Origin of the sequence: Amycolatopsis suaedae, assembly GCF_004214935.1 — a bacterium.
Taxonomy (GTDB): domain Bacteria; phylum Actinomycetota; class Actinomycetes; order Mycobacteriales; family Pseudonocardiaceae; genus Amycolatopsis; species Amycolatopsis suaedae.
Map to the genome: position 1 here is coordinate 168,959 of NZ_SFCC01000011.1, position 55,421 is coordinate 224,379.

General features: G+C 70.3%; 57 protein-coding genes and 1 riboswitch (2 of these 58 running past the window's edge). Of the genes, 35 read left to right on the plus strand and 22 right to left on the minus strand.

What is annotated here, in order from left to right; translation table 11 throughout:
• Positions 1–1,075, minus strand: the 5' portion of a protein-coding gene (locus tag EWH70_RS22470; protein ID WP_130477455.1) for an MFS transporter. Its footprint begins 470 nt before the window's first position; 1,075 of the gene's 1,545 nt are visible here — the first part of the coding sequence; its start codon is at positions 1,073–1,075; its stop codon lies off the left edge, out of view.
• Between the two features lie 178 nt (positions 1,076–1,253).
• On the opposite strand from EWH70_RS22470, the gene EWH70_RS22475 reads away from it, so the two are divergent.
• The 5 genes from EWH70_RS22475 (at position 1,254) to EWH70_RS22495 (ending at position 5,713) form a co-directional block, all read left to right on the plus strand.
• Positions 1,254–2,078, plus strand: coding sequence for a TetR/AcrR family transcriptional regulator (locus EWH70_RS22475; RefSeq protein ID WP_130477456.1), 825 nt, complete (start codon positions 1,254–1,256; stop codon positions 2,076–2,078).
• 87 nt (positions 2,079–2,165) lie between these two features.
• Positions 2,166–3,053: an SIS domain-containing protein gene (locus EWH70_RS22480; protein WP_130477457.1), complete on the plus strand. Its 888-nt coding sequence runs from the start codon at positions 2,166–2,168 to the stop codon at positions 3,051–3,053.
• A 22-nt stretch (positions 3,054–3,075) separates the two neighbouring features.
• The gene (locus EWH70_RS22485; RefSeq protein ID WP_130477458.1) at positions 3,076–3,975 is read left to right on the plus strand and encodes an ROK family protein; all 900 of its coding nucleotides are present in this window, start codon (positions 3,076–3,078) and stop codon (positions 3,973–3,975) included.
• Positions 3,972–4,892 carry a 1-phosphofructokinase family hexose kinase gene (locus EWH70_RS22490; protein WP_130477459.1) on the plus strand — a complete coding sequence of 307 codons (921 nt, stop codon included), beginning with the start codon at positions 3,972–3,974 and terminating at the stop codon, positions 4,890–4,892. Before EWH70_RS22485 ends, EWH70_RS22490 begins: the two co-directional genes overlap by 4 nt.
• Positions 4,892–5,713 (plus strand): class II fructose-bisphosphate aldolase, encoded by an 822-nt coding sequence (locus EWH70_RS22495; RefSeq protein WP_130477460.1) that lies wholly within the window; start codon positions 4,892–4,894, stop codon positions 5,711–5,713. The genes EWH70_RS22490 and EWH70_RS22495 overlap by 1 nt, the downstream gene beginning before the upstream one ends.
• On the opposite strand, the gene EWH70_RS22500 is transcribed toward EWH70_RS22495, so the two are convergent.
• Complete coding sequence (locus tag EWH70_RS22500; protein WP_130477461.1) at positions 5,703–6,488, minus strand: DeoR/GlpR family DNA-binding transcription regulator; 786 nt, start codon at positions 6,486–6,488, stop codon at positions 5,703–5,705. The two genes, EWH70_RS22495 and EWH70_RS22500, sit on opposite strands and share 11 nt — an antisense overlap.
• A gap of 174 nt (positions 6,489–6,662) precedes the next feature.
• Between EWH70_RS22500 and EWH70_RS22505 the strand changes: the two genes are divergently transcribed.
• The 6 genes from EWH70_RS22505 to EWH70_RS22530 are packed head-to-tail and all read left to right on the plus strand — an operon-like array spanning position 6,663 to position 14,098.
• On the plus strand, positions 6,663–8,051 hold the full coding sequence (locus EWH70_RS22505) for an ABC transporter substrate-binding protein (protein ID WP_130477462.1): 1,389 nt from the start codon (positions 6,663–6,665) through the stop codon (positions 8,049–8,051).
• Entirely contained in the window at positions 8,051–8,956 is a 906-nt protein-coding gene (locus EWH70_RS22510; RefSeq protein WP_130477463.1) for a carbohydrate ABC transporter permease, read from the plus strand. Before EWH70_RS22505 ends, EWH70_RS22510 begins: the two co-directional genes overlap by 1 nt.
• Positions 8,957–8,965: 9 nt before the next feature.
• Positions 8,966–9,844 carry a carbohydrate ABC transporter permease gene (locus EWH70_RS22515; protein WP_130477464.1) on the plus strand — a complete coding sequence of 293 codons (879 nt, stop codon included), beginning with the start codon at positions 8,966–8,968 and terminating at the stop codon, positions 9,842–9,844.
• 10 nt (positions 9,845–9,854) lie between these two features.
• On the plus strand, positions 9,855–10,856 hold the full coding sequence (locus EWH70_RS22520; RefSeq protein WP_130477465.1) for an ABC transporter ATP-binding protein: 1,002 nt from the start codon (positions 9,855–9,857) through the stop codon (positions 10,854–10,856).
• The gene (locus EWH70_RS22525; protein WP_130477466.1) at positions 10,853–12,709 is read left to right on the plus strand and encodes a DUF5107 domain-containing protein; all 1,857 of its coding nucleotides are present in this window, start codon (positions 10,853–10,855) and stop codon (positions 12,707–12,709) included. The genes EWH70_RS22520 and EWH70_RS22525 overlap by 4 nt, the downstream gene beginning before the upstream one ends.
• 18 nt (positions 12,710–12,727) lie before the next feature.
• Positions 12,728–14,098 carry a Gfo/Idh/MocA family protein gene (locus EWH70_RS22530; protein WP_130477467.1) on the plus strand — a complete coding sequence of 457 codons (1,371 nt, stop codon included), beginning with the start codon at positions 12,728–12,730 and terminating at the stop codon, positions 14,096–14,098.
• Between the two features lie 9 nt (positions 14,099–14,107).
• Here EWH70_RS22530 and ilvD read toward each other — a convergent pair whose 3' ends face one another.
• Positions 14,108–15,781, minus strand: coding sequence for a dihydroxy-acid dehydratase (ilvD, locus tag EWH70_RS22535; RefSeq protein ID WP_130477468.1), 1,674 nt, complete (start codon positions 15,779–15,781; stop codon positions 14,108–14,110).
• Positions 15,782–15,858: 77 nt separating this feature from the next.
• Here ilvD and EWH70_RS22540 point away from each other — a divergent pair, with 77 nt between their 5' ends.
• The 4 genes from EWH70_RS22540 to EWH70_RS22555 are packed head-to-tail and all read left to right on the plus strand — an operon-like array spanning position 15,859 to position 18,900.
• Positions 15,859–16,185 (plus strand): ArsR/SmtB family transcription factor, encoded by a 327-nt coding sequence (locus tag EWH70_RS22540; RefSeq protein ID WP_130477469.1) that lies wholly within the window; start codon positions 15,859–15,861, stop codon positions 16,183–16,185.
• The gene (locus EWH70_RS22545) at positions 16,178–17,092 is read left to right on the plus strand and encodes an SRPBCC family protein (protein WP_130477470.1); all 915 of its coding nucleotides are present in this window, start codon (positions 16,178–16,180) and stop codon (positions 17,090–17,092) included. Before EWH70_RS22540 ends, EWH70_RS22545 begins: the two co-directional genes overlap by 8 nt.
• Before the next feature lie 9 nt (positions 17,093–17,101).
• Positions 17,102–18,067, plus strand: a complete 966-nt coding sequence (locus EWH70_RS22550; RefSeq protein ID WP_130477471.1) for an ATP-binding cassette domain-containing protein — start codon at positions 17,102–17,104, stop codon at positions 18,065–18,067.
• Positions 18,064–18,900, plus strand: a complete 837-nt coding sequence (locus tag EWH70_RS22555) for an ABC transporter permease (protein ID WP_130477472.1) — start codon at positions 18,064–18,066, stop codon at positions 18,898–18,900. Before EWH70_RS22550 ends, EWH70_RS22555 begins: the two co-directional genes overlap by 4 nt.
• Before the next feature lie 6 nt (positions 18,901–18,906).
• Here EWH70_RS22555 and EWH70_RS22560 read toward each other — a convergent pair whose 3' ends face one another.
• On the minus strand, positions 18,907–20,241 hold the full coding sequence (locus EWH70_RS22560) for a CoA transferase (protein WP_205669210.1): 1,335 nt from the start codon (positions 20,239–20,241) through the stop codon (positions 18,907–18,909).
• 89 nt (positions 20,242–20,330) lie between these two features.
• On the opposite strand from EWH70_RS22560, the gene EWH70_RS22565 reads away from it, so the two are divergent.
• Positions 20,331–20,762, plus strand: coding sequence for a hypothetical protein (locus EWH70_RS22565; RefSeq protein ID WP_205669211.1), 432 nt, complete (start codon positions 20,331–20,333; stop codon positions 20,760–20,762).
• Here EWH70_RS22565 and EWH70_RS22570 read toward each other — a convergent pair.
• A complete protein-coding gene (locus tag EWH70_RS22570) occupies positions 20,704–21,174 on the minus strand; it encodes a MarR family winged helix-turn-helix transcriptional regulator (protein WP_130477609.1) in 471 nt (156 codons plus the stop codon). The genes EWH70_RS22565 and EWH70_RS22570 overlap by 59 nt on opposite strands.
• 124 nt (positions 21,175–21,298) lie before the next feature.
• On the opposite strand from EWH70_RS22570, the gene EWH70_RS22575 reads away from it, so the two are divergent.
• The 10 genes from EWH70_RS22575 (at position 21,299) to EWH70_RS22620 (ending at position 32,706) form a co-directional block, all read left to right on the plus strand.
• A complete protein-coding gene (locus EWH70_RS22575) occupies positions 21,299–22,261 on the plus strand; it encodes a ring-cleaving dioxygenase (RefSeq protein ID WP_130477473.1) in 963 nt (320 codons plus the stop codon).
• Complete coding sequence (locus tag EWH70_RS22580) at positions 22,258–22,875, plus strand: alpha/beta hydrolase (RefSeq protein WP_130477474.1); 618 nt, start codon at positions 22,258–22,260, stop codon at positions 22,873–22,875. Before EWH70_RS22575 ends, EWH70_RS22580 begins: the two co-directional genes overlap by 4 nt.
• Before the next feature lie 232 nt (positions 22,876–23,107).
• Positions 23,108–23,830: an Abi-alpha family protein gene (locus EWH70_RS22585; RefSeq protein ID WP_130477611.1), complete on the plus strand. Its 723-nt coding sequence runs from the start codon at positions 23,108–23,110 to the stop codon at positions 23,828–23,830.
• 127 nt (positions 23,831–23,957) lie between these two features.
• Positions 23,958–25,193, plus strand: coding sequence for a DUF445 domain-containing protein (locus tag EWH70_RS22590; protein ID WP_130477475.1), 1,236 nt, complete (start codon positions 23,958–23,960; stop codon positions 25,191–25,193).
• A 133-nt stretch (positions 25,194–25,326) separates the two neighbouring features.
• The gene (locus tag EWH70_RS22595; RefSeq protein ID WP_420809085.1) at positions 25,327–25,767 is read left to right on the plus strand and encodes a DinB family protein; all 441 of its coding nucleotides are present in this window, start codon (positions 25,327–25,329) and stop codon (positions 25,765–25,767) included.
• A 547-nt stretch (positions 25,768–26,314) separates the two neighbouring features.
• Positions 26,315–26,815: a diaminobutyrate acetyltransferase gene (gene ectA / locus EWH70_RS22600; protein WP_130477476.1), complete on the plus strand. Its 501-nt coding sequence runs from the start codon at positions 26,315–26,317 to the stop codon at positions 26,813–26,815.
• Positions 26,816–26,875: 60 nt separating this feature from the next.
• Positions 26,876–28,129 carry a diaminobutyrate--2-oxoglutarate transaminase gene (gene ectB, locus EWH70_RS22605; RefSeq protein ID WP_130477477.1) on the plus strand — a complete coding sequence of 418 codons (1,254 nt, stop codon included), beginning with the start codon at positions 26,876–26,878 and terminating at the stop codon, positions 28,127–28,129.
• A gap of 33 nt (positions 28,130–28,162) precedes the next feature.
• Complete coding sequence (locus tag EWH70_RS22610; RefSeq protein WP_130477478.1) at positions 28,163–28,573, plus strand: ectoine synthase; 411 nt, start codon at positions 28,163–28,165, stop codon at positions 28,571–28,573.
• 59 nt (positions 28,574–28,632) lie between these two features.
• Positions 28,633–29,535 carry an ectoine hydroxylase gene (gene thpD / locus EWH70_RS22615; protein ID WP_130477479.1) on the plus strand — a complete coding sequence of 301 codons (903 nt, stop codon included), beginning with the start codon at positions 28,633–28,635 and terminating at the stop codon, positions 29,533–29,535.
• A 333-nt stretch (positions 29,536–29,868) separates the two neighbouring features.
• Positions 29,869–32,706, plus strand: coding sequence for an AfsR/SARP family transcriptional regulator (locus tag EWH70_RS22620; protein WP_240687147.1), 2,838 nt, complete (start codon positions 29,869–29,871; stop codon positions 32,704–32,706).
• Between the two features lie 227 nt (positions 32,707–32,933).
• Here EWH70_RS22620 and EWH70_RS22625 read toward each other — a convergent pair whose 3' ends face one another.
• From EWH70_RS22625 to EWH70_RS22665, 9 genes are read right to left on the minus strand one after another with little or no spacing between them, the layout of a single operon-like run.
• Positions 32,934–33,818, minus strand: a complete 885-nt coding sequence (locus tag EWH70_RS22625; protein WP_130477480.1) for a hypothetical protein — start codon at positions 33,816–33,818, stop codon at positions 32,934–32,936.
• On the minus strand, positions 33,815–34,321 hold the full coding sequence (locus EWH70_RS22630; protein WP_130477481.1) for a DUF6932 family protein: 507 nt from the start codon (positions 34,319–34,321) through the stop codon (positions 33,815–33,817). The genes EWH70_RS22625 and EWH70_RS22630 overlap by 4 nt, the downstream gene beginning before the upstream one ends.
• A 9-nt stretch (positions 34,322–34,330) precedes the next feature.
• The gene (locus EWH70_RS22635; protein ID WP_130477482.1) at positions 34,331–34,825 is read right to left on the minus strand and encodes a hypothetical protein; all 495 of its coding nucleotides are present in this window, start codon (positions 34,823–34,825) and stop codon (positions 34,331–34,333) included.
• A 20-nt stretch (positions 34,826–34,845) separates the two neighbouring features.
• A complete protein-coding gene (locus EWH70_RS22640) occupies positions 34,846–35,523 on the minus strand; it encodes an OmpA family protein (RefSeq protein WP_130477483.1) in 678 nt (225 codons plus the stop codon).
• 27 nt (positions 35,524–35,550) lie between these two features.
• The gene (locus EWH70_RS22645; RefSeq protein ID WP_130477484.1) at positions 35,551–36,273 is read right to left on the minus strand and encodes an ESX secretion-associated protein EspG; all 723 of its coding nucleotides are present in this window, start codon (positions 36,271–36,273) and stop codon (positions 35,551–35,553) included.
• A complete protein-coding gene (locus EWH70_RS22650) occupies positions 36,270–37,598 on the minus strand; it encodes a hypothetical protein (RefSeq protein ID WP_130477485.1) in 1,329 nt (442 codons plus the stop codon). The genes EWH70_RS22645 and EWH70_RS22650 overlap by 4 nt, the downstream gene beginning before the upstream one ends.
• Positions 37,598–38,233, minus strand: coding sequence for a DUF3558 domain-containing protein (locus EWH70_RS22655; protein ID WP_130477486.1), 636 nt, complete (start codon positions 38,231–38,233; stop codon positions 37,598–37,600). Before EWH70_RS22655 ends, EWH70_RS22650 begins: the two co-directional genes overlap by 1 nt.
• Positions 38,230–38,685 carry a hypothetical protein gene (locus EWH70_RS22660; RefSeq protein WP_130477487.1) on the minus strand — a complete coding sequence of 152 codons (456 nt, stop codon included), beginning with the start codon at positions 38,683–38,685 and terminating at the stop codon, positions 38,230–38,232. Before EWH70_RS22660 ends, EWH70_RS22655 begins: the two co-directional genes overlap by 4 nt.
• 56 nt (positions 38,686–38,741) lie before the next feature.
• Complete coding sequence (locus EWH70_RS22665) at positions 38,742–39,527, minus strand: SGNH/GDSL hydrolase family protein (protein ID WP_130477488.1); 786 nt, start codon at positions 39,525–39,527, stop codon at positions 38,742–38,744.
• Between the two features lie 253 nt (positions 39,528–39,780).
• Here EWH70_RS22665 and EWH70_RS22670 point away from each other — a divergent pair, with 253 nt between their 5' ends.
• A complete protein-coding gene (locus EWH70_RS22670) occupies positions 39,781–40,422 on the plus strand; it encodes a DUF3159 domain-containing protein (RefSeq protein WP_130477489.1) in 642 nt (213 codons plus the stop codon).
• A gap of 45 nt (positions 40,423–40,467) precedes the next feature.
• On the opposite strand, the gene EWH70_RS22675 is transcribed toward EWH70_RS22670, so the two are convergent.
• Positions 40,468–41,469 carry an N-acetylglucosamine kinase gene (locus EWH70_RS22675; RefSeq protein ID WP_130477490.1) on the minus strand — a complete coding sequence of 334 codons (1,002 nt, stop codon included), beginning with the start codon at positions 41,467–41,469 and terminating at the stop codon, positions 40,468–40,470.
• Between the two features lie 48 nt (positions 41,470–41,517).
• Positions 41,518–42,567 (minus strand): SIS domain-containing protein, encoded by a 1,050-nt coding sequence (locus tag EWH70_RS22680; protein WP_165436366.1) that lies wholly within the window; start codon positions 42,565–42,567, stop codon positions 41,518–41,520.
• Positions 42,568–42,686: 119 nt separating this feature from the next.
• Between EWH70_RS22680 and EWH70_RS22685 the strand changes: the two genes are divergently transcribed.
• Together EWH70_RS22685 and EWH70_RS22690 are read left to right on the plus strand one after the other, a co-directional pair.
• Positions 42,687–43,445, plus strand: a complete 759-nt coding sequence (locus tag EWH70_RS22685; protein WP_130477492.1) for a GntR family transcriptional regulator — start codon at positions 42,687–42,689, stop codon at positions 43,443–43,445.
• Positions 43,442–44,944 (plus strand): MFS transporter, encoded by a 1,503-nt coding sequence (locus tag EWH70_RS22690; protein WP_276320574.1) that lies wholly within the window; start codon positions 43,442–43,444, stop codon positions 44,942–44,944. The genes EWH70_RS22685 and EWH70_RS22690 overlap by 4 nt, the downstream gene beginning before the upstream one ends.
• On the opposite strand, the gene EWH70_RS22695 is transcribed toward EWH70_RS22690, so the two are convergent.
• Positions 44,921–45,868 carry a threonine ammonia-lyase gene (locus tag EWH70_RS22695; protein WP_130477493.1) on the minus strand — a complete coding sequence of 316 codons (948 nt, stop codon included), beginning with the start codon at positions 45,866–45,868 and terminating at the stop codon, positions 44,921–44,923. The two genes, EWH70_RS22690 and EWH70_RS22695, sit on opposite strands and share 24 nt — an antisense overlap.
• 150 nt (positions 45,869–46,018) lie before the next feature.
• Between EWH70_RS22695 and EWH70_RS22700 the strand changes: the two genes are divergently transcribed.
• Positions 46,019–46,741, plus strand: a complete 723-nt coding sequence (locus tag EWH70_RS22700) for a hypothetical protein (RefSeq protein WP_130477494.1) — start codon at positions 46,019–46,021, stop codon at positions 46,739–46,741.
• Here the strand turns inward: EWH70_RS22700 and thiE are convergent.
• Positions 46,721–47,374 carry a thiamine phosphate synthase gene (thiE, locus tag EWH70_RS22705; RefSeq protein WP_130477495.1) on the minus strand — a complete coding sequence of 218 codons (654 nt, stop codon included), beginning with the start codon at positions 47,372–47,374 and terminating at the stop codon, positions 46,721–46,723. The two genes, EWH70_RS22700 and thiE, sit on opposite strands and share 21 nt — an antisense overlap.
• A 33-nt stretch (positions 47,375–47,407) precedes the next feature.
• Positions 47,408–47,516, plus strand: a riboswitch (TPP riboswitch).
• Here thiE and thiO point away from each other — a divergent pair.
• The 4 genes from thiO to EWH70_RS22725 all read left to right on the plus strand — a co-directional run bounded on the left by thiO (position 47,510) and on the right by EWH70_RS22725 (position 50,077).
• Positions 47,510–48,607 carry a glycine oxidase ThiO gene (thiO, locus tag EWH70_RS22710; RefSeq protein ID WP_130477496.1) on the plus strand — a complete coding sequence of 366 codons (1,098 nt, stop codon included), beginning with the start codon at positions 47,510–47,512 and terminating at the stop codon, positions 48,605–48,607. Its footprint overlaps the riboswitch before it by 7 nt.
• Complete coding sequence (gene thiS / locus EWH70_RS22715) at positions 48,597–48,797, plus strand: sulfur carrier protein ThiS (RefSeq protein WP_130477497.1); 201 nt, start codon at positions 48,597–48,599, stop codon at positions 48,795–48,797. Before thiO ends, thiS begins: the two co-directional genes overlap by 11 nt.
• Before the next feature lies 1 nt (position 48,798).
• The gene (thiG, locus tag EWH70_RS22720; protein ID WP_130477498.1) at positions 48,799–49,560 is read left to right on the plus strand and encodes a thiazole synthase; all 762 of its coding nucleotides are present in this window, start codon (positions 48,799–48,801) and stop codon (positions 49,558–49,560) included.
• Positions 49,561–49,642: 82 nt separating this feature from the next.
• Positions 49,643–50,077: a MarR family winged helix-turn-helix transcriptional regulator gene (locus EWH70_RS22725; RefSeq protein ID WP_130477499.1), complete on the plus strand. Its 435-nt coding sequence runs from the start codon at positions 49,643–49,645 to the stop codon at positions 50,075–50,077.
• Positions 50,078–50,166: 89 nt separating this feature from the next.
• Here EWH70_RS22725 and EWH70_RS22730 read toward each other — a convergent pair whose 3' ends face one another.
• From EWH70_RS22730 to thiC, 4 genes are read right to left on the minus strand one after another with little or no spacing between them, the layout of a single operon-like run.
• Complete coding sequence (locus tag EWH70_RS22730) at positions 50,167–50,973, minus strand: ion transporter (RefSeq protein ID WP_130477500.1); 807 nt, start codon at positions 50,971–50,973, stop codon at positions 50,167–50,169.
• Positions 50,974–50,992: 19 nt separating this feature from the next.
• Complete coding sequence (gene thiD, locus EWH70_RS22735; protein ID WP_130477501.1) at positions 50,993–51,826, minus strand: bifunctional hydroxymethylpyrimidine kinase/phosphomethylpyrimidine kinase; 834 nt, start codon at positions 51,824–51,826, stop codon at positions 50,993–50,995.
• Between the two features lie 13 nt (positions 51,827–51,839).
• The gene (thiD, locus tag EWH70_RS22740; protein WP_130477502.1) at positions 51,840–52,658 is read right to left on the minus strand and encodes a bifunctional hydroxymethylpyrimidine kinase/phosphomethylpyrimidine kinase; all 819 of its coding nucleotides are present in this window, start codon (positions 52,656–52,658) and stop codon (positions 51,840–51,842) included.
• Complete coding sequence (thiC, locus tag EWH70_RS22745) at positions 52,655–54,301, minus strand: phosphomethylpyrimidine synthase ThiC (RefSeq protein ID WP_276320575.1); 1,647 nt, start codon at positions 54,299–54,301, stop codon at positions 52,655–52,657. The genes thiD (EWH70_RS22740) and thiC overlap by 4 nt, the downstream gene beginning before the upstream one ends.
• Before the next feature lie 251 nt (positions 54,302–54,552).
• Between thiC and EWH70_RS22750 the strand changes: the two genes are divergently transcribed.
• A protein-coding gene (locus EWH70_RS22750) for a glycoside hydrolase family 15 protein (protein WP_130477503.1) crosses the window boundary here: on the plus strand, positions 54,553–55,421 show its start. Its footprint extends 1,300 nt past the window's final position; only the first 869 of its 2,169 coding nucleotides appear in the window; it begins with the start codon at positions 54,553–54,555; its stop codon lies off the right edge, out of view.

The window sequence follows — 55,421 nt, forward strand, 5'->3', positions numbered from 1 at the left end:
GCTCCCTGGTGTCCGCGACCAGTGCCAGCACGGCTAACCCGGCGGCCGCGGTGGTGAGTCCGAAGCCCATGGTCGACGCCGGCCGCAGCTTCCGGGCCAGCACGGTGCCCGCGGACAGCCCGAGGAACATCCCGGCGAACGCCGGCAGCATCCACAGCGCCGCGGTGAAGGGCCGGTAGCCGAGCACGAGCTGCAGGTACTGCGACAGGAACAGGCTCATCCCCGTCATGGTGAACTGGACGGTGGTCGTGGTGCTGATGGCCGTGGCGAACCGCCGGTTGCCGAACAGGCGCATGTCGATCATCGGGTGGTCGAGTGAGCGTTGCCGCCGGACGAACGCCACCCCCACGGCCAGGCCGAACACCAGCGAGGCCAGCGGCAGCCACGGCTGCGCGTCGGCGGCGGCCAGTTCCTTCACGCCGTAGATGACCGGCAGTACTGCCGCCAGCGACATGGCCGCGCTGAGCAGGTCGAACCGGCCGGGGTTCGGGTCCTTGAACTCCGGCACCAGCAGCGGGGCCAGGACGAGGAGCGCGACCATGACCGGGACGTTGATCAGGAACACCATGCCCCACCAGAAGTGGTCGAGCAGGAGGCCGGACACGAGCGGTCCGATGATCGCGCCGCCGCCGAACCCGCCGGTCCACACACCGATGGCGGTGCGCCGCTGCCGTTCGTCGAGGAACATGTTGCGGATCAACGACAACGTCGACGGCGCCAGCGTCGCCCCCGCGATCCCGAGCAGCGCCCGCGCCGCGATCAGCATCTCCGGGCTGGTCGAGTAGGCCGCGATGGCCGAGGACACCCCGAACGCCGCAGCGCCGAACAGGAGCAGCCTGCGCCTGCCGATCCGGTCGCCGAGCGAGCCCATGGTGATCAGCAGACCCGCCAGCAGGAACCCGTAGACGTCCATGATCCACAGCAGCTGGGTGCTGCTCGGGTCGAGCGCGGCCGTGATGAACGGAACCGCGTAGAACAGGACGCTCAGATCCATCGCCACCAGCACGGTGGCGAGGACCAGTACTGCCAGGCCGAGCCATTCTCTGCGCCCGGCCTTCGGCGCGATGTCCGTCATTGATGTCCCCTCGTTCAAATACGGTGTACGCGAAATCGAAGAACACCATACGCATACGTCACGAAGTAGGTCAATTAGCAGGTCAAAGCACTATTTCGTCACGCGCATTTTCGTCCCGCGATGTCTCTGCGCTACAATTCATCACAGGACACGGGCGTGACGAAATAGAAGGTGGGAAATGACCTGCGTGGAATGTGGTGCGCCGCTGACGGTCGCCGGTCGCGGGCGGCGACCGAGGTACTGCTCGCGTGCCTGCCAGGCGAAGGCGTACCGCGCCAGGGTCGCCGCCGGGGCGGTGGGTAGCGCCGTCGAGCGCCGGCCCGCGGATCCGGAGAGCGCGCTCGCCGAGGACGGAATCGTCGCCACGGCGGTGACGGTCGCGGACGCGGAGGGGCTCGCCGCGGCGTCGATGCGCAGGGTCGCGGCCGAACTCGGAGTCGGCACCATGTCGCTGTACCGCCATGTGTCCGGAAAGGACGAACTGGTGGTGCGCATGGTCGACGCGGTCCTCGCCGAGAAGCCGCGGCCCGACCCCGGACTCGTCGGCTGGCGTGCCAGGGCGGAGGCCGCGGCTCGCCGCGACTGGGGGATCTACCGCGCGCATCCCTGGGTGGTGAAGGTGTTCACCAGCACCCGGCTGTCGATGACCGAGCAGGAGATGACCGACATCGAGTGGATCCTGGCGGCGTTCGGCGAGGAGGGGCTGGACATCGGCACGACCTATCAGCTGGCGCTGCTGGTGTCCTCCTACGTCAACGGGGTCGGGATGCTGCTGGCTGGCGACGTCGAGGCCGAGCGGGAGTCCGGCGAGAGCATGGCCCAGTGGCGGGAGGCCCGGGTCCCGCTGGTGATCGAACGCGCGGCCAGCGGTGCCTATCCGTGGTTCGCCCAGTTCATCGAGCACGAGGTCGAGTTGCCACCGTTCGACGACATCTTCGAGTTCGGCCTGCAGCGGGTCCTGGACGGCATCACGCCCATGGTGGAAGCCGGGCGGCGTGATTGAAGTTGTGCGTAACCATGGTTGACCGTGCAAAAAACTGCACCTAGGCTGCGTGTTGTGCGCTCAGAACGAGCGCGGAACGGGGAGGTCATGGCGGGGTCATTCATGGCTGAGGAGATCGCCAGCCAGCCCGGGCACTGGCGCCGGGCCGCCGCGCTGGCCGGTGAGGTCGGCGACCGGCTGCCGCGCGAGGGCAGGCGGGTGGCCGTGGTCGGCTGCGGCACGTCCTGGTTCATCGCCGACTCCTACGCGGCGCTGCGGGAGGGTGGCGGCTTCGGCTACACCGACGCGTTCGCCGTCTCGGAGTTCCCGGCGTCGCGGCTCGGCGCCTACGACGAGGTGCTGGCCATCACGCGCTCCGGCACCACGACGGAGGTGCTCCGGCTGCTCGCCGACCTGCGTGGAACGACGCCGACCACGGTGATCACCGGTGTGCCCGCCGCGGTCGCGGACGTGGCCGACACCGTCGTCGACCTGTCGGTGAGCGACGAGCGTTCGGTGGTCCAGACCAGGTTCGCCACGTCGACGCTCGCGCTGCTGCGCGCGCATCTGGGCGCGGACATCGGTGTCGTGGCGGACCAGGCCGAGCGGGTACTCGGCGAGCCGGTCGACCCGCGCGTGCGGGAGGCTGGCCAGTTCACCTTCCTCGGCACCGGCTGGACGGTCGGCCTGGCCAACGAGGCCGCGTTGAAGCTGCGTGAGGCGTCCATCAGCTGGAGCGAGTCGTACCCGGCGTGGGAGTACCGCCACGGTCCGATCAGCATCAGCGAGCCGGGCAGGGTGACCTGGATGTTCGGCGACGCGCCGGAGGGCCTTTCGGACGAGGTGACCGCCACGGGCGGGACGTTCGTCGACGACGATCTCGACCCGCTCGCCGACCTGGTGCGGGCGCAACTGCTCGCCGGGGCGCTGGCCGCGGACCGGGGGCTGGACCCGGACCAACCGAGAAACCTGTCCCGCTCGGTCGTTCTCGGCTGACCGGTTCGACAGAATCAACGGCATGACGACACGGGTGGTGGCTCTGGACATCGGCGGCACGGCGATCAAGGCCGCGCTGCTGGACCGAGACCTACGGGTCCTGGACACTCGCCGGGCAGCCACTCTGCACGAGGCACCCGGGGTGACCAGCGCCGACGCGCTGGCAGGCCAGGTCGAGGGCCTGGTCGCCGACCTGGCCGGTGGCAGCAAGCCGGCGGCGATCGGGGTGGTGGTTCCCGGCATCGTGCACCGTGGGGTCGCGCACTACGCGGCCAACTTCGGCTGGCGCGAGGTACCGTTCGGCGCCATCCTCGCCGACCGGACCGGCGTGCCGGTGGCATTCGACCACGACGTACGGGCAGGCGGGCTCGCCGAGGCGCGGCTGGGCGCGGCCCGTGGTTGCGCGAACGTCGCGTTCATGCCGGTCGGTACGGGGATCGCGGTGGCGATGATGATGGACGGTCGGCTGGTCGTCGGTGGTGGGTACGCGGGCGAGATCGGACACGTCGACGTCGGCCACGGCGTGACCTGCGCCTGCGGGAACACCGGCTGCGTCGAGACCGTCGGCTCGGCCGCGGCCATCGCACGCCGGTACACCGAGCGGACCGGCAGGCAGGTTGCCGGTTCGCGGGAGGTACTGACGGCCGCCGATGGTGGCGACCGGGACGCCGCCGTGGTGGTGGACGAGGCGATCGACGCGCTGGCGAAGGGCCTGCGGGTCCTCGTCACGCTGGTCGCGCCCGAGGTCGTCGTTGTGGGTGGCGGGCTGTTCGCCGCGGGGGAGGCACTGGCCGCCCCGGTGCGGGAACGGCTGGACGGGCTGCTGAGGTTCCAGCGGCGACCGGAAGTGCGGCTCGCCGAACTCGGTGAGATGGCGAGTTGCCTCGGCGCCGGGCTGCTGGCCTGGGAAGCGGCCGGATGATCCTCACCGTCACCCCGAACCCGGCGCTCGACGTCACCTACCGCGTGCCGCGGCTGGTGCCGGGCGGGGTGGTGAAGGCCGACCGGGTGTACCGGCGGGCCGGCGGCAAGGGTGTCAACGTCGCCAGGGTGCTGCACTCGCTGGGGGTACCGACGCTGGCGGTGCTGCCGGTCGGCGGTTCCGACGGCCGGGCCGTCGTGGAGGAGCTGGACAGTTCGGGTCTGGCATACCAGACAGTCGAGGTGGCGGGGCCGACACGGCGAACCGTCACCGTGGTGTCCACAGCGGACTCGACGGAGACGCTGGTGAGCGAGCCGGGCGAGCCACCGAGCGACGTGGAGTGGGCGGCGTTGCTGGACGTGGTGCGCGGGCGGATCGGCGAGGCGAGTGTGCTGGTCAGCTCCGGCAGCCTGCCGCCGGGTGCGCCGGTCGACGCCCACGCCCAGTTGCTGGCGCTGGCCGCGGAACACGGTGTGCCCTCGGTACTGGACACGTCGGGCGAACCGCTGCTGGCCGGGCTGGCCGGACGGCCCGCCGTCGTGAAGCCGAACGCCGACGAGCTGCGGCAGGTGATCGGCTCCGACGAACCGTTGCGGGCCATGGAAATGCTGCGGGACGCGGGCGCCGGCGCGGTCGTCGCGTCGTTCGGCGCCAGGGGAATGATGGCCCGTTGCGCCGACGGCACCTGGCTGGCCACCCCCTCGCGGTCCCTGACCGGCAACGCCACCGGCGCCGGTGACGCCGCGGTCGCCGGCATCGCCGAGGCGCTGGCAGGCGGCACACCGGACTGGCCGGGCCTGCTGCGCCGGGTGGTGGCTCTGTCGGCTTCCGCCGTGCTCGGCCCGCTGGCAGGCGACATCGACCACGCCTACCTGGAGGCCGAACTGCCGGCCGTGACCGTCGAGGAGATCGGGTAATGCCACTGGTCGGAACGGGCCGGATCATCGAGCCGGGGCGGGGATGCGCCGCGTTCAACGCCATCCAGCTCGAACACGTCACGGCGATCGTCGACGGCGCGCAGGCGGCGAATTCGCCGGTGGTCCTGCAGCTCAGTCACAACGCGGTGCGCTACCACGGGGCGCTGGGCCCGATCGGCCTGGCGGCGCTGGCCGCCGCGCGGGCGGCGACCGTGCCGGTCGCCGTGCACCTCGACCACGCCGAGTCGCCGGAGCTGGTACGCGAGGCGGTCGAGCTGGGGTTCGGCTCGGTGATGTTCGACGCGTCGTCGTTGCCCTACGCCGACAACGTGCGTGCGACCAGGGAGGTCGTCGAGCACTGCCACCGGCACGGTGTGTGGGTGGAGGCCGAACTGGGTGAGGTCGGTGGCAAGGACGGCGTGCACGCACCCGGCGCGCGGACCGATCCCGCCGAGGCCGCCGAGTTCGTCGCGGCGACGGGTGTCGACGCGCTGGCGGTCGCGGTCGGGACCTCGCACGCCATGCTGACCAGGGACGCGCGGCTGGACTTCGACCTGATCGGACGGTTGCGGGACACCGTGGGGGTGCCACTGGTGCTGCACGGGTCGTCTGGGGTTTCAGACACCGATCTGGCCAAGGCGGTGAGCGCCGGGATGACGAAGATCAACATCGCGACGCAGCTGAACAAGGAGTTCACCGCGGGGGTGCGGGACTACTGCGAGCGGCATCCGGACGTGGTCGATCCGCGCAAGTACCTCGGCGCCGGCCGGGATCGGCTGGCGGCCGAGGTGGAACGGCTGCTGTCGGTGATCAGGCAATAAGGACCCGGATGCCCTCGGACTCGAACGCCGAGACCATCTCGGGGGGTGCGGCGGTGTCGGTGATGAGCAGGTCGACGGCGGAGATGGGGCAGATCCGCGCGAACGCGCTGCCGCCCAGTTTCGAGCTGTCGCCGACGACCGCGACCTGACGGGCCCGTGACGCCAGCAGGCCGTCGATGCTGGCCTCGCCCTCGTGGTGGGCGTAGGCGCCGCGTTGCGGGTCGATCGCGTCGATGCCGAGGAAGACCAGGTCGAGCGTGATCTCCTCGAGGATGTGCGTGGCCAGCGGTCCGGTCAGCTCGAACGAGTGCTGCCGCGCGACACCGCCGGTCACCACGGTCTTGATGTGCGGGCGAACGGCCAGTTCGTTGCCGATGTTGAGCGCGTTCGTGACGACCGTCAGCGCGGGCACGTCGGCTCGCTCGTTCAGGTCCGGGCGGGTCGCGATGGCCCTGGCCACCTCGGTGATCGTGGTGCCGCCGTTCATGCCGACGACCATGCCCCGCTCGACGAGCCGGGACGCGGCGGCGCTGATGCGCTGCTTCTCCGGCGCGTTGCGAGCGGCCTTGTGCCGCAGCGGCAGGTCGTAGGCGACATTGCTGGCGACGGCGCCACCCCTGGTGCGGGTGAGCAGCTGGCGTTCGGCCAGATGGTCCAGATCGCGGCGGATGGTCGCGGCCGAAACGCCCAGTTCCTCGGCCGTCTGGTCCACATCGATCTTGTCGCGCTGGCCCACCATGTCCAGCAGCACACTGAGCCGTTCGTGCCGGTCCACGGGCGCCGTCCCTCCCCGGTGCTTCCCACCGGTGCTCGAACCTACTACGTATTGCTGCGTGAACATGATGCGCCAACCGGAAGTTGTTGCAACTTTGTTCACTGTGTCTGTTGACACATGCGTGAAAGCCGACAAAACTGCGCACTTACGCGCAACTCGACAGGGTGGTGGGCCATGCGCAAGATTCTTCCCGTGGTGGTGGCTGCCGCCGCCGTGCTGGCGGCGTGCGGAACTCCGACGGGCGGTGAGAACCCCGGCGCCAACAGCCTGCCCGGGGTGGACCAGTACTTCGCGGCGCCGTGTCCCGAACCGGGCGTCAAACCGGTGGGCAAGCAGTTCACCTACTGGTCGATGTGGACGGCCGACGAGCCGCAGGGCCGGGTGCTGAAGAAGGCCATCGACTGCTTCACCCAGAAGACCGGCGTGCAGATCACCGTGCAGTGGCTCGGCCGCAAGGTCCTCACCCAGAACGTGGCGCCGTCGCTGAACACCGACTCCGTCCCGGATCTGATCGACCAGGACCTCAACCAGATGTCCGCGGCGATCATGGCACCCGGTGGCACGCAGAGCGTGCAGGACGTGTTCGCGATGAAGGTCGGCGAGGGCGACAAGACGGTGCGTGACGTCCTCACCCCCGGCACGTTCGAGCTGGCGCAGAACAAGGACAAGGCCGGGCAGCCGTTCCTGGTGCCGTACGAGGTGCTGTCCAACGCCTGGTGGTACGACAAGTCTGACATCCCAGACTTCGTCGCACCCAAGACGATCGACGAGATGTTCGGCCTGTTCGACCGGATCAAGCAGTCCGGCAAGGGCGTGATCAGCCAGGACGGCGACATCAACGACTACAACGCCTACTTCTTCACCCAGTTCGCCGCCCGGTACGTCGGGCCGGGTGGGCTGGCCAAGGCCGCGTCCGACCGAAGTGGACAGTCTTGGAAGTCAGACCCCGGTTTCCTGGAGGCGGCCAAGCTGACCGAACGGCTGGCCAAGGGTGGCTACTTCCTGTCCGGCTGGGACGCCTCGAAGTTCCCGCAGGTGCAGCAGCGCTGGGCCGACGGTGAGTCCGCGTTCGTCTACAACGGCAGCTGGCTGCCCAGCGAGGCCCGGGAGTACCTCGGCAAGCAGGGCGGTGGCCAGTCGATCACGTTCGGATCGTTCCAGATCCCGCTTCCGCAGGGTGCGAAGCACGACATCGTCGAGCAGTTGCCCATCGGGTTCTCGGTGACGGCGAAGGCCCGCAACCCGGAGCCGGCCAAGGCGTTCATCGCCTACGTGCTCAACAAGGACATCCTGTCTGGTATCCCAGCCGTCAGTAACAACCTGACGCCCCGGGCCGACCTCGCGGTGCCGGACGACCTCAAGGAGATCAAGGCCGTCCTCGACGACCCGAACAAGAAGCCGGCACTGTTCAAGGACGGTATCGACGGGATGTTCGGCGGCAAGTACGTCGAGAACGTCTTCTACCCGGCCAGCAACGCCCTGCTGAAGGGAACGCTGACCGCGCAGCAGTTCATCGACCAGCTCGCCGCCAAGACGGCCGAGTACTGGACGGCGCAGGGCTGATGGCGTCGGCCGTCACGACGGGCAGGCGGCGGCTGTTCTGGCCGCTGCTCGGCCCGGCGATGGCGCTGTACCTGATCTTCCTGGTACTGCCGACCATCGCCACGGTGGTGCTCAGCTTCACGAGCTGGTCCGGTGCGGGTGACACCCCGGAGTTCGCCGGGATCACGCCGTACCGGGAGATGTTCGCCAACGAGGCGTTCTGGTACTCGTTCCTCAACACCGTGCTCTACATCGTGGTCGGCGGGGCGGGGACGTTCCTGCTCGCGTTCCTGTTCACGATGGTGCTGCGGGACATGCGGGGCGGCAAGATCGTCCGGGCGATCCTGTTCTTCCCGAACATCGTCGCGCCGGTGGCGCTGGGCATGTTCCTCGGGTTCGTGTTCCAGTACCAGCCGAACAAGCAGGGCCTGGCCAACTTCCTGCTGGAGTCCGTCGGCCTGTCCGCGGCGAAGTTCCTGCAGCCGGAGAACGTCACCTACACCGTGATCGCCGCGCTGGTGTGGGCCAGCTCCGGCTTCTACATCACGATCCTGATGGCCGCGGTCGACCGCATTCCGCCCTACCTGTACGAGGACGCCGACATCGCGGGTGCGTCACCGTGGCAGAAGTTCCGCAACGTCACGCTCCCGCTGACCTGGGACGTGGTCGGTGTGGCCGGTGTGCTGTGGACGATCAACGCGATGAAGATCTTCGAGCTGGTCTTCGTGCTCGCCGGGCCGGGTACCGAGTCGCCGCCGGTGCGTTCCTGGACGCTCGGGATCTACGTGTTCCACTGGTCCTTCGGCACCAAGGGAACGCCCGCCTACGGGGCGGCCTGTGCCTGCGCGGTCATGATGATCGTGCTGGTGTCCGTGTTCGTCGTCTTGTTGCGCCGGATCATGCGGCGCGACGTGATCCAGTTCTAGGGACGGCAGATGTCGGCACGCAAACCCAAGCCCCCGCCCGGCTCCCGCCGGTTCAGCCCGCTGCGTCTGGTGGGCAAGACAGTGGTGTGGGTGTTCACCGCGTTCAACCTGTTCATCCTGTACTGGCTGATCGCGTCGTCGTTCAAGACGCCCGTCGAGATCTTCACCCAGCCGTTCCAGCTTCCCCTGCAGTGGTTCGCGGTCGGCGATCCCTTCCGCAACTTCTCCTACGCGTGGAACCAGGCCGGTTTCGGCTCGGCGTTCCTGACCACGACGGTGCTGGTCGCGGTGGCGGCGGTACTGACGGTCGCGCTGGCCGCGCCCGCTGCGTACGCGCTGACCCGGCTCGGTGTCCGCGGCTCCAACCCGCTGACGAACTTCTTCGCCATCGGCATGGGCGTGCCGTTCCAGACGGTCGTGATCCCGCTGTTCGTCGGCATGGCCGAGCTGAACCTGACCGACGACCTGTTCGGCCTGCTGCTGATCTACGTCGCGTTGTCGCTGCCGTTCACCGTGTTCCTGCTGACCGGGTTCTTCCGGTCGCTGCCCGGCGAGATGGAGGAGGCTGCGGCGATCGACGGAGCCTCGCCGCTGCGGACGTTCCTCTCGATCATGTTGCCGCTGGCCCGCGGCGGCTTGATCACGGCGCTCATCCTCAACGCGATCGGTCTGTGGAACGAGACGCTGCTGGCCATCGTGTTCCTGCAGGACAACGCGAAGTTCACGCTGGCCCGCGCGCTGTTCACGTTCTACAGCGCCGCGCGGTACCAGTCCGAGTACGGCGGCCTGCTCGCCGGCGTCGCCATCGTCGTGCTGCCGATGCTGGTGCTCTACGTCCTGCTGGCCCGCCGGATCATCACCGGGCTCACGCTCGGCGCCGGGAAGTGAGGGGATAGCGATGGCAACGGTGTCCTTCCGCGGCGCGACGCGCTACTACGCGGGCAACGACGAACCGGCGGTCCGCGGGCTCGACCTCGACGTCGCCGACGGCGAGTTCCTGGTCCTGGTCGGCCCGTCCGGCTGTGGCAAGTCGACGACGTTGCGGATGCTCGCCGGGCTGGAGGGTGTCGACGAGGGCTCGGTGTGGATCGGCGACCGCGACGTCAGCGACGTCCCGCCGAGCGAGCGCGACATCGCCATGGTGTTCCAGAACTACGCGCTGTACCCACACATGACGGTCGCCGAGAACATCGGCTTCCACCTCAAGATCCGCAGGATTCCGAAGGCCGAACGGGACAGTCTGGTCGCCGAGGCAGCCGAGCTGCTGGATCTCACGCCGTTGCTCGGGCGCAAGCCGGCGAAGCTGTCCGGCGGTCAGCGGCAGCGGGTGGCCATGGGCCGGGCGATCGTCCGGCGGCCGCAGGTGTTCCTGATGGACGAGCCACTGTCCAATCTGGACGCCAAGCTGCGGGTGTCGACCCGGACGCAGATCGCCGCGTTGCAGCGGCGGCTCGGGGTCACGACGGTGTACGTCACGCACGACCAGGTCGAGGCCATGACGATGGGTGACCGGGTCGCCGTGCTCGAGGACGGCGTGCTGCAACAGTGCGACACCCCGATGGGCCTGTTCGCCAAGCCGGCCAACGTGTTCGTCGCCGGGTTCATCGGCTCGCCGTCGATGAACCTCCTGCGCCGGGGCGACGTCGTGCTCGGGGTACGGCCGGAGGGCTGGCGGATCAGCAAGGACGACGGCGGCATCCGGGCGACCGTCGAGGTCGTCGAGGAACTGGGCAGCGACCAGTACCTGTACTGCACGACACCGGATCACGACGTTCCGCTGGTCGTGCGCACGCCCGGCATGGCGCCGTGGGAGCGTGGCGACCGGATCGGCCTCGACCCGCTGCCCGGCGCCGCGCACGAGTTCGACGCCGGCACCGGCCTGCGGCTGGCCGACGCATGACCGAGCTGTATCGAGCCGACGTCGAACTGCCCGCGGCGAGTCTGGGATCCGAGAACCCGCTGCCACCACTGGTTTCGCCGCAACCGGTCCAGCAGGTGGCCAATCCGGACGAGCTGCCGGCGGACCTGCGGGCCGGCCTGGAGTACGGCAGGCTGGACAGCGTCCTGCCCTGCCTGCGGCAGGACGGCTACGACCGCGAGTTGCGGCCCCGCACGTTGCCGGCGCTGGCGCTGGAGAACGACCTGCTCCGCGCGGTCGTCCTGCCCTCGCTCGGCGGCAGGCTGTACTCGCTGGTGGACAAGCGGACCGGGCGGGAACTGCTGTTCCGCAACCCGGTGTTCCAGCCGGCGAACCTCGCGCTGCGCGACGCCTGGTTCGCCGGCGGCGTGGAGTGGAACCTGGGCAGCACCGGTCACACGACGCTGACCTGCTCGCCCATGCACGCCGCCGCCGTGACCGGACCGGACGGCTCACCGGTGCTGCGGATCTGGGAGTGGGAGCGGACGAGGAACCTGCCCTACCTGGTCGACTTCTGGTTGCCGGAGGGTTCGCCGGTCCTGCTGGTCGGGGTACGCGTCCGGAACCCGCACGACGAGGACGTCCCCGCGTACTGGTGGTCGAACATCGCCGTCCCGCAGTCCGCGGACACCAGGGTGCTCGTCCCAGCGGAGAAGGCGTGGCACTACGGCTACCGCGGGACCCTGGACCTGGTCCCGGTGACGCCCGACCTGACCAGCCCGATGCGGCACGAACACGCGGCCGACTTCTTCTTCGAGATGTCCGTACGCCGGCCGTGGATCGCTGCGGTCGGCGGTGACGGTTACGGCCTCGCGCAGGCGTCGACCGCCCGGCTGCGTGGGCGGAAACTCTTCGTCTGGGGTACCAGACGCGGTGGGCGGCGGTGGCAGAGCTGGCTGGCGCCCGGTGTGGCGGGTGACGGCTACCTGGAGATCCAGGCCGGTCTGGCCCGCACCCAGCTGGAACACCTGCGCCTGCCCCCAGGGCAGAGCTGGGATTGGCTGGAGGCGTACGGACCGGTGTCTGGGATTTCAGACCCGGCGGGCGTCGAGACCCAGATTGCCGACCCCGAGGTACTGGAGTCGAGACTGGATCAGTGGCGCACGGTCGCGGACCGGGAGCCGGGCGAGATGCTGCACACCGGATCGGGCTGGGGAGCGCTGGAGGTGCGGCGTGCTGGGTTCGACCTACCCGGCACACCGTTCGGCGAACCTGGTGAACCGCAGCGGCCGTGGCTGGACCTGTTGTCCGGCGAGGATTTGCGCGGCGAGCCCGGCACACCGCCGGGCTGCACCCTGGTCGCACCCGCCTGGCGCCGCCTGCTCGAGGATGCCGAGGACAACTGGCTGGTCTGGTACCACCGCGGTGTCGCGCGGTGGTACACCGGCGACCGCGCCGGTGCGTCGGCGGCCTGGCTGGCGTCCGATGCGGCGTCGGCGAACCCGTGGGCACGCCGGAACCTCGCCGTTATGGCCACAATGGACGGTCGGCCGGAGGAAGCCGCCGAGCTGCTGGCGTCGGCACTCGCACTGCGTCCGGACGAGCCCGCGCTGGCGGTCGAGGCCGTCGAGGCGGCGGGGCCGCGAGGTGTCCTCGATCTGGTGTCCGAGCTACCCGAGCGGGTTCGCGGACTTGGCCGGATCCGGCTGCTGGAGGCACGCGCGCTGCTGGCCACCGGTGACCCGGCGGGTGCACTGGCCGTTTTCGACGAAGGCTTCGAGATCGCCGATCTGCGTGAGGGCGAGACGTCACTTTCCGATACGTGGCAGGAGATTCAATGGAGTCTGGGATCCGAGACTCCGCTTCCCGAGAGGTACGACTTCCGGATGTCATAGGAACAACCAGGAGGAGTGATGGGCGAACTGTCCAGGCGCGGGGCCTTGCGCGCGGGAGCGATCGCCGGGCTGGGGCTCGGCGCGGCGGGAGCAGGTGTGCTGCCCGCCGCGGCCGAGCCGGACGAGGTGGAGTCACCACCGGCTCGGCGCGGCAAGTCGATGATCGGGGTGCCGTTCCAGCGGATGGACGCGCCGCGGTTCGGCATCATCGGGCTGGGTAACCGGGGCGCGAGCATGCTGCCGCTGCTGCTCGCGGTCCCCAACGCGCGGGTGACCGCGTTGTGTGACACCCGAGCCGACGTCGTGCGGAAGGCGGCGAAGGTGGTGACCGACGCGGGGCAGCCACAGCCCGCGCAGTACTCCGGCGGTGAGGAGGAATACCGGAAGCTCTGCCAGCGGTCCGATGTGGACTTCGTGTACGTCGCCACGCCGTGGGAGTGGCACGTGCCGATGTCGGTCGAGGCGATGCGGGGTGGCAAGCACGTCGGCGTCGAGTGCCCGATGGGCATCACGGTGCGGGATCTGTGGGAGCTGGTCGACACCAGCGAGCAGACCCGCAAGCACTGCATCCAGCTGGAGAACTGCGTCTACGGCCGCAACGAGATGCGGGTCCTGCGGATGGCGCACGCGGGGAAGTTCGGCCAGCTGCTGCACGGCGCCGGCGCGTACCTGCACGACCTGCGGGAGCTGCTGTTCTCGAAGACGTACTACGCGAACCAGTGGCGTCGCAAGTGGCACACCCGGCTGGACGGCGATCACTACCCGACGCACGGCCTCGGGCCGGTGGCGGCGTACATGGACATCCACCGTGGTGACCGGCTCGCGCGGATCACCGCGATGAGCACCCCGGCGCTCGGCCTCGCCGAGTACCGCGCCGCGCACATGCCGGCCGGTGACGAGACGTGGCGGGAGCGCTACGTCAAGGGTGACGTCACGCAGAGCCTGATCCAGACCGAGCGGGGCCGGGTCATCCACGTCGTGCACGGTGTGTCCGGGCCGCACCCGTACAGCAGGCTCAATCACCTGGCCGGTACCAAGGGCGTGTTCGAGGACTACCCGCCGCGGATCTACCTCGAACCCGACGCGAGCGACCACCAGTGGGACCCGTTCGACAACTACAAGTCGTTCGACCACTGGCTGTGGACCGACGTCGGTCCCGGGCCCGGCGGGCACGGCGGGATGGACTACATCATGTTGTGGCGGCTGGTGCAGTGCATGCGGCTGGGGCTGCCGCCGGACCTGGACGTCTACGACTCGGCCGCGACCAACGCGCCGTTCCCGCTGACGGTGACGTCGATCCGTCGCGGTGGCGCGCCGGTCGCCGTGCCGGACTTCACCAGGGGCAACTGGAAGACCCCGCACGCCGGTCCGGACTCGCCGAAGCCCTGATCCGGCAGGTCAGTCGCCGGTGCAGACCGCACCCTTGGCCGCCGAGCCGACGAGGCGGGCGTACTTCGCCAGTACGCCCGTGCGCCGGCTCGGCGGTGGCGGCTGCCAGCCCGCGCGCCTGCGCTCCAGTTCCTCGGCGGGCACGCCGACGTCGAGGGTCCGGGTCTCCAGGTCGAGCGTGATCGGGTCGCCGTCACGGACGAACGCGATCGGCCCGCCATGTGCCGCCTCCGGTGCGACGTGGCCGACACACAGGCCGGTCGTCCCGCCGGAGAAGCGCCCGTCGGTCAGCAGCAGCACGTCCTTGCCCAGGCCCGCGCCCTTGATGGCGCCGGTGACCGCGAGCATCTCCCGCATCCCCGGGCCGCCCCGCGGGCCCTCGTAGCGGATCACGACGACATCGCCCGCCTGCAGCTCGCCGAGTGCGTCCATGGCTGCCTGTTCGGTGTCGAAGACGCGCGCGGTGCCCTCGAACCGCGTCGAGTCGAACCCCGCGCTCTTCACCACCGCGCCCTCCGGTGCGAGGCTGCCGTGCAGGATGGTCAGGCCGCCGGTCGGATGAATCGGGTTGTTCAGCTTGCGGACGACCTCGCCGTCCAGCTCCGGCGGGTCCAGCTCGGCCAGGTTCTCCGCCAGGGTGCGGCCGGTGACGGTCAGGCAGTCGCCGTGCAGCAGGCCGGCGTCCAGCAGCGCCTTCATCACGACCGGAACACCACCGACCCGGTCGACCGCGGTCATCACGTGCCTGCCGAACGGCTTCACGTCCGCGAGGTGCGGCACGCGGTCGCCGATGCGGGTGAAGTCGTCCAGCGTCAGTTCGACCCCGGCCTCGTTGGCGATGGCGAGCAGGTGCAGCACGGCGTTCGTGGACCCGCCGAGTGCCATCACGACCGCGATGGCGTTCTCGAACGCCTCCTTCGTGAGGATGCGCCGCGCGGTGATGCCCTCGGCGAGCATCCCGACGACGGCCTCCCCGCTGGACCTGGCGAACCTGTCCCGGCGGCGGTCCACCGACGGCGGGCTGGCCGAGCCGGGCAGCGACATGCCGAGCGCCTCGGCAGCACACGCCATGGTGTTGGCCGTGTACATCCCGCCACACGCGCCTTCCCCGGGGCAGATCGCGCGTTCGATGCGGTCGACCTCCTCGCGGCTGATCAGGCCGCGGGCGCAGGCCCCCACCGCCTCGAAGGCGTCGATGATCGTGACCTCGCGGCCGTCGACCGTTCCCGGCAGAATCGAGCCCGCGTAGAGGAACACCGCCGCGACGTCGAGGCGGGCGGCCGCCATGAGCATGCCCGGCAGGCTCTTGTCGCACCCGGCCAGCAGCACGGCGCCGTCCAGGCGCTCGGCCTCCATGACGGTCTCCACCGAGTCGGCGATGATCTCCCGCGACACCAGCGAGAAGTGCATGCCCTCGTGGCCCATCGAGATGCCGTCGGACACCGAGATCGTCCCGAACTCCATCGGGAAGCCGTTCGCGGCGTGCACACCCTGCTTGCTCGCCTGCGCCAGCCGCTGCAGCGACAGGTTGCACGGGGTGATCTCGTTCCACGACGAGGCGATGCCGATCTGCGGTTTGCTGAAGTCCTCGTCGCCCATCCCGACCGCGCGGAGCATGCCGCGAGCGGCCGCCCGCTCGATTCCGTCGGTGACGTCCCTGCTGCGAGGTTTGAGGTCGGCCATGCCGCGATTCTCCAGTGCCGGGCGGTCTGACGCGAGCCCACACTGGACGCATATGCCAAGTGGGCTATATTGATGCCATGGCAAGTACATTCGAGGTGCTGGCCGAGCCGCGTCGCAGGGAGATCCTCGACCTGCTCCGGGCGGGGGAGAAACCGGTCGGAGACCTGGTGGACCACCTGGCGCTCACTCAGCCGACGGTGTCCAAACACCTGAAGATCCTCAGGGAGGCGGGCCTGGTCGAGGTGCGCCAGGACGCGCAGCGGCGCTGGTACCGGCTGCGTCCGCAGCCGCTCGCCGAGATCGACGAGTGGCTCGCGCCCTACCGCCGGTTCTGGGAGTCCAGGTTGGACGCGCTGGAACGCCATCTCGACACCATGCCCGACGAGGAGGAGATCGATGGGTGACACGACCATGACCACGATCGGCGGCAAGCCGGTGCTGCGCTTCGAGCGGGTGCTCGCGCATCCACCCGCCAAGGTGTGGCGGGCGGTGTCCGATCCGGACGAGCTCAAGCACTGGTTCCCCGCGGTGATCGAGGCGGAGGCGGCCGCGGGCGCGTCGATGCGGTTCGTCATGGACGACGGCGAGGACGTCACCAGCGGCGAGGTGCTGGAGTACGACCCGCCGAAGGTGTACGCCTTCCGGTGGGCCGACGAGGTACTGCGGTTCGAGATCCTTTCGCACGAGCGGGGCAGCGTGCTGGTGTTCACCCACACTCTCACCGAGGGCCAGGAGTTCATCGCGGCGCGCAACACCGCCGGCTGGGAGGTCTGCCTCGTCGCCCTGGAAGCCCGGCTGGACGGGGTGGAGGCCGAGCTGCCGGACCACCGCCCGCTGATGGAGTCCTATGTGGAGCACTTCGGTATCGGCAGGGGCGAGGTCGTGGAAACCGCGGACGGCTTCGAGGTGCGGTTCCGCCGTGACGTCGTCTGGCGTCCGGTCGAGACCGTCTGGGAGATGCTCGCGGACGGTGGAACCGTCACCGAGGGACAGGCTCCGCCGCCGGGGTTCACCGCCGGCCCGATCCAGGCAGGCCAGGTCACCGAGGTGGAGTCGCCACGGCTGCTCGTCTTCGAGTGGACCCTTAATGGCTTGACCGCCGGACAGGTGCGCTGGAAGCTCGTCCACGAACCGAGGCTGGCCACCTATGTGGAGCTGACCCAGACGGTCGCCCGCCGGTTCGACGCCGAGCTGCCGGTACTGCTGGCCGCGTGGCAGGTGCGGCTCGAGGTGCTGTTCGGATCGCTGCTCGGACTGGAACGCGAATGGTCCGACGAGCGATTCAACCAGCTGAGGGCCGAGCTTCATTAGGGAGTGTGGATGGAACACGCGATCGAGGCCGCCGGGCTGGTCAAGACGTTCGGCGACACCCGGGCGGTCGACGGCGTGGATCTCGCCGTCCCCGGCGGGGCCGTGTACGGGTTTCTCGGCCCGAACGGGGCGGGCAAGACGACCACGATCCGCATGCTGGCCACGCTGCTCCAGCCCGACGCCGGGACGGCGAAGGTGCTCGGCCACGACGTCGTCACCGATGCCGACAAGGTGCGCAGCAAGGTCAGCCTGACCGGGCAGTTCGCCTCGGTCGACGACGACCTGACGGGCGTCGAGAACCTCGTCCTGCTGGGACGGTTGCTCGGATTCGGCAAACGCCAGGCCCGCGTCCGCGCGGGCGAGCTGCTCGACGCGTTCGGCCTCGCCGAGGCCGGCGCCAAGCTGGTGAAGAACTACTCGGGCGGCATGCGACGGCGGATCGACATCGCGGCGAGCATCGTCGTCGCGCCGGAGCTGATGTTCCTCGACGAGCCGACCACGGGCCTGGACCCGCGTAGCCGCAACCAGGTGTGGGACATCGTCCGCGCGCTGGTGCGGGAGGGCACCACCGTGCTGCTCACCACGCAGTACCTGGAGGAGGCCGATCAGCTGGCCGACCGCATCGCGGTCATCGACAGGGGCCGCGTCATCGCCGAGGGCACCACGGGGGAGCTCAAGGCCTCCGTCGGTTCGGGCGCGCTCCACGTCCGCCTGACCGAACCGGCCCGGCGCGACGACGCCGAGCGAATCCTGACCGAGGCTCTCGGTGAGCCGGTGGAGTTCGAGTCCGACCCGGCGGCGCTGGTGGTGCGGGTGTCCCAGCCGGATCGCGTCGCCGCCGCGCTCGCGCGGCTGCCGGAGGCCGGGATCTCGGTCGCCGGTTACTCGCTCGGCCAGCCCAGCCTCGACGAGGTGTTCCTGGCGCTGACCGGTCACCCCGCTGAGGAACACGAGACCGAGGAGGTGGTGGCATGACCACGGCGCCACCGGCGAGCCCGCTCGTCGAGGAGGATCTGCGCAAGGCGCTGACGATGCGTACCCGGCCGCGGCGGCCGAGTGCGTTGTCCGCCGCGCTGACGTTCGGCTGGCGAGCCATGCTCAAGATCAGGCACGTCCCGGACCAGCTGTTCGACGTCACGATCTTCCCGATCATGATGACCCTGATCTTCACCTACCTGTTCGGCGGCGCGCTGGCCGGTTCGACCGACGCCTACCTGCAGGTCTTTCTGCCGGGAATCCTGGTGCAGAGCATCGTGATGATCACGATGTACACCGGTGTCGGGATGAACGAGGACATCGCCAAGGGCGTGTTCGACCGGTTCCGGACGCTGCCGATCTGGCGGCCCGCGGCGATCGTCGGGGCGTTGTTCGGTGACGTCGTCCGCTACACGCTCGGTGCCACCATCACGATCGTGCTCGGGCTGATCCTGGGATTCCGCCCGTCGGGTGGAGTCGTCGGTGTGGTGCTCGGCGTGCTGCTCCTGCTGGTGTTCGCGTTCAGCCTGTCCTGGGTGTGGACGATGTTCGGCCTCATCCTGCAGACGTCCAAGTCGGTGATGGGCTGGAGCATGATGGTGCTGATGCCGCTCACCTTCGGCAGCAACATCTACGTCAGCCCGGACACCATGCCGTCGTGGCTGGAGGCCGTCGTCAACGTCAACCCGGTGACGCATCTGGTGACCGCGGTGCGTGGGCTGATGCACGGCAACGTCGGATTCGCGCAGGTCGGGTGGGTACTCGTCGCGTGCGTGGCCCTGGTCGCGGTGTTCGGCCCGATCGTGATGCGGCTCTACTCGAAGAAGCGCTGACCGCGCTCACCACCGGGGCTCGGCGGTTCCGTATCCCGGCGGTCTCGGCCAGCTGAGGCCGTGGCCGTCGAGTGTGCCGGGTGGGCTCACCGCGGTGATGCGCGCGTCGACCGGGGTGAGCCACCGGTCGCCCTCCGGGGCGGCAGACGGCACCGCATGCGCCGGCCGCGGCTGCCCGAGCAGCCAGTGGGCGGTCCGGGCGAGCGACAGCCGCCGATGCAAGGTGCCCCCCTCCGCGCGCTGGCGGCGGACGCCGTCCAGTGCCGCCGCCGCGCAGAGGTATCCGGTCCCGTGGTCGAGGAGCTGGCAGGGCATGGCGCCCGGCGTTCGCTCATCGGCTGACTCGGCCATCGCGATCCCGGAGGCCGCCTGCACGATGCTGTCGAAACCCCGCCGCTCACCCCACGGGCCGGTCGTTCCCCACGCCGACAGCGACACCGTCACCAGGCCGGGGTGACGTTCGGCGAGGTCGGCAGGGCTGAGGCCGAACGCGTCCAGCGTGCCGGGACGGTAGCCGTGGACCAGCACGTCGGCGGCGCCGAGCAGTTCGTGCAGGCGCGCGTGGCCCACGGCGGTGCGGGCGTCGAGCACGGCGCTGCGCTTGCCGAGCAGGCTGTCCTCGGAGCCGGGCAGTTCCGGCCGGTGGGGTGGATCCAGCCGCAGGACGTCCGCGCCGAGCGCGGCGAGGAAGCGGGTGCACACCGGGCCGGCGATGACCCGGGTGAGGTCGAGCACCCGCAGGCCCGACGCCGGCAGCGGCCCCGCCCCTCGGCGGCGCGGTTCCGCGTCGCCCGTCCGGACGGCCTCGATCAGCGGAGCGGCGGCCACCGCCTGCCCGGCGGGCGTGGCCAGCCACTCCGACTCGGTGCGGACAGCCGCCGCGACACCGCCGGCCGCGACGATCCGTTCCGCCAGGTCGGCGGCGCGTTCCCGCGACATGGCCGCCTCGACGTCGTCCGGCTCACCCAACGCGTCGAGCAGGGAATCCCGATGCCACGGGTAGTTGGCGTGGGTACGCAACCAGCCGTCGGCGGTCTGCCAGAACCGCGACAGCCTGGCGAACCCGGCCGGTGCCGCCATCCCGTCCCGCCGGAGATGGGCTTCGCTGCGTACCGCGGCGGCGACGTGCCCGGTCGTGAGCCCGACCGAGCGCGCGCCGCACAACGCGGCACCGGCCAGCAACGCGGTACCCACGCAAGCGATTGCCACGTCGAGCACCGGCAGCCGGGACGGCAGGTGGCCGGGTTCGCCGTCGACGCGCACCTCGGCAGGTCGCTCCTCGTCACCGGCGACCGCCAACCACGCCCGGTCGAGTGCGTGCCGCCACGTCGGTTCGTTCACCTGGCCGATTCTCCGCCTTGTCGGCGGGCGGGCGGTGCCCTACCCTCGTCGCTAGAGCGATCTATCAAATGAGCATCCCGGGAGGGACCATGCGAGACGCCCACACCACCGGCCTGGTCGCGCTCCGGATCGTGCTCGGCTTCAGCGTGCTCAGCACGGGTCTGCATTACGCCCACAACGTGTTCGCGATCGACCAGTACCCGCCGGTGCCCGGTCTCAGTGACCTGGTCGCCCAGATCCTGGTCGCGGGCGCCTGGGTCCTGCTCACGGCCGCCGGCGCGGTCGGCTACCTGCGGTACACGCAGCGGCGCTACTGGGCCGCAAACGCTTTCCTGCTGGTCTACTCGCTTTCCGGGCTGGGCTCGCTCGGGCACTTCGTGATCGACGTGCCGAACATCCCCGCCTTCTGGTTCGCCACCATCGTCACCGACGCGCTGGCCGCCGCGGCGATCTGGGGATTCGTCATGTGGACGGCGTCGATGCTCGGGAGGGCTGCTCGGCTGCATCCTGCCGCCCGTTGACCGAGCGCAGTAGCCGCATGGCGTCGGCCAGCGCGGTCGAGGTGTCCGTACCGAGCGGTTCCAGCACGATCTCGCGAAGGATCGCGGCACAGGCACGCCGTGCTTCGCAGGCGATCTCCTTCCCGTGATCGGTGAGGCAGGCGAAGGTCACCCTGCGGTCGTCCGGGCTCGGTACGCGCTGGATCAGCCCGGCCGCCGCCAGCCGGTCGGCCACCTTCGTGAAACCGCCGCTGGACAGCGCCGCCTCCTTGGCCAGCCGGGTCATCGGCATCCGGTGCTCGGGTGAACGCAGCAGGCGGATGAGGATGTCGAAGGACGCGGGCGCCAGCCCGAACCGTCGCTCGATCTCGCCCATCAACCGGTCCTGAGTGGCCAGGTAGCCCTCGATCACCAGGCCCCACCAGGTGACCATCTCGTCGTCGTCTGTCCGGGGGTCGGGTCGCGTCGTCACGCCTCCACTATATCTCGCCGGAATATATCTTGCGCGGAAGATGTTTTCGGATTACCTTGGTTCTACCGGCTCTGAGGAGAAACCCATGAAGACCAGCGGCCTGCACCACGTCACCGCCATCGGTGGCGACCCCCAGCGCAACGCGGACTTCTACCTGCGCACACTCGGGTTGCGCCTGGTGAAGACGACAGTCAACTTCGACGACCCGGGCACCTACCACCTCTACTACGGGGACGGTTCCGGCCGTCCCGGCTCGCTGATGACGTTCTTCCCCTGGCGCGACGCGCCCAGCGGGCGGCGTGGCACCGGCCAGGCCACCACGACGTCGTTCTCCGTGCCCGAGGCCTCCATCGGCTGGTGGAAGCAGCACCTCGCGTCGGCCGGCGTGGAGACCAGTCAGGTCACCAGCAGGGACAACGAGGAGACGCTGACCTTTCAGGACCCGGACGGTCTGGTCCTCGCGCTCGTCGCGCATCCGCAGGGTGATCCGCGGGAGCCGTGGGACACCGCCCTCGTCCCGGCTGAGCACGCGATCCGCGGACTGCATTCGGTGACGCTTTCGGTGTCCAAAGAGGACGCCACCGCCGGAATGCTGACCGGAGACCTCGGCCTGAGCTTCACCGAGCAGGACGGCAACCGGCTACGGTTCAGCGCCGGTGACGGTGGCCCGGGCGCGATGGTCGACGTCCTGGTCACCCCCGATGCCCCGCGAGGTCTCGTCGCGGCGGGCACGGTGCACCACGTCGCCTGGCGTGCGCCCGACGAGCCGACCCAGCTGACCTGGCGTGAGGAACTGGTGGACAAGGGCGTTCAGGTCACCTCCGTGCTCGACCGGCAGTACTTCCGTTCCATCTACTTCCGCGAGCCCGGCGGCACCCTCCTCGAGGTGGCTACCGACGAACCCGGCTTCTCCATCGACGAGCCGTTGCTCGAACTCGGGCGGGCGCTCAAGCTGCCGCCGTGGCTCGAGCCCAACCGCGAGCAGATCTCGGCGACGCTGCCCAAGCTGCGGTTGCCCAGCGAGAACAACCCCGAGGTCCGGGCATGACCTCGCTGTCACTGGAACACCTGTTCACCGAGGGCGACCCGGGCCTGCCGGTGCTGCTGCTCCTGCACGGCACCGGCGGAAGCCCCGGGGACCTCGCCGGCCTCGGCAAGGAGCTCAGCCCCGGATCGGCGATGCTCGCGCCGGCCGGACCGGTGTCCGAGCACGGTGCCGCCCGCTGGTTCCGCCGCCTGCGTGAAGGCGTCTTCGACACCGAGGACGTCATCGCGCGGACGCACCAACTGGCGGAGTTCGTCACCGCGGCGAGCGAGCAGTACGGCCTGGCCGGGCGCCGGCTGGTCGCCGTCGGGTTCTCCAACGGCGCCAACATCGCGGCAGCGCTCGTTCTGCTGCGGCCGGACGTGCTGCGTGAGGCCGCGTTGTTCGCGGCCATGCAGCCCGTGCCCGACCCGCCGGACCACTCACTCACCGGAAGCAGGGTGTTCCTGGCCAACGGCACCAGGGATCCAATGGCGCCGCTGGACTCCGCCGACCGCCTGGTTCGGTCCCTGCGGGAACGCTCGGCCGACGTCACCATTCACCGTCACCCCGGCGGCCACAACATCACCCTCGACGGCGTCGAGGCCGCGGCTGCCTGGCTGACCTCACGACCGTGACATGCCGCCTGAGCAGGGCGCAACCCCGGAACACGCCAACGGGCCGGCCGTCGGCGCATGGTGGATGAACGGGCCGTTCGTGCCCGTGCCTGATCACCGATTCGGACGCGACCGGCGACCTACCGCGAAGTAGTATCCGGGGGAGAGCGCGAGGGGAGTCGGTGTGCGCGAAGAGGAACCGGGATTCGTCAGGCGAGCGAGCCAGCTGGCCGGCTGGGCCGCGCGAACGGGCATGTCGCTCGGCAGGCGGCTGCCCGGCGCCGAGGTGGCCGAACGAAGCCTCCGGTCGCTGGAGCGGGCCGCCATGAGCGAGCTCCGGCGCAGGCTCGAGGCCGTCGACGACCCGTACCTGGCGGCGCTGAGCGCGGCGTCGGCGATGCAGCAGCACACCGACAACGGGCGGGTGACGACCGCTGAGGCGGGCAGGTACGAGGTCAGGGACGCCGTCGCCGTCGTCCCCGCGGGCCAGGGGGCGGCCGAACCGCTGCGTGCCGCGATGGCCGAGCTGCTGAACCGCTCGATCGGGCTCGCGGCCGACCGTGCGCGGGAGTACCTCTACGCCATCATCCTGCGTCAGCTGACCCCGGACGAGGCGAGGATTCTCGCCGCACTCGCCGACGGCGCTCCATACCCGGTGCTGGACGTCACGGAACGGACGAACCTCGGCGGTGCCGGACGGACGGTGCTGCGCAACGCGTCGACGGTCGGCAAGGCGGCCGGGGTCACGCTGCTGGACCAGGCTCCGCACTACGTGACCCGGCTGGTCGGCCTCGGTCTCGCCGACATCGAGGGCGAGATCGGCTCGCTGGAGACCCAATACGAGATCCTCATGACCGACAACGTCGTGCGTGCCGCGGAGGCGTCGGTCAAGCGGGCCCGGTTCGTCCGGCGGTCACTGCGGATATCGACGCTGGGCGCGCAGTTCTGGCAGGCGTGCGACCCGGCGGGGCACTGACGACCGACCATCCGGATCGTCGCTGGTCACGTCGTCGCGAAGACCACTCTTTCGGCCCACGATGCCCGTGCGCCGGTACCACTTCCGTGTGACCATGGGTCGCTCGGCTCGGTGAAGGGCGGTGACCATGGATGCGATCCTGGAGGACTTCGCGCGGCACTGGCCCGTCTACTGCTCCATCCCGCTGGTCGCCGCGCTCATCGGGTACGTGACGAAGCTCGTCGCGATCCGGATGATGTTCCAGCCGCTCGAGTTCGTCGGCATCAAACCGGTCTTCGGCTGGCAGGGCATCGTTCCGAAACGGGCCGCGCGGATGGCCGCCATCGCCTGCGACACGATGACCCAGCAGCTGATCCGGCCGAGCGACGTCATCGAGCGGCTGGACGCCGAACGCGTGGCGAAGGAGATCGAGAAGCCACTGCTCACCGCTGCCGAGGAGATCGTGCGCGAGGTGGCGGCCGAGTACCAGCCCGGGCTCTGGGAGTCGCTCCCCGCGCAGGTGCAGCGGGTGATCATCCGGCGCGTTCAGGCCGAGTCCCCGCGCATGATCGGAGAGGTGCTGGAGGCAATCAAGGCCGACGTGGACAGCGTCTTCGACCTCAAGGACATGGTCGTCACGAGCCTGGTCAAGGACAAGCGGTTGCTCAACCGCATCTTCCAGGAGGCGGGGCGCAAGGAGTTCCAGTTCATCGCCAGGTCGGGCATCGTCTTCGGCGGGCTGATCGGCCTTGTCCAGATGGTCGTGTGGGTGTTGTTCAAACTGCCGATCATCATGCCGCTGTTCGGTCTGTTCACCGGGTGGTTCACCGACTGGCTGGCGCTGAAGATGATCTTCCATCCGAAGCAGCCGGTGCGGTACTTCGGCCTGTTCGAGTGGCAGGGGCTCTTCCTCAAGCGGCGCGCCGAGGTGTCGGAGTCCTACGGCGAACTGATCGCCAAGGAGATCATCACCCCGCACAACGTCATCGAGGCGGTGCTGCGCGGACCACTCTCCGACCGGGTGCTCGCGTTGATCCAGCGCCAGGTCGACAGCGAGCTCTCCCGGCATGCCAGCGTGGCGAAGCCGCTGGTCGTGATGGCCGTGGGCAGTGCGCGCTACCAGGGGATGAAGCGCCGGATCGCGCAGCTGATCATGGCGCGGCTGCCGGAGACCATGCGGTACATCGAGGACTACGCCGAGGACGCGATGGACATCCGCAACCTGCTGGTCACGAAGATGAAGGAGCTGGAGCCGGAGGAGTTCGAGGGGCTACTGCGTCCCGCCTTCCAGCAGGACGAGTGGATCCTGATCGCCACCGGCGCGCTCCTCGGCTTCGCTGTCGGTGAGGCTCAGGTCCTGCTCCTGGAGCATTTCGCGCGTTGATCGCCACCCCGCTTGCGCACCGTCGATCAAGTCGCTAAGCTCGAACATGCGTTCGAGTGAGATGGCGGAGTCGGTACCGCGGTCCTGGCCGCGGGAAGACGCCGACGATGAGATGTGACTGCTGTGGGAGTTCTTGAACTTCTTACGGCGCACGGCGGTCAACAAGGTCTCGGGGCTGACTTTCGAGCAGGCGGCGGGTGCGCCGTTCCCGTCCTCGCCCGAAATGAACGCCCTCGGTTTGATCAAGCACCTGACGGCGGTCGAGCGATGGTGGCTCTCGATCGTCGGCGGAGGCTCCGATCTGCCGGACCTGTGGGGTGACGCCAGTGACCACGACCACCTGTTCCGCCTCGGCAAGCAGGTGCCACCAGTCGAGGTCGTGGCGGCCTACCGTGAGGAATGGGCCCGGTCGGAGAACGCGCTGGCCGGCATGCAGGCCAGCGACCGGGTCCGCCATCCGGGTGAGCAGAAGACCGTGCGGTGGGTGCTGACGCACCTCATCCAGGAGACCGCGCGCCACGTCGGTCATCTCGACGTGCTCCGCGAGTTCGCGGACGGTGAGGTCGGTGAGTGAACTGAACAGGCTGGGAACGGGGCGACACCGCAGTCCCGTATTCCGATGAGCCCGGGTGGGTGGACGAGCTTGCGGTGGTCGTCCACCCACCCTCCTCCTGAGCGCGCCGCTGCACCGTCCCGTGTGGACGGTTGCCGCTCCTTTGTGGCGCGAGTCGTCGGCGATGTTGCGCACCTTGCGCTCGCTGCTGCCAATCCACGTGTCGGTGACGTGGGGCGATCCGTCGCGACACAGCGTGCTCGGCCAGGCGTTGCGTTCCGTGCGTAAGCGTTCGTCGACGGTGGCCGGGAGCATCGCGACATTCTCGGGGTAACCCGTTCGCTCGGTCGCGCGATGTGGGAGGTGCCACTACCGTGTGCTAAGAGGCCGGCGTCGGCTGGGGCGGACGCCGCAGCGGTGGGCGCTGGGCATCTTAGTCCATCGGCGGCCGATGAGGGTACGTTACTGTTGGCCTTCTCACGCATGTTTCTTCGTTGTTGCAGGTAGCCTGCCTGCCGCCGAGAGCTCGCGCTGAGCCGACATTGGCATTCTGTTAGGTTCGATTGACATGTCCGGAAAGCACTTGATCGAATCTCCGACCAAGGCAGACGGCGCCGCACTGTGGAGAATCGCGCGTGATTCGCGGAAGTTGGACCTGAACTCCGCGTACGCATACCTCTTGTGGTGTCACGATTTCGCTGACACGTCGGTCGTGGCACGGGTCGATGGTGAAGCGGTTGGCTTCGTGATCGGTTACCGCAAGCCCTCCGCGCCGCAGACCCTCCTGGTCTGGCAGGTGGCCGTCGACGCCTCCCAAAGAGGAAAAGGGCTGGCAGGGGAGCTGCTTGACGCGTTGTTCGATCGGGTGACCCGGCAGGGAGTCCGCTACCTGGACACCACCATCACGCCGGACAACGAGGCGTCGATCAGGTTGTTCAGCTCATTCGCCAAAAGGTGGGACACCGATCTGGAGCACAGCGAGCTGTTCTCCGCCGCGGATTTTCCGGACGATGACGGCGAACACCAGCCCGAGGACCTTTACCGTATCGGGCCGCTGAGTCCGCGTTAACAATCGCCGTTTAGGCGTCAAGACTTCACAAAGACACCCAGCAGGGGAAACGAGAACGCAGTGACTATTTTCGACAAGCTCGAATCAGAGGTCCGCAGCTACAGCCGCGGCTGGCCGGTCGTCTTCGACCGGGCGCAGGGGAGCTGGATCTACGACGAGGACGGCCGGGCCTATCTCGACTTCTTCGCGGGCGCGGGCGCCCTCAACTACGGGCACAACAACCCGGTGCTGAAGCAGGCACTGATCGACTACATCTCCCGCGACGGCGTGACGCACGCCCTGGACATGTTCACCGTGGCCAAGCGGGACTTCCTTGAGGCACTGGACCAGAAGATCCTGAAGCCGAGGGACCTCGACTACAAGGTCGTCTTCCCCGGCCCGGGCGGCGCGAACGCCGTCGAGGCGGCGCTCAAGCTGGCCCGCAAGGTGACCGGCAAGGAGTCGGTCATCAACTTCACCAACGCCTTCCACGGCATGACCCTGGGCGCGCTGTCGGTCACCGGCAACTCCATGAAGCGCGGCGGTGCGGGCATCCCGCTCGTCCACGCCACCCCGATGCCGTACGACAAGTACTTCGACGGCGCCTACCCGGACTTCCTCTACTTCGAGCGGCTGCTCGAGGACTCCGGCAGCGGCCTCAACGAGCCCGCCGCCGTGATCGTCGAGTCGCTGCAGGGCGAGGGCGGCATCAACGCCGCGCGGCTCGAATGGCTGCGGGGTCTGTCCGAGCTGTGCCGGCGCCACGACATCCTCCTCATCCTGGACGACGTCCAGATGGGCTGCGGCCGGACCGGCCCGTTCTTCAGCTTCGAAGAGGCGGGCATCAAGCCCGACATCGTCTGCCTCTCCAAGTCCATCGGCGGCTACGGCCTGCCGCTGGCCATCACGCTCATCCGGCCGGACCTCGATGTGTGGGAGCCGGGCGAGCACAACGGCACGTTCCGCGGGATCAACCCGGCGTTCGTCACCGCCGCCGAGGCGCTGCGTACCTACTGGAACGACGACGCACTGGAGAAGTCGACCAAGGCCAAGGGCGAGCGGGTCGGCGCTGCGTTCACCGAGATCGCCGAGTCCTACCCGGACGCCGGCCTGGTCGCCAAGGGCCGCGGCCTGGCCCGTGGCCTCGAGTTCGCCAGCGGCGAGCTGGCCGGTCAGGTCTGCGCCGCGGCGTTCGAGCGCGGCCTGCTGATGGAGACGTCCGGCCCGGACGGTGAGGTCATGAAGGTCCTTCCGCCGCTGACGCTTACCGACGACGAGCTGACCAAGGGCCTGGACATCATCGGCGAAGCCGTCCGCGCAGTCCTGGCCAAGTAACCACCCCGAAGAACAGACACCGAGGAGAGCACCTTGATCGTTCGCACGCTGGACGAGGTCACCGACACCGAGGCCGACATCAAGACCCCGAACTGGCGCAGCAAGCGCATCGTTCTGGCCAAGGAGAAGGTCGGGTTCTCCGTGCACGAGACCACGATCTACGCGGGAACGGTGAACGACTTCTGGTACGCGAACCACATCGAGGCGGTGTTCGTGTACGAGGGCGAGGGCGAGATCACCAACAAGGCGACCGGCGAGACCTTCGAGCTCAGGCCGGGCACCCTCTACCTGCTCAACGACCACGACAAGCACCAGGTCCGGGCGAAGACCGACATCCGGACCGTGTGCGTGTTCAACCCGCCGGTCACCGGCAAGGAGGTCCACGACGAGAACGGCGTGTATCCGCTGGTCGTCGAGGACGACGAGGCCGAACGGACCGCATAGTCCCCACCACGAAGCGGGGTTGTACGCAAGTAAGCGAGATTTGGAGGAGGCGAGCAGCCTTGACGGTTACCGACACCGCTGTTGGCGACAGTTATCCGACCCGTATCGCCGCGACGGTGGAACCCATCGAGCGGACGGACCCCACGGTGTGGGGTTCCGAGGCGGACGGTCCGATCGATGGTGCGACGCTGGCGTCCCACGACGCCAAGGGCTACTCGATCGTCGAGGGCCTGTTGTCCCCGGCGGAGGTGCAGGGGTACTGGCAGGAGCTGGTGCGGCTGTCCTCCGACGAGGAGCTCAAGGCGGACGAGCGCGTGATCACCGAGAAGCAGCACGGTGAGGTGCGCTCGATCTTCGAGGTGCACAAGATCAGTGAGCTGATCAGCGAGCTGACGCGCGACCCTCGCGTGCTGGACAGGGCGCGGCAGATCCTGGGGTCCGAGGTCTACATCCATCAGAGCCGGGTGAACTACATGCCCGGTTTCCGGGGCACCGGGTTCTACTGGCACTCGGACTTCGAGACCTGGCACGCCGAGGACGGCATGCCCCGTCCCCGTGCGGTCAGCTGCTCGATCGCGCTCACCGACAACTACCCGTTCAACGGTGGTCTCATGGTGATGCCCGGGTCGCAGCGGACCTTCGTGCCGTGCGTGGGGGCGACTCCGGACGAGAACTACAAGTCCTCGCTCAAGGAGCAGAAGATCGGCGTTCCGGCCGAGGAGGACATCACCTCGCTCGCCGCCGAGTACGGGATCGACCAGTTCACCGGGCCCGCCGGTTCGGCGTTGTTCTTCGACTCGAACATCATGCACGGGTCGGGCAACAACATCACCCCGTACCCGCGGTCGAACATCTTCCTGGTGTTCAACAGCGTCGAGAACACCCTCCAGGCGCCGTTCGCGGCGAGCAAGCCCCGGCCCACCTTCATCGGCAGCCGCGACTTCACTCCGCTTACCCGCTGACGTCCACGACGAGCACGGCCCCGCACCGCCAGTTCCCGATCTGGTGGTGCGGGGCCGTGCTCGTGCTGCACACCGGCGAATCGAGTCCGCCGGCTTGCCGTCGGCACCGGTTCCCCCGAGCGAGAGGAACCACCGGCCATCGGCAACGACTGCCACCTCGGTCCGCATCCGGTGTGGCGGCCATAACGTAACAGGCAGCGAGCAGTCCGCTACCCGCACCCCGTCCCGATGAGCCGTTATCGCTGATCGGATACTGATCCTCACTAACTGTCGCCGGTCGGATGCTCTTCGCGGTAGGTTGTCAGCACTCGACACGACCCGGGGGAGGCGGACGTGAGCGAGACCGAGGTGAGCCCACCGAGACGGGCGACCTTTCAGCTTCTCGGGCCCGTGCAGCTGTTCGCCGACGACAAGCCGGTACCGGTCGGGGGGCCGGGCGTTCGCGGTCTTCTGGCGCTACTTGCCTTGCACGCCAACAAGGTGCTGCCGCTCGACGACATCATCGACGGCCTGTGGGGACACGATCCGCCCGCCACCGCGCGGACGATCGTGCACGGCAACGTGTCGCACCTTCGCCGGGTCCTGCGGTCCATCCAGGGGGATGACGAGCAGGGGGCGCAGATCCACACGCGACCGCCCGGCTACCAGCTCAGCGTCGATCCACTGCAGATCGACGTCCATCGCGCGCACCTGCTGTTGGAGCAGTCGGCGACGGCCCGGCCGGAGCGCAGGGCGAACCTGCTCGCGGAGGCGTTCGCCCTCTGGAAGGGCCCGGCGCTCGGCGGGGTGCCCGACTCGATCACCGCCCCGGAGCTGGACGACCTGCGGCTGGCCGTCCACGCCGCCCGGGTGGACGCGGAGCTGGAGCTGGGCAGGCACGCCGAGCTGATCTCCGAGCTGACCACGATGGTGCGGGAGAACCCGCTCGCCGAACGCACCATCGGTCAGCTGATGCGGGCGCTGTACCACGCGGGTCGCAGGGCCGACGCCCTTGAGGTCTACCGCCGGGCCTCCCGGCACGTCGTCTCGGCACTCGGCATCGATCCCGGGCCCGAGCTGCGGGAGCTGCACGACCGGATCCTGCGGGACGAGCTCGGCGGGCCACCGGCCGCGCCCCAGCCCCGGCCGAGGTCCGACACCAACCGGCAGGCGCCGAGTCAGCTGCCTCCGGCGGTACCGGCCCTGGCGGGGCGCGACACCGAGCTGGCCTGGCTGGACGACCTCGCCGCGCGGGCGGAACACGGCGCCAGCATGGTGGGCCTGCTGACCGGTGCTGCCGGCGTCGGGAAGAGCACGCTGGCGGTGTCCTGGGCGCATCGGCGTGCCGCGCGGTTCCCCGACGGGGTCCTGTTCGCCGCGCTGCGTGGCTTCGATCCGGAGCATCCGCCGCTCGACCCCGCCGACGTCCTCACCCAGTTCCTGCTGGGGCTCGGTGTGCCGGCCGCCGAACTCCCGGAGACAGCCCATGCCCGGGTGGCGATGTACCGCTCGCTGCTGGCCGACGCCAGGGTCCTCGTCGTACTCGACGACGCCCGCGCGGCCAGCCAGGTACAGCCGCTGCTCCCGCCGGGTCCGGGGTCGGTGGCGGTGGTCACCAGCCGGGCCCGGCTGGACGGGCTGGTGGTCTCCAGCGCCGCCCGGGTGTGCGCGCTGGACACCCTGCCGTCGCGGGACGCCGTCCGGCTGATCGAGGAGCTGGCGGGGCCGTCCGAACACAACAGCCGCCTCGCCGAGCTGTGCGGGCACCTGCCGCTGGCGTTGCGCATCGCCGGAGCCCGGCTGGCCGCGAGCCCGCGCTGGACGGCCGAGGACCTGGTCGCCGAGCTGACCGACGAGCACACCCGGCTGGCCGCGCTCGACGTGGACGGCGTGGACCGCGCGGGCACCAGCGTGCGGGCCGCCTTCGACGTCTCCTACCGGGGCCTGCCCCCTGACGTCGCCGCGCTGCTGCCGGGGCTCGGTGTACTCACCGGGCAGGCTTTCGAGCCGCATGTCGTCGCCGCGGCCCACGGCATCCGGCCCGAACACGCGCGGCGCGGGCTGCGCATCCTCGCCACCCACCACCTCGTGACCGAGACCGCGCGCGACGTGTTCACCCCGCACGACCTGGTTCGCCTCTACCTGCGTGACCTCGCCGCCGCGGAGCTGTCCGCGCAGGCGCGGGAGTCCGTGTTCGACGCGGTGGTGCGTTATCACCAGACGGCCGCCGACCGGGCTCGCAGGCGACTGCTGCGGATCGTCGATCCGCTGGACTTCACCGGACGCGACGGCGCCGACGTCCCGGCCACGCCAGCCGTCGACTCGATCGACGCCGCGCTCGACTGGTTCGACGCCGAGTGGCCGAACCTGATGGCGACCCTGGAAGCGGCACGCGCCGCGGGCCGCGACGAGCAGACCTGGCAGCTGGCCAGGGTCATGCACACCTACCGGGTGGTGCGCCCGTTGCGGGACGACTGGACCAGGCTGGTCGAGATCGGCCTGGCGGCCGCGGTCGACGCGGACAGCGACCTCGGCCGCTGCTGGATGCTGATCTCCCGGTGCGGGGTGGCGCTGACGTTCGGCGTCCCCGAGGGCGGGCTGGCCGATGCGCAGGCGGCGGTGGACATCGCCGAACGGCTCGGTGACCCACGCCTGGTCACCTCGACCCACATCCATCTCGGGGCCGCCCAGTCGGCCACGGCGCGGTACGAGGACGCCATCCGGACGCTGCGTGCGGTCATCGCCGAGACCGAGCGGACCGACGACCTGGCCCTGCGCGGACAGGCGCTGAACAACTGCGCGGAGGCGGAGAAACAGCTCGGCCACTTCACCGAGGCCATCGAACTGCAGGTCGGTGCGCTGGAGATCGATCGCAAACTCGGCGACGACAGTTACGCGGTCGTCTCGTTGAACAACCTCGCGGAACTGTCGCTCGGTGTCGGTGAACTCGACGAGGCCCGGCGCTACGCCGAGGACGCCATCGAGCTGGCCACGACCAGGGCCTTCACGCTGCAGGAGGGCGTCGCCCGCCGGGTGCTGGCCCGGATCCTCACCGAGCAGGGCGACGTGGACGGCGCGCGGGAGCAGCTCGCGCTCTCGGTCGAGCGGCACGAGCAGGCGGATTCCCAGCTCGTCGAGGAGCTGTCCGCCGAGCTGGAAGCCCTCGCCCAACTGGGTGAAGACGCCGTTTAGCGGATTCTTAGCGAGTGAGAGAGCGCCGTCAGTAGTCTCCGTTTTGCACGGTGATCGCGTTGCCTGGGGAGGGGCGCTTTCCGCGTTCGCCGGTCCCTGTGGAACCGGGGCGGGTTCCGCGTGGGGCAATCGGGAGCCGTGGGGAGGCGGCCCCGAGGCGGGCCGGTCGGTGCTCCGGAACGGGAGTGCCGGCCGGTTTGGCCTCACCTCACCCGCGGCTCCTGAAATCAGTCGAAGAGGCTGGTCTCGGGGGTGATCTCGAGCAGCTCGTACACCGGGCGGCCGCGACGGCCGTCGATGGTGGTCGACCGGACCACCCGCAGCCGGGCGGTAACCGGGTGGTCCAGGTTCTCCTTGATCTCGTCGAGAAGGTCCGGTGCCACGGCGCCCTGCACGGTGCCGCCGGACTCCCGCTCCAGATAGAAGATCCGCCGCCGGGTCCGGACCCCGTCCAGGCGGCCGGACACCGTCTCGTAGCCGACGGCCTCCCGTGACTCCCGCAGGCTGCTGTGCAGCACCCTGGCCTGGTCGGTGGTCATGCTGCGGGCGACCTCGTCGCCGGACGTCGGGGTCAGCTGCAGGCCGATGCCGGCGTTCTTGATCACCGCGGAGACGATGTCGCTGACGGCGTTGCGTACCGTGTCGCGCTGCAGCAGCACCGCGTCCAGCGCGCCGTCGTCGGACCCGTTGGCCGGGAGGAAGTCGCACAGCTCCTTCACCGCGCGCTCGGACAACGTCTCCAGCCCGTCGTGGATGAGCGCGTCCGCAGGCTCGGGCTCGGGGAAGCCGAAGAACAGGGTGTTGCCGGCCTGGCCTCGCTGGATCAGCGGTGCCTTCTCCCGGTCCGCGGGCTGGACGTAGGTGATCTCGCTCTGTGGGTCGCGGATGATCCGGCCGATCTTGGCCGCCGCGTCCTGCAGGGCCCTGCCGATGTCGGAGAAGGTGTACGCGTCCTGCTGCGTCGAGCCGAACACCGAGACCCGCAGCAGCGGCGACCGGCAGGTCCGCTCGAACTTGGCGTGGGCCGCGAGCAGGGACGCCCGGGTGAGATCGTCCAGCCAGGTGCCGCCGGGGATCTCCGCGGCCAGCCGCTGGAACCGTTGCCTGGTCACCAGCGCACCTCCACGAAACCCTTCACCAGACCGTCGATCGGCCCGTACGGGCCGCGCACGCTCGCCCAGGCCTCCTCCCAGACCTCCTCGTCGCCGGGATGGCACAGGTAACCGTCGAGCAGGCCACCGACCGGCTGCACGTGGTCGAGGTACATCGCGGGCTGGCCGATGATCGCGCCGCGCTGGGTCAGCAGGCCGTACAGCGCCTCCCGGTCCCGTCCGGACAGCTTCTTCAGGCTGCCCCAGTCCTCGGGAAGGAGAACGACGTCGAGCCCGATCGGCATCTCGTCGGTGTGCAGGACCAGGCCTCCGTCGATCCACGCACGCCCGGCCGGGATGACCCGCGCGACCATGCCGAGATAGGCGTTCAGCGCGCTGAAGAGGATTTCCCGCTCGTTCTGGTGCGGGGCGTCGCAGACGAGCCGCTCGTAGATGTCGGCGAGATCCGCCGGGTGGATCCCCGGTGGGAGGACCCGGTCCGCGGTCCAGTGCGGCAGCGGCATACCGGCAAGTTACCAGCCGCCACGGTGGTGCTCGGCGGGTGGCCAGTCTTCCTCCCGCGGCCACTCCGGCGTCGCGCCGGGATCGTCGACGGCCTGCGGCACACCCGGTTCGGCGTACTCGTCGGGCCAGTCGACCGTGCCGGTGTGCTCGGCCACGGGCTCGTCCGGGTCCTCGGCGGGGAAGGTGGCGACGGGCTCGGCCGGCTCGTGACCGTTGTCGTCCCAGCCGGCCGCACTCGCCGCGGGGAACAGCTGGGTGTGTTCCTCGGCGGACATCGGATGGTCGGCCGGCGCCTCGTCGTAGTCCTCGTCGTGCTCCGGGTACGCCTCCAGCGCGACGGCACCGCCCGCGGCGAGTGCCGGAGCGGCTGCCTCGTCCCGCTCCCGTTCCAGTTCGGCGACGCGTCCGCGGTGGATCCGGGTCAGTAGCAGGCCGGTCAGCCCGCAGCCGAGCGCGAACGCCACCAGCAGCCAGATCCAGATCTCTCCGAGCAACCACAGCATGGAAATCCCTCCCCCGGTCTCTAGCGGACCGTGACCTCGACCCTGCGGTCGTCCCCCGCGCCCGGCTTCGGCCGGGTGTCGCCGAACCCGACGGCGGTGACCCGTTCCCGGTCCACACCGCCCTCCACCAGGAGCCTCGCCACCGCGTCGGCACGTTCCTGGGACAGCCTGCGAGCGGTCTCCTCGTCACCCGGAGTGCGTGCGACGTGGCCGCCGACCTCCACCGCGGTGCCTTCCGGCGCGGCGATGACCAGCTCGGCGACCTTTGCCGCGGTGCGCCTGCCCTCGGCGGTCGGTTCGGCGGTGTCCGGGACGAACGCGATCGGATCCGCGGCGAGCAGCCGGTCGATCTCCGCCTGCAGCGCGGCTTTGGGGTCGTCGGTACCGGCACTGGCCGGTGTACCGGCGGCGACGGCGGCGGTGTCCACCTGGACCACCCGCACACCCTCCACCGCCCGCACGGCGCTGCTCGCCTTCTCGGCGAGATCGGCGGGGACGCCGGTGATCCGGCCGTCCCTGCCCTCGAAACTGACGGAGGCGCCCTGCACGCCGGCCGACGACAGGGCAGCGCGCGACCGGTCGGCCAGATCGGACTCGATCCGGCCGCCCTGCCACCAGCCGGCCGCGCCGGCGAGCGCGCCGGTCACCACCAACGCGACCGGCACGAGCACCCAGACGCCTCGGCGCGAAACTGCCATGCCCAGCACTGTAAGCGAAGGCGCTGGTCAGCGCCTTCGTAGTGTGGTCTCGGTCGCTTGCAGCTCCTTGACCAGCAGCTCGGGCGTACCGGGCACGCAGATCACCTGGTCCTGCCCGTCGGTGTAGGTCAGCACCCTGCCCTGGCCCGCGATGTCGACAAGGGTCATCGGCGAGCTGCGCTTGGCCCGGTTCGGGCTGCCGTCCGGAAGCGCGACGTACACGGTGTGCAGCCCGGTGCGCTTGGCCCGCATCAGCCGGTCCAGTTGCTCCCCGGCGCCGGAACCCAGTGCCTGCTTCGGCACGGTCATCCGGGGGACGGGAGCGCCGGGTACCCGCGGCAGCAGGTCGACCAGGCCCTGTGCCAGCGCCTCCGGCCGGACCCTGTCGATGCGGATGTGGGCATCGTCGCGGAACAGGCGAACGGCCCGGCCGTCGGCGTCCGCCGCGGTCAGGATGGCCGCCGAACGGCCGGTCTCGACCTGGCCGACCCAGGCGTAGAACTCCCGCTCGGCCCTCGCAGCGACAGCGAGCAGGTCCCGGAACGGCTTGGTCACCGCGCCGCCGCGGGCCAGTCCGGCCCGGTTGAGGCCGTCGACGACCTTGCCCTCCAGCTCACGCAGGGTGTCCGCGTCGGCCCAGTTCTCCTCGGTCGCCAGCGCCGGGTGCACCGGGCCGAAGCCCTGCCACTTCCAGGCGTAGGTGAACGCCGTGAGCGGCAGCGTGATCGGCTGCTCCTGCGTGACGGTCATTCGCCGATCACCGGCGGCGCCGTGCGTTCATCCGTGCCGAAGATCTCGTCCGGGTCGCTTTCCTGGAGGAACGAGGCGCGCTGGTGCTCGCTGTCCTCGCCGCCCTGGCCACCCTGACCGGCGCCGCCCATGCCACCGCCGCCCATGCCGCCGGGACCACGCGAACCCGCGCCCTGACCGGCGCCACCCGGCCCGCCGGACCCCGGGCCGCCTGGCCCGCCGGGACCACCCGGCCCGCCCGCACCGGACATTCCGCCCGCGCCGGGCATACCCGCGCCACCACCGGGCATGCCGATGCCGCCGCGCATGCCGGCTCCGCTGCCGGACGGCATTCCGCCACCGGGCCCGAACCGGCCGGCACCGAAGTCGCCGCCACCGCCGCCACCGCGTGGACCGAAGCCGGGCGGCATCCCGCCGGGACCGCGCCCACCGGGGCCACCGCCGGGCATGCGGCCGGGGCCGCGCCCACCCGGATCGCCAGGGCCGCGGCCACCCGGCCCGGGACCGGGCATGCCGGGTCCGGGACCCCACGGGCCAGGCCCGGGCCCGGGGCCCGGCTGCCCGGGAAGCGGGCTGACGACCGGCGGGGGCGGGGGCGGGGTGGACGGCATGCCGGTGAACCCGGCGGCTGTCGTCCCGTCGTCGCCGGAACCCGGCATGCGGGTGTTCGGCTTCTTCTTGCCGTCACCGGGCATCCGCGGGTCGCGCCCGTCCTTGCCCTTCTTGGGCGGCTCGACCTTGAAGTCCGAGTTGGAGTAGCCGGGGACCTGGCCGTAGTCCTGGCCCATCTGGACCTTGTTGCCGTCGCTGGTCTGGACGTAGCGGCTGTAGGTCTCGCTGTTGCCCTGAACGGTCTGCTTGCGCTGGTTGATCGCGTCCTCGGTGTCGGTGTCCCACGGCGTGATGGAGTCCCACGCGTTCTTCTCCGGAGCGTCGTTGGACACCGGCTTCAGCGTGTTCTTCATGCCGTGGAAGCTCTCGATCTGGTTCTGCACGACCAGCGAGTTCGTCCCGAGCGTCTGTGAGGCGGACTGGGCGACGGTGGCCAGCGGCTGGATCCGGGCCCGCGCCGCCTCACTGGAGCCGCCCGTCCAGGCCGCCTCCAGCTTCGTGACCAGGTTGCGGGCGCCCCGCTCGATCGCCCGCTGCTCGTCGGACTGCTCCCTGCCGACCTGCTGTGCCTTCTGCAGGCTGGTGGTGTCGCCGCGCTGGATCATCTCGTACAGATCGCCGGGCTTGATCAGCTTGCCCTCGGCCTCGAGCTTCTTGATGTACTCGTCGAGGCCCTTCCAGACGTCACCGAGACTGCCGAACAGCCATCCCATCAGGCACCCCCGGACAGTCCGGCGACTGCCTTCTCCGCCACCTGCTTGATCGCTTCGCAGGCCTGGGCTTTACCCCGCTGGTTCTCGCCGAGCAGGACACCGACGTTGATCGCCTTGGTGTCGGAGATGCCGACCGCCATGTTGCAGCCGTACCAGTCGTCGGACAGCGACTTGTCGCGGTAGGCGACCGCCGGGAAGCCGCCGATCTGTGTCTCGTTCCAGACCCCCGAGGACGGCTTGGCGCGTTCGTACACAGAACTCAGCCCCTCGTCACCGTTGACGAACTGGACGTTCATCTTGGCGCTGGTGCTGTTCTCCCACTCGCAGCCCTTACCCACGTCGTCGTTGAGTGGAGCGCTCTTAGCGGATTCGCCGAGCAGTTCCTGGACGCCCGCGGGGTCGATCGTGGTGCACGGGTCGCGGTCGAGCACGGTATCCGCGAGCGGGTTGGGCACCTTCGGGGCGCCATTACGCGGTAGCCCCTGCGTGCCACCGGCGGCGTCCGAACTCGGGGCGGCGGAACTCGTTCCTGGCGCCGGCGTGGTCGCCTGGCCACTCGACTTGTCGTTGCCGCAGCCGGCGAGGAGCATCGCTCCCGCGGCGAGTACCAGAACCGTCTTGCCGGGGAGCTTCATCCGAGGGTGCCCGCCTTCTTCGCCACGTCCGCGTTGTTCTCGTCCTGCTCGGTTGTGATGCCGAGGGCCTTCTTGAGGTTCCCGATCAAGCCGCCCAGGTACTTCGACTGCAGCTGGAGATGCCCGAGGTAGAAGTTGCCGGTGCTCAGCGCCGCCTCCGTGTACCGAACACTGGCCGGGTCCTGGGCAGGCGGCTTGACCAGCTTCAGGGCGTCGGCACGGTACAGCTGTTCGTCGATGAGGTCGCGCAGGGTGGTGGCCTCCTTGAGCACGGCCTCCATCTCGCTCTTGCTCATGGAGAACTTGCCGTTCGCCCCGGCGCCGCTCGCGCCGCCCCCCGGCATCTGTCCCGCGGCGTCGTTGATCTCCCACGGCACGACGTCCCACCAGCTGCTGTCGGGCTGCTGCCACGTGGACACCCGGCTACCTCCCCAGTAGATCCCACTGCTCACTCGCAGCCTGAGGGTAGCCCAGTCCGTTACCACGTGTGGGCGAAACCCGCCAGCTCTCAGCGGACGTTCGCGCCCTGGTCGGAGCGCAGCGGCGTCAGCTCGGGACGCTTCGGACGCAGGCCGTCGCCCATGGACTCCCCGCGCAGGTGCCTGCCGATCCACGGCAGCAGGTGCGTCCGCGTCCACTCCAGGTCCGAGCGGCGCAGGCCGAGCCAGGTGGTCGGGTCGGCCTCCGGCCAGGGTTCGCGCCAGTCCGCCTCGGTCGTCACTTCCAAGACCTCGGCGGTACGCAACGCGATCCGCCGGTGACCCTCCGGTGTGAAGTGCAGCCGGTCGTCGCTCCACGCCCGCGGGTCGTGCAGGACGTGCATGGACCACAGGTCGACGACCCTGGTGCCGTGCCGGTTGGCGATCGACCAGAGCAGCGCGTTGTAGTAGCCGACCTTGCCGCGCAGCCGGTTCATCACCGACATCCGCTTGGTGTCCGGTCCGGTGAAGATCAGCACCTCGATGCCGGCCGCGCGCAGCTGCGCGACGCCCTCCTCCAGCTTGTCGGCGAGTGCGTCGAGGTCCACGCCGGGCACGACGAGGTCGTTGCCGCCCGCACAGATGGTCACCAGATCGGGCCGGAACTCCAGGGCCAGCGGGATCTGCTCGTCGATGATCTCGGCCATCAGCTTGCCCCGCAGCGCGGTGTTGGCGTACCGGAAGTCCGGCCTGCCCGCGGCGAGGATTTCGGCCAGCCGGTCGGCCCAGCCGCGGAAGCTGCCGTCCGGCAGCTGGTCGTTCAGACCCTCGGTGAAGCTGTCACCCACAGCGACGAAGCTGTTGAACCTGCTCACGTCCCGCTCTCCCTCCGGTCCATCCCCAGTAAAGTCCCGACCGACGCCGCGAACTCCCCACTTAAGCCCGCAACGCAGGTACGCCCCCGAATATGCCCCTCTGTGTTCGACCTACGCCACCGTCGGTTTGGTTTGACGTCATAGTTTCGTACGTTTATCGCTATCCTCGCATCCGCATTACTGCGTGTTGTGACCGTCGTCCCACCCCGGCCCGGGGCGAGACCGGAAGGTACTTTTCCGGCAGGCTGTCGGTGTGACCGAACCCGCGCGTGAATCGCTCGCTCAGGTGCTGGGCGGCCGCCGGGGTGCGCTGGACGCCAGCCTGCCGCCGGCGGCCTTCGTCGCCGGCTGGCTGATCGCGGACCGCTCGATCGAGTGGGGTGTCGGCGCCGCGCTGGCGGTGGCCGTCGTAGTCGGTGTCTTCCGCCTGGTGCGCGGGGAGAAGGCGCGGGCGGTCGTGGTGAGCATCGCCGCGGTGGCCGGCGGGGCGTTCATCGCGCTGCGCACCGGGCGGGCCGAGGACTTCTTCGTGATCCGGCTGTTGTCCAATGTGGCTAGTGCGCTGGCCTGGGCGGCGAGCATCGTGATCCGCTGGCCGCTGCTCGGCGTCGTGGTGGGCACGCTGCTCGGGCAGAAGACCCGCTGGCGGCGCGACCCCGACCTGCTGCGGGCCTACTCGCGGGCCAGCTGGGTGTGGGTGCTCGGCCAGTACACGCTGCGGGTGGTGGTCTTCGGCCTGCTCTGGTGGACCGGCCAGGTCACCGCACTCGGTATCGCCAGCACGGTGCTCACCTGGCCACTGGTGGCGGCGACGGTGGCCGGGAGCGGGTGGGTGCTCTTCCGCGCCCTGCCTGCCGACCACCCGGGTCTGCGCCACCCCGTACCCCGGACATGAGGCGGCCCCCGGCGAGGGGGGAGGGTCCGGGGGCCGCTGTCTACGTTACTCGTAAGAACCACTCTGAGTCGACGACCAGTTTTTCGGGCGCGCCGTGTCGGCGCCGAACGCGTCCACCGCGGCGAGCCACGCGGCGCCGAGAACGCCGTCCGCACTGGACAGAACATCCAGGCCGGAAAGGGCCGCCCGGACCCGTGCTCCGACCGGGCTGGATTCGCCCAGCACGCTGCCGACCAGCACAACCGGTGTGCTTTCGTCCGGTTCGCGAATGGCCTTCGCGTTCGCCGCGAGAAGTCCCGCCGCGCGGGACACGATGTCCTCCGCCGCGTCCTCCCCGGCTTCGTACGCGTCACTCACCAACGGCGCGAAACGAGCCAGCCGGATGGGCGATTCGAAGTTGCACGCTGTGATAAGCCGCCGGGAGACGGTCAGCCGGTCGGTTGTGGACAGTGCCGCGAGCGCCGCCTCGTCGGCCAGGTTCAGTGACTCCCGCAGCACGGCCGCCGGGAGGCCGGTCAGCGGGTGGTCCCTGCCGAGTGCCGCCAGCGTCGCGCGGACGGCCTCCCTGCCGATCCAGAACGCCGAGCCCTCGTCGCCGAGCAGCCAGCCGTAACCGCCGGACGTCGACACCAGCCGCCGGTCGCGGATGCGCCCGGCGATCGAACCGGTGCCCGCGACCAGGACGGTCCCGTCGGGCTCGGAGGTGGCCGACGCGAACGCGGCCTCCGCATCGGTCACCATCCGCACCCGCGTGCCCAGCTCCAGCGGCGCGTACGCGGACTCGAACACCTCCGCGACCGCCGGGTCGGTCAGCTTGCTCACCCCGGCCATGCCGACGACACACGCCCGCACCGCACCCGGGTCGGCCCCCTCCAGCGCGGCCTGGATGGCCTCGGCGATCCGGCCGGCCGCCACCTCGGGCGTGTGCGCGTTCGGGTTCGCGCCGCCGGACCGGCCGACGCCGAGCACGTCACCGGTCCGGTCGACCAGCAACGCCCGCGTCGACGTCCCGCCGGCGTCCACCCCGACGACCAACTCCTCGGCCACGCTGCCTCCCTCTCCGCCTGTTGTGTCGCGGACAGCGTGCCAGAAGCGTTATCGAGTCTTCGTGACCTTGTTCAGGCCCCGCGGGTTGTCCGGGTCGACGCCCCTGGCCAGCGACAGTCCCAGTGCCACCCGCTGCGCGGGCAGGATCTCCAGGATCGGTGACAACTCCTCGGCCGTCTCCGGCAGTGCGATGCGCACGTCGGCGGGAACGTCGGCGGCGGCCGAGCCGACGGCCACCACGTCGGCGCCCCGCGAGCTGACGGCGTCGAGCACGTCACCCATGGCGCCACCGCCCTTGCCGCGGCTGGTCACCGCGAGCACCGCGGTCTCCTCGTCGATGGCGGCGACCGGGCCGTGCAGCAGGTCGGCGCCGCTGTAGGCACGCGCGGCCAGGTAGCTGGTCTCGGCGAGCTTCAGCGCCGACTCCAGCGCCGTCGCGTAGGAGTAGCCACGGCCCGCGGTGATGACCCGGTTGACGAACCGGTAGCGGTCCACCGCGCGCTGCACGCTGTCCACGGAACCGTCCAGCGCCTGCTGGGCCAGCTCGCCGATGCCCTCGGCGTCGGCGCCCTTGCCACCGCGGACGGCGTCGATCAGCAGGTAGAGCGACAGCAGGGTGGCCGAGTAGGTCTTCGTCGCCGCGACGGCCTTCTCGGTGCCCGCGCCGATGTCGACGGCCAGCTCGGCCGCGCCGTGCAGCGGCGAGGACGGGGTGTTGCTGACCGCGACCGTCAGCGCGCCCCGCTCCCTGGCCGACGCGGTGAACTCGACGAGGTCCGGCGACCCGCCGCTCTGGCTGACGGTGATCAGCAGGACGTCCCGCAGGTCGGGCTGGGCGCCGTAGAGGGTCACGGTCGAGGGCGAGACGAGGCCGGCCGGCAGCCCGAGAAGTACCTCGATCAGGTACTTCGCGTACAGCGCCGCGTGGTCGCTGGAGCCCCTGGCCGCGAGCAGTGCGAACCTCGGCGGGCGCTTGGCGATGGCGTCGGCCACCCCGGCGATGTCGGACCGGCGGTCGAGCAGGCCGGCCAGCACGGCGGGCTGCTCGGCGATTTCGGCGGCCATGTGGACGCCCGGACGGTCACCCTGACTGGTCATCAACTCTCCCTCGTTAAGGTCTAGACCAATGGTATCCCGGTCGCCTATTTGCGGGTAAGGGTACTTTCACGTCGGAGGAGTGGAGTCGCGTCGGAGCGCTGAAGGGCAAGGAGTTGGTCATGTTGGAGACGACCCCGGCAGGGGAGACCGGTGCGGTCACCGGCGCACGCGGTCAACGCGAGCCCAAGTACTGGGCGCTCAAGCAGCATCTGCTCGACCTGCTCGACGCCATGCCGCCGGGCTCGCCGATCCCCACCGAGCGTGCCCTGGCGGGGGAGTTCAACGTCTCCCGGACGACGGTGCGCCAGGCGCTGGCCGACCTGACCGTCGAGGGCAGGCTGCACCGGGTGCAGGGCAAGGGCACCTTCGCCGCCGAGCCCAAGCTCGCCCAGCGGCTGCAGCTGTCGTCCTACACCGAGGACATGCGTGCGCAGGGCAGGGAGCCCTCGTCGAAGCTGCTGGAGATCGACGAGATCCCGGCCGAGGGCGACCTGGCCAAGCTGCTCGCGCTGCGGGCCGGCGCGAAGGTCCTGCGGATGCGCAGGCTCCGGCTCGCCGACGCCGAGCCGATGGCACTGGAGACCACCCACCTGCCGCTGGGCCGGTTCCGCGGGCTGCGCAAGCACGTGTCGGCAGGCGGCTCGCTGTACGCGGTGCTGCGGGAGCAGTACGGCGTGCAGATGCAGCGGGCCGAGGAGACCATCGAGACCGCGCTGGCCGGCCCGCAGGAGGCCGAGCTGCTCGGTGCCGACGTCGGGATGCCGATGCTGCTGCTCTCGCGGCACTCGTTCGCCGAGGACGGCAAGCCGGTCGAGTTCGTGCGCTCCATCTACCGGGGCGACCGCTACAAGTTCGTCACGACGCTGAACCGTCCGTGACGACCCCGGGCAACGGCGGCACCGTCCGCTGGGGGACCGCCACGGCGCGAGGCGTGCTGGCCACCACGATCATCGGGTCCGGCATGGCGATGCTGGACGGCACGATCGTCAACGTCGCGTTGCCCAGGATCGGCGAGGAGCTGACGGCCTCCGTCGCCGGCCTGCAGTGGATCCTCGACGGCTACCTGCTCTCGCTCGCGGCGCTCATCCTCATCGCCGGATCGCTCGGCGACCGCTACGGCAGGCGCCGGGTGTTCGTCATCGGCGTGATCTGGTTCGGCGCGGCCTCGGTGCTGTGTGGCGTGGCCGTGTCCACCGAGATGCTGGTCGCCACCCGGATCCTGCAGGGGGTCGGCGGCGCGTTGCTGACGCCCGGGTCGCTGGCGATCCTGCAGGCGGCCTTCGCGCGAGCGGACCGTCCGCGTGCGATCGGTGCGTGGTCCGGGCTCGGCGGCATCGCCGCGGCGATCGGCCCGCTCGTCGGCGGCCTGCTCGTGCAGTTGTGGTCGTGGCGGCTGGCCTTCCTGATCAACCTGCCGCTCGCGGTGGTGTGCGTGTGGCTGGCCCGCCGGTACGTGCCGGAGTCCTGTGACGAGCAGGTCCAGGGCCGACCGGACGTGCTGTCCAGCGTGCTCGGCGCGGTCGGCCTCGCCGGGGTGACCGCCGCGCTGGTCGAGGCGCCGGTCCGCGGGCTCGCCGACCCGCTGACGCTCGGCTGCGCCGTGGCCGGCCTGCTCGGGATGGCCGCCTTCGTCGTGCTGCAGCGGCGGCTGGCCGACCCGCTGGTGCCGCCGTCGCTGTTCCGGGACCGGACGTTCACCCTGTCCAACGGGCTGACGCTGGTCGTCTACGCCGCGCTGGGCGGCATGTCGATGCTGCTGGTGATGCAGCTGCAGGTGTCACTGGGCTACTCGCCGACCGCCGCGGGCATGGCGTCGCTGCCGATCACCGTGGTGATGCTCCTGCTGTCGGGCCGTTCGGGTGCGCTGGCGCAGCGGATCGGCCCGCGGGTGCAGCTCGTCGCCGGCCCGCTGCTGATCGCCGCCGGGTTCCTCCTCCTGCTCCGCGTCGCGCCCGGCGCCGGTTACCTGGACACCGTCCTGCCCGCCGTCACCGTGTTCGGGCTGGGCCTGGCCGTCGTCGTCGCCCCGGTGACGGCGACCGTGCTGGCCGCCGCGCCGGACCACCACGCCGGGGTGGCCTCCGGGGTCAACAACGCCATCGCCCGCGCGGGCAGCCTGCTCGCCATCGCCGTGCTGCCCGCGGCGGCGGGCCTCACCGGTGCCGCCTACACCGACCCCGCCGCCCTCACCGCGGGCTGGCGGGTGGCGATGTGGGTGTGCGCGGGCCTGGCCGTCGCCGGTGCTCTGCTGGCGCTCGGCGTGAACAACCGGGTGCTGGCCGAGCCCGAACCCGAGCCGGAGCCCGCCGAGTGCCTGCACTGTGCGGTCGACGGGCCACCCACTCAGATCGGCCTAGCCCAGGATCGAGGCCAGTAGCGCCGGGTCGATGTTGCCGCCGGAGACGACCGCGACCGTGCGCCCGACGGGCAGCTGCTCGCGGTGGAACAGGTACGCGGCGGCCGCCGTCGCGCCGCTCGGCTCGGCGACCAGGTGAGCCCGGGTGGCCAGCACCCGCACGGCCGCGCGGATCTCGTCCTCGCTGACCGTGACGACCCCGTCGAGAACCTCCCTCAGGTGGGCGAACGTCAGCTCGGACGGCTGCGACCGCAGGCCGTCGGCGATGGTGCGGGCGCGGTCGTCGACCGGCCAGTCGACCCGGCTGCCGGTACGCAGGCCCTCGGCGGTGTCGGCGGCCAGTTCCGGCTCGACGCCGAACACCTTCGCGTCCGGGCACAGCGCCCGGATCGCGGTGCCGATGCCCGAGGCCAGCCCGCCGCCGCTCACCGGGATCAGCACGACCTCGACGTCCGGCAGGTCCTCGGCGATCTCCAGGCCGATCGTGCCCTGGCCGGCGATGACGTCGGGGTGGTCGAACGGCGGGATCAGGGTGAGCCCGCGTTCCTCGGCCAGCGCGTACGCCGCCGACTCCCGCTCGCCGATCGGTACCTCGACGACCTCGGCGCCGTGGGCCGCGGTGGCCTCCACCTTCACCCTCGGCGTGCTGTCCGGCACGACGATGACCGCCGGGATCCCGAAGCGCTTGGCCGCCACGGCGGCCGCCTGGGCGTGGTTGCCACTGGAGTAGGCGACGACCCCGCGCTGCCTCGCCGGCTCCGGCAGCGCCGCGACGGCGTTGTACGCGCCGCGGATCTTGAACGCGCCGATCCCTTGCAGGTTCTCGGCTTTGAGCCACAACGGCCCCTGATCCGCCCACTGCTGTTCGAGCAGCGGGGTGCGGATCGCGGTGCCCGCGATCCGGCCGGCCGCGGTGCGGATGTCGTCGATGGTGACCAGTCGCATGTCCCCATTATGTCAAGGTTTCGTGAACCCGTGCGCGTCTATTGTGGACGGTCGGAGTGGTGGCGCTCACCCTCGGGCAACGTGGGGAGCATCTCGCGCGCCTTAATCGTTGAGATTGAAGAGCGGGTGAACGGGCTATTGACGAGGGATATGAGCGAAGAAAAGTCGTCCGAGGAGAAGTCTGGGCTGAGACCGGCGCAGATCGCCGCCGCCGCACTGGCCGCGGTGACGGCGGCGCTGCTGGGTTCGACCCTGGGGGTCGCCGGCACGGTCGTGGGTGCCGGCCTGGCCAGTGTGATCACTACCGTCGGTAGTGAGCTGTACCTGAAATCGTTGCATCGCACCAAGCAGGCCGCGCTGAAGGCGCGCGAGATGACCGTGCGGCGCACGCGTGAGTTCCCCGCGGCGCAGGCACGGGCGGAGGCGCCGGAGGACCCCGAGGCGACGCGGCTGATCGAGCCACCGGCGGAGGAGGAACAGAAGGACACCTCGCCGATGAGCAGGCTGCGGCGGCTGCGCTGGCCGTTGATCATCGGCACCAGCGTGCTCGCGTTCGTCGCGGCCATCGTGCTGATCACCGGGTTCGAGGGGGTCACCGGCAAGTCGCTGTCCGGCGGCGAGGGCACGACGTTCGGCAAGATCGTGGGCGGCGGCGGTCAGCGCGGCGGTGAGCACGAGCAGGTGCCGTCCGAACGGCCGACGGCGCCACCGGCCTCGCCGACCACCACCACGGCGCCGCCGACCACCGAGTCGTCCGAGCCGCCGACGTCGACGTCGAAGCCGCCGCCCAGCTCGACGACCAGCCAGTCGCCGACGAGCAGCGCGAAGCCGACGCAGAGCGCGCCGCCGGTGTCACCCCAGAGCGGCTCGTAACGCCGCCGCTGCCGCGGCGGGGTCCTCGGCCTCGGTGATCGCGCGGACCACGACCACCCGCCGGGCCCCCGCGGCCAGCACCTCCGGCAGCCGGGCGTGGTCGATGCCGCCGATCGCGAACCACGGCCGGGCCGGAGCGGCCGCCGCGGTCGCACGGACCAGGTCGAGGCCGGGGGCGGAGCGGCCCGGCTTGGTCGGCGTCGGCCAGCACGGGCCGGTGCAGAAGTAGTCCACTCCCGGCTCGGCCGCCGCCGCGTTCGCCTGTTCGGCCGAATGGGTGGACCGGCCGATGACCACGTCGTCGGCCACGATGCGCCGGGCCACCGTGACAGGAAGGTCGTCCTGGCCGAGGTGCAGGACGTCGGCCCCGGCCGCCAGCGCGACGTCGGCCCGGTCGTTGACCGAGAGCAACGCGCCGTGCTCGGCACACGCCTGCGCGACGACCTCCAGCGCGGCGAGTTCCTCGCGGGCTTCCAGGCCCTTGTCCCGCAGCTGGACGATGTCCACGCCACCGGTCAGCGCCGCGTCGACGAACTCCGCGAGGTCGCCGCGCTCCGACCGCGCGTCCGTGCACAGGTAGAGCCGTGCGTCGTCGAGTCGTTGCCTGATCTGATCACCCTGCAGCCCTGGCATGGCCGGAACGGTACCCGGCTTTGTTATGGTGGAAGGCGTCCGCACGGGAGCCTGGCGAGCAGGCTGAGAGGGAGCCGAATCCGCTCCGACCGTGGAACCTGATCCGGGTCATGCCGGCGCAGGGAGCGTGATCACGTGCGTAATCCACAGCAGGTGGCGGTAGTCGGCGCCGGTGTCGTTGGGCTGGCCGTCGCGTGGCGGGCCGCGTCCGCCGGGTACCGCGTCACCGTCTTCGACCCCGATCCCGGCTGTTCGGCGTCCTGGGTCGCCGGCGGCATGCTGGCGCCGGTCACCGAGGCGTGGCCCGGCGAGGAGGACGTGCTCGAGCTGGGCGAGGAGTCGCTGCGCCGCTGGCCGGACTTCGCCGCCGAGCTGGGCGACGTCGGCCTGTCCACGGCCGGCACGGTCGTCGCGGCACTGGACCGGGGCGACGCCGACCAGCTCGACGTGCTGGCCGGGTACCTGTCCCGGGCGGGCCGCGAGGCCGAGCGGGTGACCGGCCGCGAGCTGCGCAAACTCGAACCCGGCCTGGGCAGCGTGCGCTCCGGCCTGCTGGTGCCGGGCGACCTCGCCGTCGACAACCGGCGTCTCCTGCGTCTTTTGCGGGCTAAAGCCGGCGCGGAGTTCGTCGAGGCCGAGGTCACCGGGCTGGCCGGGGACCACGTCGAGACCGGTGAGGGGATCAGGGCGTTCGACGCCGTGGTGCTCGCCGCCGGCGCCCGCAGCGGCAGGCTGCACCCCGCGCTGGCCGACGTTGTCCGGCCGGTCAAGGGCGAGATCCTGCGGCTACGGCCCCGCCGGGGCAGCCTGCCCCCGCCCGGCCGGACGGTGCGGGCGGTCGTCGAGGGCAGGCCGGTCTACCTGGTGCCGAGGGCCGACGGCGAGCTGGTCGTCGGCGCCACCCAGTACGAGGCCGGGTTCGACACCGCCGTCACCGCACGCGGGGTACGCGAGCTGCTGGAGGCCGCGGAACGCGTCTTTCCCTCGGTGGCCGAGTACGAGCTGGCCGAGACCGCCGCCGGGCTGCGGGCGAGCAGCGTCGACAACCTGCCCGTCCTCGGTGAGCTGCCGGACGGGGTCTACGCCGCGGCCGGGCATCACCGCAACGGACTTCTGCTGGCGCCGGTCACCGCGGACGCCGTGCTGGCCTGGCTGGCGGGCCGGCCGGTACCGGACTGGGCGGTGCCGGCGAGCCCGGACCGACTGCGAAGGGAGCCTGTCGATGCGCGTTGAGATCAACGGCGAGACACACGAGTTCACCACCGGCACGACGTTGCTCGCGGCGCTGGAGACGGCGGCGACGACGCGACCCGGCGTCGCGGTCGCGGTGAACGGCGAGGTCGTCCGCAGGGCGGACTGGCCGGACCACGTTCTGGACGACGGCGCCAGCGTCGAGGTGCTGGCCGCGGTGCAGGGAGGTTGACATGACCGACGGAGACCAACTGGTGATCGGCGACCGCAAGCTCGGCTCGCGGTTGATCATGGGCACCGGCGGCGCGAGCAGCCTCGCCGTGCTGGAGCGTGCGCTGGTGGCGTCCGGTACCGAGCTGACCACCGTCGCCATGCGCCGGGCCGACGCCGAGGGCGGCTCGGGGGTGCTGGAACTCGTCCGCCGGCTCGGGATCGAACTGCTGCCGAACACGGCGGGCTGCCGCAGCGCCGCCGAGGCCGTGCTCACCGCCCAGCTCGCGCGGGAGGCGCTGGAGACCGACCTGATCAAGCTGGAGGTACACGCCGACGACCGCACCCTGCTGCCCGACCCGGTCGAGACCCTGGAAGCCGCCGAACGGCTCGCCGCCGACGGGTTCACCGTGCTGGCCTACACCAACGACGACCCGGTGCTCGCGCTGCGGCTGGAGGAGGCGGGCTGCGCCGCCGTCATGCCGCTGGGCTCGCCGATCGGCACCGGCCTGGGCATCCGCAACCCGCACAACATCGAGCTGATCGTGGCCAGGGCCGGGGTGCCGGTGGTGCTGGACGCGGGCATCGGCACGGCGTCGGAGGCCGCGCTGGCGATGGAGCTGGGCTGCTCGGCCGTGCTGCTCGCGACCGCGGTGACCCGGGCGGAGGACCCGGAGCGCATGGCCGCGGCGATGCGCGCGGCGGTCACCGCGGGCAGGCTGGCCCGCGGTGCCGGGCGGATTCCTCAGCGGTTCTGGGCGCAGGCGTCGAGTCCGCCGCGCTGACCCCGGTATGGTGGACGGAACGTTTTGACCGTTCGGGGAAGACCCGCGTCGCGTCCGGAGACGCTGCGGTAAGGAGCGTGAGGTGACCACGTCACCAACTCAGGACGACGTCCCGGGGCGGCTTTTCCTGGCCGTGGGCAGGCTGTCGCGGTCGTTGCGGCAGGCAGGCGCGCCAGGTCCTGGCCATGGCGCGATCTCCGCGCTCGCCACCCTCGTCAACCACGGGCAGATGCGGCTCGGTGACCTGGCGGCCAAGGAGGGGGTGGCCGCGGCGACCATGTCGCGGATAGTGGCCGCGCTGGTCGAGGCTGGATACGTCCGGCGGGAGTCCGACCCGGTCGACCGCAGGGCCTGGCTGGCCACCGCCACCGACGAGGGCGAGCGGATGGTGTCCGGCGTGCGGTCCACCAGGATTCAGGAGCTGGGCAAGCGGATCGACCGGCTGAGCGACGAGCACCGCGACGCCCTCGTGGCGGCTCTGCCCGCGCTGGAAGCCTTGCTGGTGGACGGCGACTGAAAGTCCCCCAATGTGGCATTGGGGGACTTCAAGTTCCCCAATGCCACATTGGGGGCGCAACGGGAGCCGCATTGGCGGCGCCCCGGACGTCAGGGCACCGGGTCGCCCCGGCGCAGGGCCGCCACCTCGGCCCGCAGCGCGCGCAGCTCGTCGAGGATCCGCTGGTTGGCCTCGTCCTGCGCCTCGGTCTGCCGCTTCTCCTCCTCGCGGATCTCGTCGCGCAGCTCGTCCTCCATGGCGCTCACCACGACGGCGATGAACAGGTTCAACACCGCGAAGCTGGACACCAGGATGTAGATCACGAAGAAGATCCACGCCATCGGAGCTTCCCGCATGACCTCCTTGGCGATGTCCGGCCAAGCCTCGCCGGTCATCACCTGGAACAGCGTGAACAGCGACGTGCCGAGGTCGCCGAAGTTGTCCGGCGAGATCGTGCCGAACAGCTTCGTCGCCATCACCCCGGCCACGAAGATGATCAGCGCGAGCAGTGCCGCGATCGACGCCATGCCGGGGACCGCGGCGAGCAGGCCGGAGACCACCTTGCGCATCGACGGCACCACGGAGATCAGCCGCAGTACCCGGAGCACCCGCAACGCCCGCAGCACCGCGAACGGGCCGGTCGCGGGGACCAGCGCGATACCGACCACGATCAGGTCGAAGATGTTCCACGAATCGGCGAAGAATCTGCCCCGGTAGGCGTAGAACTTCAGCAGCAGCTCGACGACGAAGATCGCCAGCGCGATGTAGTCCAGCGTGTGCAGCAGGCCGCCGTGGCTGCCCAGGATGCTCGGCGAGGTCTCCAGGCCGAGCGTCACCGCGTTGAAGATGATCACCGCGATGATGAAGTTGGTGAACCTGCGGCTCTCGACGATCTTCGCTACCTGTTGCCGCCTCACGCGCAGGATCGTAGCGAGGTCAACGTTGTTCGGGGGCAAGTCGCCAGAAAGCTGAGACGGGGCCCACCTTCGCGCCCATCGGGTAGGAGTGCGCGACCGCGTTGCTGACGAACCACTTGCCGAACCGCGCGGCCTCGGGCACCGACATGCCCCTGGCCAGCCCGGCGGTCAGCGCCGACGCCATCGCGTCACCGGCGCCGTGCGTGTGCGGGGTGTCGTAGCGCGGGCCCGGCAGCTCGGTGAACTCCGCACCGTCGTAGAGCACGTCCACGCACTCCGGGTCGGTGACCAGGTGCCCGCTCTTGACCAGGACGTACCGCGGCCCGAGCGCGTGCAGTGCCACCGCGGCCTCCCGCATCTGCGCCCGGTCGGTGACGTCCATGCCGGTCAGCAGCCGGACCTCGTCCAGGTTCGGGGTGAGCACCGCGGCCCTGGGCAGCAGCAGTTCCCGCAGCGCGGCGAGGCCGTCGGCGTCGAACAGCGGGTGGCCGTGCATCGAGGCCGCGACCGGGTCGACGACGAACGGGATCGCCGTGTCCCGCCCGATCCCCGCGGCGTCACACGCCTGCGCGACCGCCGTGATGATCTCGCCGGACGCCAGCATGCCGGTCTTGGCCGCACCGACCGGCATGTCGTCGGTGACGGCCTTGATCTGGCCGGCCACGATGTGCGCAGGCACGTTCGAACTGTCGTGCACACCGAGCGTGTTCTGCACGGTCACCGCGGTGACGGCGACCAGGCCGTGCACCCCGCAGGTGAGGAACGTCCGCAGGTCTGCCTGCAGCCCTGCCGCTCCGCCGGAGTCGGAACCGGCGATGGTCAGGGCCGCTGGCGGGCTGACAGCTGTGCTCATGCCCCACAGTGTCTCAGTCGGCGAGCCGCCAGAACGGGGAGACCGGGCCGACCCCCGCCCCCAGCGCGTAGGACTCGGCGACCGCCCGCTCGATGAACCGCTTCCCGCTGGCCACGGCGTCCGGCACGCCCTCACCCTTGGCCAGCGCCGCGGTGATGGCCGAGGCCATCGTGTCGCCGCCGCCGTGGGTGTTGTCGGTGTCGTGCCGGGGCCCGTCGAGCGCGACGAACTGCGTGCCGTCGGAGAGCAGGTCCACGCAACGCGGCGCGTTGTACAGGTGACCGCCCTTGACCAGGACCCACTGCGGCCCGAACTCCAGCAGCGCCCGTGCGGCCTCGCGCTGGCTTTCCTCGTCGGTGACCAGGATTCCGGTCAGCAGGCGGACCTCGTCGAGGTTCGGCGTGACCAGCGTCGCCCGGGGGAACAGCTCCGTCCGGATGGCCTCCAGCGCCTCCTCCCGCAGCAGCGCGTCGCCGGTCATCGACGCGGCCACCGGGTCGACGACGAACGGGGTGTCCGTGTCGCGTCCGATGTGGACCTCGTCGAGGGTCTTGGCCACCGCCTGGATGATCTCGGCGGTGGCCAGCATCCCGGTCTTCGCCGCGTCGACACCCATGTCGCCGGCCACCGCCTTGATCTGCGCGGTGACGACGTCGGCCGGGATCTCGGTGAAGCCCTGCACGCCCAGCGAGTTCTGCACGGTGACCGCCGTGATGGCGGTCATTCCGTGCACCCCGCAGGCGAAGAACGTGCGCAGGTCGGCCTGGATCCCCGCGCCACCGCCGGAGTCCGATCCGGCGATGGTGAGTGCCGTGCGCGGCGTCGCGGTCATGGTTGTTCCACCACCGGCAGGTAGACCTTGCCGCCGCGGTCGCCGAACTCCGCGGACTTCTCGCGCATCCCGGCCTCAATCGCCTCCACAGAGGACAGACCGTGTTCCTCGGCGTACTTGCGGACGTCCTGCGTGATGCGCATCGAGCAGAACTTGGGCCCGCACATCGAGCAGAAGTGCGCCGTCTTCGCCGGTTCGGCCGGCAGCGTCTCGTCGTGGTAGGCCCGCGCGGTGTCCGGGTCGAGCGCGAGGTTGAACTGGTCGTTCCAGCGGAACTCGAAGCGTGCCTTGGAAAGCTCGTCGTCCCACTCCTGCGCGTACGGGTGCCCCTTGGCGAGGTCCGCGCTGTGTGCCGCGATCTTGTAGGTGATGACGCCGGTCTTCACGTCGTCGCGGTTGGGCAGGCCGAGGTGCTCCTTCGGCGTGACGTAACACAGCATCGCCGTGCCGTACCAGCCGATCTGGGCCGCGCCGATGGCCGAGGTGATGTGGTCGTAGGCGGGTGCGATGTCGGTCGCCAGCGGCCCGAGGGTGTAGAACGGCGCCTCGCCGCAGAGCTTCTCTTCCAGCTCCACGTTCTCCTTGATCTTGTGCATCGGCACGTGGCCGGGGCCCTCGATCATCACCTGGACGTCGTGTTCCCGGGCGATGTGGGTCAGCTCGCCGAGCGTCTCCAGTTCGGCGAACTGGGCCCGGTCGTTGGCGTCGGCGATCGAGCCGGGACGCAGGCCGTCGCCGAGCGAGAACGTCACGTCGTACTCTCGCAGGATCTCGCACAGCTCGTCGAAGTTGGTGTACAGGAACGATTCCTTGTGGTGTGCCAGGCACCACGCCGCCATGATCGAGCCGCCGCGGGACACGATGCCGGTGACCCGGCGCGCGGTGAGCGGGACGTACCGCAGCAGCACGCCGGCGTGCACGGTCATGTAGTCGACGCCCTGCTCGCACTGCTCGATGACGGTGTCCCGGTACACCTCCCAGCTGAGCTTCTCCGGTTCGCCGTTGACCTTCTCCAGCGCCTGGTAGATCGGGACGGTGCCGACCGGGACCGGGGAGTTACGCAGGATCCACTCGCGGGTCTCGTGGATCCGCTTGCCGGTGGACAGATCCATGATCGTGTCGGCACCCCAGCGGGTGGCCCAGACCATCTTGTCCACCTCCTCCTCGACGGAGGACCAGACGGCCGAGTTGCCCATGTTCGCGTTGACCTTGACCAGGAAGTTCTTCCCGATGATCGCCGGTTCGCTCTCCGGGTGCTTGCGGTTGACCGGGATCACCGCCCGCCCGCGGGCGATCTCGGACCGGACGAACTCCGGCTCGACCCGTTCCCGTGCCGCGACGAACTCCATTTCCCTGGTGATCACGCCGGCCTTCGCCCAGCCCAGCTGGGTGTTGTGCGTGCGGCCGTCGATCCAGCCCGCCCGCAGCCGATGCAGTCCGGTGTGGACGTCGATCTTGGCGTCCGGGTCGGTGTACGGGCCGGACGTGTCGTAGACGTCGAAATGGTCCCCATTGGACAGTTCGACCCTGCGTGCGGGAACCCTGAGCCCGGACTCGGTGTCGTGGTAGACCTTGCGCGACCCGGTGATCGGGCCGGTGGTGACGGACGGACGGATGGCAGGATTGTTTTCCAGCGTCGTCAACGACGTTCACTCCCTACGCCGGCATTACCCGGTCAGGTTCATGCGGTCGGCGGCACCGGGTCCGGATCGGACACCAGCCACCCTCTCAGCCCGCCATGGCGCGAGCTCCCGCGGTGTTTGGATTACCGCTTCCGACCATGCCACGCCGAGCCCGAGGACTCAACCCCCAGCCGGGGTTAAGGGTCACCGGGATGGAGCATGCGGTGGTTAGCGATTCGCGCAAGACTGTTCCGGCCTTGAGGGAGGTGGATATGCGAAGGATGACCGTCCTCGCAGTGACCGGCGTGCTCGCCGCCGGACTGGTACCCGCCGCCGCGGCCGATCCCGCAGGCGACGCACCCGGTGCCCCCGGCGCCCACCCGCGCTGGCTGCCCGCGGACAAAACCGGCTTCGGCGGTTCCAGGGGCAAGGACAGCACGATCTGGTACACCCTGCAGGGTGGCCAGCTGTCGGAGATCTACTACCCGGATCTTTCGACGCCGACGGTCCGCTCGCTCAACCTGGTGGTGTCGGATGGCCGTTCGTACACGGCGGTGGACGCCGAGGAGAAACGGCAGGAGGTCCGCCGGGTCAGCGCGGACGGCCTTACCTACCAGCAGACCATCCGCGCGGACCGGTGGTTCCTGCGCAAGACGTACGTGACCGACCCGGCCCGGTCGAGTGTCGTCGTCGACGTGGACTTCCGGTCGCTGACCGGCAAGCCGCTCGACCTGTACGCGGTGCTGGACCCGGACCTGGACAACAACGGCACCGACGACTCCGCCCGCACCGAGGGCGACGCGCTGGTCGCCACCGACGGCAACGCCGCGTCCGCCCTGGTCGCCAGGCCCGCGCTGCGGCAGACCAGCAACGGCTACGCCGGCACCTCCGACGGCATCACCCAGCTGAAGAAGGACTTCCGGCTGACCGGGTACCCGAGCGCGGGCAAGGGCAACGTCGTGCAGACCGGCAGGCTGGACGTCGACGGCCTGCGGCAGCGTTCGGCCGAACTGGTGATCGGCATGGGGGCCGAGCCGAAGGCCGCGCTCGACACCGCGCGGGCGTCGCTGCGGCAGGGTTTCCGGCAGGCCGCGCGGGACAACGAGGCGGGCTGGCGCCGGTATCTGGACGGGCTGAAGCC

What these genes read in the sequence shown, in the direction of transcription:
- EWH70_RS22475 (WP_130477456.1), top strand. Translation starts at nt 1,254, where the DNA reads ATGACCTGCGTGGAATGTGGTGCGCCGCTGACGGTCGCCGGTCGCGGG.
- EWH70_RS22480 (WP_130477457.1), top strand. Translation starts at nt 2,166, where the DNA reads ATGGCGGGGTCATTCATGGCTGAGGAGATCGCCAGCCAGCCCGGGCAC.
- EWH70_RS22485 (WP_130477458.1), top strand. Translation starts at nt 3,076, where the DNA reads ATGACGACACGGGTGGTGGCTCTGGACATCGGCGGCACGGCGATCAAG.
- EWH70_RS22490 (WP_130477459.1), top strand. Translation starts at nt 3,972, where the DNA reads ATGATCCTCACCGTCACCCCGAACCCGGCGCTCGACGTCACCTACCGC.
- EWH70_RS22495 (WP_130477460.1), top strand. Translation starts at nt 4,892, where the DNA reads ATGCCACTGGTCGGAACGGGCCGGATCATCGAGCCGGGGCGGGGATGC.
- EWH70_RS22505 (WP_130477462.1), top strand. Translation starts at nt 6,663, where the DNA reads ATGCGCAAGATTCTTCCCGTGGTGGTGGCTGCCGCCGCCGTGCTGGCG.
- EWH70_RS22510 (WP_130477463.1), top strand. Translation starts at nt 8,051, where the DNA reads ATGGCGTCGGCCGTCACGACGGGCAGGCGGCGGCTGTTCTGGCCGCTG.
- EWH70_RS22515 (WP_130477464.1), top strand. Translation starts at nt 8,966, where the DNA reads ATGTCGGCACGCAAACCCAAGCCCCCGCCCGGCTCCCGCCGGTTCAGC.
- EWH70_RS22520 (WP_130477465.1), top strand. Translation starts at nt 9,855, where the DNA reads ATGGCAACGGTGTCCTTCCGCGGCGCGACGCGCTACTACGCGGGCAAC.
- EWH70_RS22525 (WP_130477466.1), top strand. Translation starts at nt 10,853, where the DNA reads ATGACCGAGCTGTATCGAGCCGACGTCGAACTGCCCGCGGCGAGTCTG.
- EWH70_RS22530 (WP_130477467.1), top strand. Translation starts at nt 12,728, where the DNA reads ATGGGCGAACTGTCCAGGCGCGGGGCCTTGCGCGCGGGAGCGATCGCC.
- ilvD (WP_130477468.1), bottom strand. Translation starts at nt 15,781, where the DNA reads ATGGCCGACCTCAAACCTCGCAGCAGGGACGTCACCGACGGAATCGAG.
- EWH70_RS22540 (WP_130477469.1), top strand. Translation starts at nt 15,859, where the DNA reads ATGGCAAGTACATTCGAGGTGCTGGCCGAGCCGCGTCGCAGGGAGATC.
- EWH70_RS22545 (WP_130477470.1), top strand. Translation starts at nt 16,178, where the DNA reads ATGGGTGACACGACCATGACCACGATCGGCGGCAAGCCGGTGCTGCGC.
- EWH70_RS22550 (WP_130477471.1), top strand. Translation starts at nt 17,102, where the DNA reads ATGGAACACGCGATCGAGGCCGCCGGGCTGGTCAAGACGTTCGGCGAC.
- EWH70_RS22555 (WP_130477472.1), top strand. Translation starts at nt 18,064, where the DNA reads ATGACCACGGCGCCACCGGCGAGCCCGCTCGTCGAGGAGGATCTGCGC.
- EWH70_RS22565 (WP_205669211.1), top strand. Translation starts at nt 20,331, where the DNA reads ATGCGAGACGCCCACACCACCGGCCTGGTCGCGCTCCGGATCGTGCTC.
- EWH70_RS22570 (WP_130477609.1), bottom strand. Translation starts at nt 21,174, where the DNA reads ATGGTCACCTGGTGGGGCCTGGTGATCGAGGGCTACCTGGCCACTCAG.
- EWH70_RS22575 (WP_130477473.1), top strand. Translation starts at nt 21,299, where the DNA reads ATGAAGACCAGCGGCCTGCACCACGTCACCGCCATCGGTGGCGACCCC.
- EWH70_RS22580 (WP_130477474.1), top strand. Translation starts at nt 22,258, where the DNA reads ATGACCTCGCTGTCACTGGAACACCTGTTCACCGAGGGCGACCCGGGC.
- EWH70_RS22585 (WP_130477611.1), top strand. Translation starts at nt 23,108, where the DNA reads ATGTCGCTCGGCAGGCGGCTGCCCGGCGCCGAGGTGGCCGAACGAAGC.
- EWH70_RS22590 (WP_130477475.1), top strand. Translation starts at nt 23,958, where the DNA reads ATGGATGCGATCCTGGAGGACTTCGCGCGGCACTGGCCCGTCTACTGC.
- ectA (WP_130477476.1), top strand. Translation starts at nt 26,315, where the DNA reads ATGTCCGGAAAGCACTTGATCGAATCTCCGACCAAGGCAGACGGCGCC.
- EWH70_RS22630 (WP_130477481.1), bottom strand. Translation starts at nt 34,321, where the DNA reads ATGCCGCTGCCGCACTGGACCGCGGACCGGGTCCTCCCACCGGGGATC.
- EWH70_RS22635 (WP_130477482.1), bottom strand. Translation starts at nt 34,825, where the DNA reads ATGCTGTGGTTGCTCGGAGAGATCTGGATCTGGCTGCTGGTGGCGTTC.
- EWH70_RS22640 (WP_130477483.1), bottom strand. Translation starts at nt 35,523, where the DNA reads ATGGCAGTTTCGCGCCGAGGCGTCTGGGTGCTCGTGCCGGTCGCGTTG.
- EWH70_RS22645 (WP_130477484.1), bottom strand. Translation starts at nt 36,273, where the DNA reads ATGACCGTCACGCAGGAGCAGCCGATCACGCTGCCGCTCACGGCGTTC.
- EWH70_RS22650 (WP_130477485.1), bottom strand. Translation starts at nt 37,598, where the DNA reads ATGGGATGGCTGTTCGGCAGTCTCGGTGACGTCTGGAAGGGCCTCGAC.
- EWH70_RS22655 (WP_130477486.1), bottom strand. Translation starts at nt 38,233, where the DNA reads ATGAAGCTCCCCGGCAAGACGGTTCTGGTACTCGCCGCGGGAGCGATG.
- EWH70_RS22680 (WP_165436366.1), bottom strand. Translation starts at nt 42,567, where the DNA reads ATGACCAGTCAGGGTGACCGTCCGGGCGTCCACATGGCCGCCGAAATC.
- EWH70_RS22685 (WP_130477492.1), top strand. Translation starts at nt 42,687, where the DNA reads ATGTTGGAGACGACCCCGGCAGGGGAGACCGGTGCGGTCACCGGCGCA.
- EWH70_RS22695 (WP_130477493.1), bottom strand. Translation starts at nt 45,868, where the DNA reads ATGCGACTGGTCACCATCGACGACATCCGCACCGCGGCCGGCCGGATC.
- EWH70_RS22700 (WP_130477494.1), top strand. Translation starts at nt 46,019, where the DNA reads ATGAGCGAAGAAAAGTCGTCCGAGGAGAAGTCTGGGCTGAGACCGGCG.
- thiE (WP_130477495.1), bottom strand. Translation starts at nt 47,374, where the DNA reads ATGCCAGGGCTGCAGGGTGATCAGATCAGGCAACGACTCGACGACGCA.
- thiS (WP_130477497.1), top strand. Translation starts at nt 48,597, where the DNA reads ATGCGCGTTGAGATCAACGGCGAGACACACGAGTTCACCACCGGCACG.
- thiG (WP_130477498.1), top strand. Translation starts at nt 48,799, where the DNA reads ATGACCGACGGAGACCAACTGGTGATCGGCGACCGCAAGCTCGGCTCG.
- thiD (WP_130477501.1), bottom strand. Translation starts at nt 51,826, where the DNA reads ATGAGCACAGCTGTCAGCCCGCCAGCGGCCCTGACCATCGCCGGTTCC.
- thiD (WP_130477502.1), bottom strand. Translation starts at nt 52,658, where the DNA reads ATGACCGCGACGCCGCGCACGGCACTCACCATCGCCGGATCGGACTCC.